The organism is Burkholderia sp. Bp9004 (assembly GCF_003858025.1).
Lineage (GTDB): Bacteria > Pseudomonadota > Gammaproteobacteria > Burkholderiales > Burkholderiaceae > Burkholderia > Burkholderia diffusa.
This window is the reverse complement of the sequence record NZ_QTQD01000008.1, coordinates 1-55773: the sequence shown is the minus strand read 5'-3', so window position 1 is coordinate 55773 and position 55773 is coordinate 1. Positions and strand designations below refer to the sequence as shown.

Genomic DNA, 55773 nt, shown 5'->3' with positions numbered 1-55773 from the left:
CACGGCCGATCTCGCGGTTGCGCTCGCCCTGCCCGTCGTGCTGGTCGTCGGCGTGCGGCTCGGCTGCATCAGCCACGCGCTGCTGACGGCCGACGCGATTCGCCAGCGCGGTCTCACGCTCGCCGGCTGGGTGGCGAACCACGTCGACCCGGCCATGTCGTACGCCGACGAGAACGTCGCGACGATCCGCGACTGGCTCGCGCGCGAGCATCGCGCGCCGCTCCTCGGCCGCATCGCGCACCTGCGCCCGGCCGCCCCCGAATCCGCGGCGGCGATGCTCGACATCGCCACGCTCATCGACACGCTGCGCCACGCGCGGCACTGATCTCCCGATCCCCGCATCCACGACAGGAAAACCACCATGACCCAAGCCCAGACCGCCGCCGTGCAACCCGACGCGATCCCCGTGGCCGCCCCGGCATCGCAGCGCTGGCGCGTCGCCGACGTCGTCGCGCTGTTCGAGCTGCCGTTCAACGACCTGATGTTCCGCGCGCAGCAGGTGCATCGCGAGCACTTCGACGCGAACGCGGTGCAACTGTCGACGCTGCTGTCGATCAAGACGGGCGGCTGCGAGGAGGATTGCGGCTATTGCTCGCAGTCGTCGCATCACGAAACGGGCCTGAAGGCCGAGAAGCTGATGGACGTCGACACGGTGCTCGACGCCGCGCGCGCGGCGAAGGCGAACGGCGCGAGCCGCTTCTGCATGGGCGCCGCATGGCGCAACCCCAAGGAGCGCCACATGCCGGCGCTGACCGAGATGGTGCGCGGCGTGAAGGAGCTGGGCCTCGAGACCTGCATGACGCTCGGCATGCTCGAGGACGAGCAGGCGCAGCAACTCGCCGACGCGGGCCTCGACTACTACAACCACAACCTCGACACGTCGCCGGAGTTCTACGGCCAGGTGATCTCGACGCGCACGTACCAGGACCGTCTCGACACGCTCGACCGCGTGCGCGATGCGGGCATCAACGTGTGCTGCGGCGGCATCATCGGGATGGGCGAATCGCGCCGCGAACGCGCGGGCCTGATTTCGCAGCTCGCGAACCTGAACCCGTATCCGGAGTCGGTGCCGATCAACAACCTCGTCGCGATCGAAGGCACGCCGCTCGAAGGCACCGCGCCGCTCGACCCGTTCGAATTCGTGCGCACGATCGCGGTTGCGCGCATCACGATGCCCAAGGCCGTGGTGCGCCTGTCGGCCGGCCGCGAACAGCTCGACGACGCGATGCAGGCGATGTGCTTCCTCGCGGGCGCGAACTCGATGTTCTACGGCGACCAGCTGCTGACCACGAGCAATCCGCAGACGCAGCGCGACCGCGCGCTGTTCGAGCGCCTCGGCATCCGCGCAAGCCAGGCCGACGCGCTGGCGGAGAACGCGTAAGCGACTGCGGCGCGTCTGGCTTGCAGACGAAAAAGCCGGGGCATGCCCCGGCTTTTTTTCACCCGATCGTCAGCGCGCGGCTTGCAGCACCGCCCGTCACACATGCGCCGCCGCGCCGTCGAGCGCCGCGCGCACGCGCTCGACGCGCTGTTCGTCGACGGGCGCCAGCACCTCGCCGCGCGGCCGCACGCCCGAGCCGAAATGCACCGCGCGCACGCCGGTGGCGCGGATGAAATCACCCACGGCGTCGATCGTGAGCCCCGAGCCGGCCAGCACCGTGCAGGTCGAACCCGCCGCCTGCCGCACCAGCCGCGTGATCGTCGCGACCGCGTCCAGCACCGACGGATGGCCGCCCGAGGTCAGCACCGACGTGACGGCCGGCACGCGCAGCAGCGCGTCGAACGCGGCGTTGAGGTCGCGCGACACGTCGAATGCACGATGAAACGTCAGGTCGCGTCCGTCCACGGCTGCCGCGACGCGCTCGAGCGCATCGAGATCGACGTCGCCGCGCGCATCGAGCGCGCCGAACACGACGCCGTTCGCACCGGCCGCGACAGCCGCGCGCACATCGCGCTCGATCACGCGCAGGTCGTCGGTGTCGTAGACGAACGATCGGCTGTGCGGCCGCACGATCACGTTCACCGGAATCGCCACGGCAGCCACGACGGCCTCGATCAGGCCGATGCTCGGCGTCAGCCCGCCTTCGCTGATGGCGGTCACGAGTTCGAGGCGGTCGGCGCCCGCGCGGGCGGCGGCCTTCGCGTCGCCGACGGTGGTGGCGATCACTTCGAGGAGGACGGAGGAAGCGGCGGTTCGGCTCATCGGCGGCTCGCGAATCGTCAGGACAATTCGCGCATCCTAGCCGAGCGGCGCGAACCGCGCCAGCACGACGCCGTGGCTATGCGCCGTCCGCTTCATCGTCGATCCAGTCGATATCGCCGCACAGCACGTGCTGCGCATCGCCGATGCGCACGGCCACCGACAGCGTCACGCATGGCTGCGCCTCGTTGATCGACAGGTACGGGCGCGTGACCTGCACGCGTCCGGGCTCGGCGATCGCCGTGCGGAAATACGGCCTGCGCAGCCAGTTCGCACCCTGCGCGTCGGACAACGGCGAGAAACGCGCCTCGGCGAGCGCGCGGTCCGCGCGCAGCACGACGTTGCGGCCCGCCTGGCGGCCCCGCGCGTCGAGCAGGAAGCAGCGCGCGGCGGCGTCGAGGGCGAGGAAGTTCCAGCACACCTCGTCGAGCGGCTCGCCGGCCGCCACCCGCTCGGCCGCACGCTCGAACGCGCGCAGGTACGGCGCGAGCCGCTGCGTATCGCGCCGCTCGCGCGCTTCGGTTTGTTGCCGAAAGCGCTCGGTCAGCTCGCCGATGCAGCCGGTCGCCGTCGCGCTGTCGGGCAGCCCGGGCGCCGGGCGGCCGAAGTAATAGCCCTGCACGAAATCCGCCTCGCACGACAGCGCGATCTGCGCGTCGTGCTCGGTCTCGATCCCCTCGACGAGCACGAGCTTGCCGGCCTCGTGCAGCAGCGTGACGAGCCCGTGCAGGATCGCGGTGAGCCCCGTGCGGTGCGCCGCGTGCGACAGCATGATCCGGTCGAGTTTCACGATGTCCGGATTCAACTGCCAGATCCGCTCGAGGTTCGAATGGCCGGCGCCGAAATCGTCGAGCGCGATCAGGAAGCCCTGCGCGCGGAATTCGCGCACGGCTTCGGCGAGCCGCTCGATGTCCTCCGCGCGCTGTTCGAGCACTTCGAGCACGACGCGGCGCGGCGGCATGCCGACGCGCTTCAGGTTCGCGAGCAGCGCGGCCGCCTGGAACGGGTCGGTGAGCACGCCGGGATGCACGTTGAGGAACAGCCATTCGCGCTCGGCGCCGAGCAGCGCGAAGTTCTCGAGATGCAGCGCCTGCGCGAGCCGGTCGAGCTGCAGCAGTTCGCCCTGGCGCGCGGCCTCGCCGAACACGTCGAGCGGCGACACCGCCCGGTCGAGCGCGTCATGGGCGCGCAATAGCGCCTCGTAGCCCACCGCACGCTGGTGCGACAGGCTGAAGATCGGCTGGAACACGGTCGTGAGCGTCAGGTCGCGATGCTGCGTCGCGAGGCGTTCGAGGCCGGAGCTCATCTCCCGCTCGAAACGATACGGCGAAGCGGTGGCCGGACGCTCCTGTTGCACGATCGTCATGGCGCCCTCCTGGTGATGCAGCCGAACGCGGCGAGTGCTTGAAACGGCGCGCGCAATGTCATGGTGGAATCCTCGGTTGTCCGGCCGGTGCCGGACGGTACGCAAGCATCAAGCAAGCTCCGTGCAAGGCCTTGAACCACGCGCCACGCCTACGTGCGGCGCCGCCGCACCAGCGTGGCGCAGGCCGGATGCACCGTTTGCGTGCACCCGCACCGGCGCGCTCGAACGCACCCGTCATGCCGTCACGCTAAACTCCGTACGGTCGTTTCATTCTCCACACTTGCCGTATCGATGGAAATCGTCTTCACAGTCCTGATCCTGCTGCTGACCGTCGCGCTGTCCGGCGCGGTCACGCGCATACTGCCGCTGCAATTGCCGCTGCCGCTGATGCAGATCGCGTTCGGCGCGATGCTCGCGTGGCCGAAGCTGAACCTGCACGTCACGTTCGATCCCGAAATCTTCATGCTGCTGTTCATTCCGCCGCTGCTGTTCGCGGACGGCTGGCGGATTCCGAAACGCGAGCTGTACCTGCAGCGCCGCGCGATCCTGATGCTCGCGTTCGGGCTCGTGTTCATGACGGTACTCGCAGTCGGGTACTTCGCGCACTGGCTGATACCCGAGTTGCCGCTGCCGATCGCGTTCGCGCTCGCGGCCGTGCTGTCGCCCACCGACGCGGTCGCGCTGTCAGGCATCGCCGGCAAGGGGCGGATTCCGCCGCAGCTGATGCACATCCTCGAAGGCGAGGCGCTGATGAACGACGCGTCGGGCCTGGTCGCGCTGAAATTCGCGGTCGCGGCTGCGCTCACCGGCGTGTTCTCGCTGCGCGATGCATCGATCTCGTTCGTGATCGTCGCCGCCGGCGGGCTCGCGACGGGCGCGGTCGTGTCGTGGGTGTTCAGCGCGCTGTCGACGCGCTTCCTGAACGCCGAGCAGGAAGGCGACCCGGCCCCCGGCATCGTGATGACGCTGCTCGTGCCGTTCGCCGCCTATCTGTTCGCCGAGCACCTCGAGCTGTCGGGCGTGCTCGCGGCCGTGTCGGCCGGGATGATGATGAACTACACGAGCTTCTCCCGCAAAAGCACGGTCGCGTCGCGCGTGCGGGCCGAAAGCACGTGGGCGATGATCGAGTTCGTGTTCAACGGCATGGTGTTCATCATGCTCGGGCTGCAGCTGCCGCACATCATCGGCCGCGCGCTCGTCGACGCGCATCACACGAGCGACGCGCTCGTCGGCCGGATGATCTTCAACGTATGCGCGATGATGCTCGCGCTGTACGCGATCCGCTTCCTGTGGGTCTGGCTGCTGCGCTGGATCGCGAGCCGCCGCGCCGCGCGCCACGGCCTCGCGGGCACGATGGCCGGCGTGCGCACGATCGCGGTGATGACGGTCGGCGGCGTGCGCGGCGCGGTCACGCTCGCGGGCGTGCTGTCGATCCCCGTCGCGCTCGCCGACGGCGCGCCGCTGCCCGGGCGCGACACCGCGATCTTCGTCGCGTCGGCCGTGATCCTCGGTTCGCTGGTCGTGGCGGTGATCGGCCTGCCGTTGCTGCTGCGCGGCGTGCGCTCGACGCGCAACCCGCTCGCCGACGAGGAGCGCACCGCGCGCGCGGCCGCCGCGCAGGCCGCGATTCGCGCGATCGACTCGTCGCACGACGCAATCTCGGCCGATCTCGACGAATCGGGCGCCGCGCGCTGCGCGGACATCTCCGCGCGCGTGATGGACCAGTATCGCCGCCGCCTCGCCGCGCTCGCGGAGGACGGCCCGACGCCGCGCGCGGAAGCCAAGCAGACCGAAACGATGGAACTGCAGATGCGGATCGCGGCGGTGCGCGCGGAACGTTCGGTGTTGTACCGGCTGCGCAGCGAAAGCAAGATTTCCGACGAGACGCTGACGAAGCTCATCCGCGAGATCGATCTGTCGGAAACGGCGCTGTCGACGCGCAAGAAAGGCATTCTCTGACGGGCGGGTCGATGCGCGTAAGCAATCGCCCATAAAAAACGGCGACGCCGAAGCGTCGCCGTTTTCCCATCCGCCCGTGTTCGCGTTACTTCGCGACGACGACCGGAATTCCCTTCAGCATCCCCGCGCCCTTCATCTCGTCGAGCGCGTGCTGCACGGCCGCGCTCGTCGCCGCGTCGATGCCGAGCTGCAGCGCGAGCTCGCGCTCAGCGCGCTTCACGCCGGCCAGGTTGCGCACCTTCACGTGACCGAAGCCGCGCACGCGGGCGTACAGGTCGGCCAGTTGCGTGACCTGCGCCGCATTGCCGGTGGTCGTCGCAGCGAGCGCGCGCGTGAGCGTCGTCTCGTAGTCGTCCGCGAGCGCGCGCTCCATCCTGCGCTCGACCGTGCGGCCGAACGGATCGAGCCACGTGCCGCGCAGGCTGCGCACACGCGCCAGCATGCCGAACACCGGCCACATCCACTGGCCGAACACGCGCTTCTTCGGCACGCTGCCGTCGCGGCCGGCCTTCGCGACCGTCGGCGGCGCCAGGTTGAACTTCACGCGATACGCCTGCCCCGGCACGCCTTCGAACTGCGCCTCGAGCGCCGTGCGGAACGCGTCGTCCGTGAAAAGCCGCGCGACCTCGTATTCGTCCTTCACCGCGAGCAGCCGGTAGAACGTCGTCGCGACCGCGCGTGTCAGCGCGTCGTCGCCCTTCGCCGCCGCGGCGTTCACGAGCGCACGGTAACGCTCGACGTAACGCGCGCCGCCATATGCCTCGAGACGCGCTTCGCGATCGGCGATCAGTTCGGCAAGCGTTTCCGGCGCGGCGTGCGCGGCCACCGCGTGACGCGCGTTCCACAACGCATCGAGGCCCGCCGCGTCGCCGGCCGCCATTCGGCCGATCGCGAACGCGAGCTTGTTCATCGGCACCGCGACGTTGTTCAGCTCGATCGCGCGCATCATCGCGGCGAGCGACACCGGCACGAGGCCGAGCTGCCATGCGTAGCCGAGCATCAGGATGTTCGCGCCGATCGAATCGCCGAGGAATTTCGCGGCGAGCGCCTGAGCGTCGCAGCTCGACAGGTAGCCTTCACCGGCCGCATGGTGCATTTTTTCGAGCAGCGCATCCGCGTGCAGGTTCGCGTCGGGGTTCTGCACGAACGACGCGTTCGGAATCCTGTGCGTGTTGACGACGATCCGCGTGCGCTCATGGCGCACCGTCTGCAGCGCCTCGGCGCTCGCGCCGACGACCATGTCGCACGCGAGCAGCACGTCGGCCTGCTGCGTGTCGATGCGCACCTGGTTGAGCCACCGGTCGCTCGACGCGATCCGCACGAACGACAGCACCGAACCGCCCTTCTGCGCGAAGCCCATGAAGTCGAGCACCGACGCGCTCTTGCCTTCGAGGTGCGCGGCCATGCTGATCAGCGCGCCGACCGTCACGACGCCGGTGCCGCCCACGCCCGTGACGAGCATGTCGTACGGCGCCGCGTCGAGATGCGTCGCGGGCACCGGCAGCGCGTCGACGCGCACGGCGAGCGCCGCCTCATCGAACGCCGCGCCCGCGGCCTTCTTCAACGCCGCGCCTTCGACCGTCACGAAGCTCGGGCAGAAACCGTTCACGCACGAGTAGTCCTTGTTGCACGACGACTGGTCGATGCGGCGCTTGCGGCCGAGCGGCGTCTCGAGCGGCTCGACCGACAGGCAGTTCGACTGCACGCCGCAGTCGCCGCAGCCTTCGCATACTGCGTCGTTGATGAACAGGCGCTTGTCCGGGTCGGGGAACTCGCCCTTCTTGCGGCGGCGGCGCTTCTCGGCCGCGCAGGTCTGGTCGTAGATCAGCACGGTGACGCCCGGCGTCTCGCGCAGCTCGCGCTGCACCGCGTCGAGTTCGCTGCGGTGATGGAACGTCGTGCCCTTCGGGAACAGGCCGTGATGGCCGTCGTACTTCTCCGGTTCGTCGGACACCACGACGAAGCGCGACACGCCTTCCGCCTCGACCTGCCGTGCGATCTGCGGCACCGAGATGCTGCCGTCGACCGGCTGGCCGCCCGTCATCGCGACCGCATCGTTGTAGAGGATCTTGTACGTGATGTTCGCTTTCGCGGCGACGGCCTGGCGAATCGCGAGGATGCCCGAGTGGAAGTAGGTGCCGTCGCCGAGGTTCTGGAACACGTGCTTCGTGTTGGTGAACATCGCGTGCGCGGCCCAGTCGACGCCCTCGCCGCCCATCTGGATCAGGCCCGTCGTGTCGCGCTCCATCCACGACGCCATGAAGTGGCAGCCGATGCCGGCCTGCGCGATCGATCCTTCGGGCACCTTCGTCGACGTGTTGTGCGGGCAGCCGGAGCAGAAGTACGGCGTGCGCTTCACCGCGTCCGCCTCGTTCGACAGGATCTGCGGCGCGACGAGATCGACGACGCGCTCGCGGCGATCGAGCGCCGGCTTGTGGCGCGCGAGCCAGGTGGCGAACACCGGCAGAATGCGCGACGGGCGCAGCTCGCCGAGCTCGGACAGCAGGCACGCGCCTTCGGCATCGTGCTTGCCGAGCACGCGCGGGCGCGCACCGTCCGCGCGGTTGTACAGGTAGTCCTTGATCTGCTGCTCGATCACCGGGCCCTTCTCTTCGATGACGAGCACTTCCGACAGGCCGTCGACGAAGGTTTCGATCCGCGTCATCTCGAGCGGATACGACAGGCCGACCTTGTAGATCCGCACGCCGGCCGCTTCCAGGTCGGCGACGGTGAGGTCGAGCCGGCGCAGCGCTTCCATCAGGTCGAGGTGCGCCTTGCCGCACGTGACGATGCCGACGTTCGCGTGCGTGCTCGGCGCGATCCACTTGTCGATGCTGTTGGTGCGCGCGAAATGGCGCACCGCGTCGAGCTTCGCCGCGAGGCGCGCCTCGATCGTGAGGCTCGGCAGGTCGGGCCAGCGGTTGTGCAGACCGCCCGACGGCGGCGTAAAGCCCGCCGGCGCCGGCCATTGCGTCTGCAGCGCGTCGAGATCGACGGTCGAGCCCGACTCGACGGTCTCCGAGATCGCCTTGAAGCCGACCCACGCGCCCGAGAAGCGCGACAGCGCCCAGCCGTACAGCCCGAACTCGAGCATGTCCGCGATGTTCGACGGGTTCACGACCGGCATATGCCACGCGATCATCGCGAAGTCGCTCTGGTGCGGCATCGACGACGACACGCAGCCATGGTCATCGCCCGCCACCACCAGCACGCCGCCGTGTGGCGACGAGCCATATGCGTTGCCGTGCTTCAGCGCGTCGCCGGCGCGGTCGACGCCGGGGCCCTTGCCGTACCACATCGCATACACGCCATCGACGGTGCGCTCCGGGTCGGCCTCGACGCGCTGCGTGCCGAGCACCGCGGTGCCGCCGAGTTCCTCGTTGATCGCGGGCAGGAAGCGCACGCCGCTGCCGTCGAGCAGTTTCTTCGCCTTCCATAGCTGCTGGTCGACCATCCCGAGCGGCGAGCCGCGGTAGCCGCTGACGAAGCCGGCCGTGTTCAGGCCCTGCGCGGTATCGGACGCGCGCTGCATCAGCAGCAGGCGTACCAGCGCCTGCGTGCCGGTCAGGAAGATCCGGCCGCGCGTGGCGGTCAGGTTGTCGGTCAGGCGGTAGTCGGATAGCGCGGGCGTGCCGTCAACGGGCAGTCGGGCGGTCATGGGGGATGTCTCCTGATTGTGTGTTCTGGGCTGCGCATCGGGGGCGTCGGGCGACGCCGGCCGGGCCAACTGGATGGCTCTATTTTTTCGCGGGAGGACGAGAAAGTTTTTTCTCATCTTGCTCGAACGGCGCCGGAGTGAGAAAAACTGCGCAGGATTTGGCCGGGAATTGAGAGAGTTTTCGCGCGGGGCGGCGGACGGCTTCTGCAGGCATCTCGGCGTGGGCGATGCGGTTGCCTCGAAAACGCGGGGATAGGCGGGAGGCCGCCCGCGGGCGCGGCGGTGGGCGCTCGCGGGCCGTGCGGCAAGGGTTCGCGCGGCAGAACAGGCGCGTCCTCACCCATCGGATGCACAGCGTTCCGATTGGTCGCGGATGCGGGATGTCCACAATGTCGGGGACTGCGGGCGAAACGGGCGGGCGCGCTCACCGGTCGATTGCACAGGGTTTCGAGTCGCGTCGGCGGCTGGATGTCCACACCTCGATCGCCCCGCGGTTCGAGCGGATGCCGGCGCTCACCGTTGAAATCCACAGCAAGGCGAGTCGATGTTGGCGGGAGATATCCACACCGCCCGATGCCTGTCCGGCCGCGGCGACGCTCGCCCTCACATGTCGGATGCACAGATTTGCGACTCGGTTCGGCGGTGCGATATCCACACCGCTGTCCGCCCGTGCGTAGCTCCGGAGCGCGGTCCGGTCGTCGCGGCAATGCAAGCGCGGGCGCGGCGAGCGCGTGTCGGGTGCCGCTGCCGGATTCGCGCGGATGGGGGCCTCCGTGCGCGAGCCCTGACAAGGCTTTGGGGTTCATCGATACATGCCGTCGCGCGGCCGAACGAGGCGCAGGTCCGCGTGTGGACATCGCCACCACCAGACACTAAAAACCCTGTGAATTTCGATGGTGAGCACCGGCACGCGATCGAACGAGGATGTCGATTCAGGTGTGGACAACCCAACCCGCGATGACTCGAAACGCTGTGAAATTCGACGGTGAGCGGCAATCGTCGATCAAACGAGAGCGCCGATTCCGGTGTGAATAGCGCAATCCACGACGACTCGAAACGCTGTGAATTCCGACGGTGAGCGGTGGTGGCGATCGAACGAGGACGCCGCCCCCGGGTGCGGACAGCCCGACCCACGACCACTCCAAACGCTGTGAAATTCAACGGTGAGCGTCGGCACGCTATCGCACGCAGTCGCCGATTCAGGCATGAACAGCAGCGCCCGCAACCCCGCCGAGGCCGGTAGATCCGGCCTCACACCGACGCGGCCGAACAGCACGCGCCCGCCCTCACCGCTGAAATACACAGCACGTCGACTGGTTCCGGCGACCGGATATCCACATCGCGGCACACACTCGAATGAAACGCGCGATCGCGAGTGCGGTTAGAATGCGCGACCCTCGAAGCCGCAATCGACGATCAGAAACCGGTGCACGAGCCGACGCTCACCATCGAAATACACAGCGATTCGAGTGAAGCCTGCGGCAGGATATCCACACCATGATACGGGTGCGGAACTGTCGCCGATCCGCGCACGCCGTTAGAATGCGCGGCGTTCCGGATTTCGCGCGACGCGCTGAAAGTCCGCACCAGGCAAGTCTCACGTGCAATCGGGCGACGGCGCTCACCGTTCCAGCGCACAGCTTTTTTCGTCGTCGGGAACCCGGTTGTCCACACCCCGCATCGCGCATCGGGCCGCACGAGGTCGCACTCACCGGTGAAATGCACAGCGTGCCGAGTGGTTCCGGGGCCCTGATATCCACAACCGGCCCGGCGCGATGATTTGCCGCCGGCGCATCGGCAACGACGGCTCATGCCCCTGCCGGCGATCGGCGTCAAATGCCGGAAAACCCCGCAAATTCGGCCTCCGGCGGCACGCTCACCGTTCGAATCCACAGCATTTCGAGTGAACCGCGCGGCCGGTTGTCCACATCCGCTCCGCGGCGGGCGGCGCCCGCAAGCGCCCTCACTCGGCAATCGAACGGATGATCCGCGCCGGGTTTCCGCCGACCAGCGTATTCGGTGGAACGTCGCGCGTCACGACGGAACCCGCGCCGACAACCGCGTTCTCGCCAACCGTCACGCCGCCGATGATCGTCGCGCCCGCGCCGATCCACACGTTGCGCCCGATCGCGATCGGCCGGGCGACGACGGCGTCGCGTCGGCGGGATGGCTCGAGCGGATGGCCCGACGTGATGAGGCTGACGTTCGGGCCGATCATCACGTCGTCGCCGATGTCGAGGCCGCCGAGGTCGTAGAACGTGCAGTTCTGGTTGACGAATACATTGCGGCCGATCCGCGTATCGGCGCCGCCCGTCGCGTAGAACGGCGGGATCAGCAGGAAGCCGTCGTCCATCGGCTTGCCGATCAGTTCCCCGAACAATGCCCGGACTTCGTCCGCATCGTCGAACGTCAGACGGTTGAGCCGCGCCGTGATCGCCATCGTCCGCTGGAGCTCCGTGCACATCGCGGCCGATTGCGGCGTGCGCCGGGGAATGATCGTGGTGCGATCGTCGTTCGCCATTCGTTGATGATCTCCGTATGCGATCGAACCGGCACGCTGCGCATCACGCAGCGCCTGACTCGCCGAATGCGATCGCCTGGCCTTGAATTCAATCACTCGTTCGACCCGCGGGGTGGCCGGCTTTTCGTGTTTCGCGTCCCGTCGACGACCATCGTCCGGGCTCGCGCGACCAGCCGCCGACGCTACCGTCGGACCCGCGTGGTCGCGGCCGCGTCGGCCGGGCATTCATGCGTCAATTCACGACTAGTTCATCAATAACTAGTTATTTCATGAACTTCGGCAGCACCTGGCTTTGCGCGGAATTCGTTACCGGATTCCAGCTTCTACCTTCCGCCCCTGTCCGAACCTCTCCCGCTCGGGTACGCTTGAGCATCCACCGAACGACACGCACACCGATACGCGGAGGCGCGATGAAGCTCTACTACTGGCCGAAGACCCGGGCATTCCGGGCGCTGTGGATGCTGGAGGAAATCGGCGCCGTCTACGAGCTCGTGCCGATCGACCTGCGTTCGCACGAACAGGGCAGCGACGCGTTCGTCCAGGTCAATCCGATGGCCAAGCTGCCCGCGCTCGACGACGGCAGCGAACCATTCGCCGAATCCGGTGCCGTGCTGCTCTATCTCGCCGATCGCTGCCCGGGCGCCGGGCTCGGCATCGCGCCGGACGATCCGCTGCGTGGCCGCTTCCTGCAGTGGATGTTCTTCACGTCCACCTGCCTCGAACCCGCGATGGCCGAGAAATTCACCGGCGCGTCGGGCAATCCGGTCGCCTTCGGCTGGGGCAACATCACGCGCGTGCAGCGTGCACTCGCGCAAACGCTCGCCCACAATCGCTGGCTCGTCGGCGATCATTTCACCGCGGCCGACCTGTTGCTCGCCAGCACGCTGAAGACCGCGTTCGACGCGCACCTGCTGCCGCACGAAGGCGTGCTCGGCGACTATGTCGCGCGCGCCGAGGATCGCGACGGCCATCGCCGCGCGGTCGTGGTCGAACAGCGGGAAGCGGCGCGTCTGCTGCATGCGTGACGCATGAACGGCACGGCGTTCGGTCGCGACAGCCGCGACCGAATGCCGGCGACCGTCCGCGCCGGTCGCCGACGTCATGCAGCCGGCCCGGGCGCCTGCGTCGCCGCGTCGGCCCCGACCACCACGCCCGGCGAGCCACGCTCGTCGGTATCGGCATCGACCGGCACGACTTCGTGAAAATGCGTGTAATCGATGTGCGTGATGCCGCCTTCGTCGTGCATCAGGTCGACATAGCGATGACGCCAGCGGATCTCCGCATGCGCCCATGAGTAGCGCGCCTGCATGACTTGCGCGGTCGTCTCGTCGGAACCTTCGATCGTGATCAACAGCGACGCGTCGCGCGCGGCGAGCGACTCGGCGGTCTCGCCGAACAGCGGGCTCGTTTCGTCGATCACGTGCATCAGGTTCCAGCCGAGCAGGAAGATCGGATGCTCGCTGCGCACGAGCGGCAGGTCGTGGATCTTGCGCAGCGTATAACCCTCGTGCGTGCCTTCGACGCGCATCAGCCGCAGTTTCGCCTGCGCTTCGGCGATCACGTTCTGGCGCGCATTCGCGGCACGCACCATCAGCGTCATCTTGCCGTTCAGCGGGCGCACGATCGCGTAACGCGCGAACAGGATCTTCGCCTGCGGCCGCGAGAACCGCGCGAACACGAGGCCGGTCGCCAGCGCGATGCCCGACATCCCGATGAAGATTTCGAAGGTTGAGACAAGATGCGCATAGACGGTCTGCGGATGCATGTCGCCGTAGCCGACCGTGGCGAGCGTCTCGACGCTGAAGAAGAATGCGCCGACGAACCCGGCCGGCGACTGGTTCGCGATCGGCGCGTCGCCGAGCAGGTAAAGCGTCGCGAAGCCGCCGTTGAGCAGCAGGAACAGCACCGCGAGCGACAGGAAGAATACGGGCCAGCTCACCGTCAGCGCACGGTGATAGAGGTCGCGCCAGCCGAGCGGCGGCATCCCGTAAGCAATCACGGGGCGAGTGCCCGACCAGAGCTTGCGGCCACGGCCGCGGGAAGCTGGAGAGGACGGATCGACGTTCATCGCGCGAGGCCTGAAGCAGGGAGGCGATGAGCGTAGCACGCGAAGGCGGCGGCCGGGAATGCGGAGCGGGCTTTCCGCGTGACGCGCAAAAAAACGGCCGCATGAGCGGCCGGTTTCGCGGTCAGCTTGACCGCACGCGCGCGGCGTGCGGCGTGCTTACTTGCGGTCGACGATCACGCGGTCGAACGTGCCGCCGTCGGCGAAGTGGGTCTTCTGCGCGTTCGCCCAGCTGCCGAAAACCTGCTCGACGCTGAACGTCTTCAGCGGCTTGAACTCGGCCGCATGCTTCTTCAGCACGGCCGCGTCGCGCGGGCGCAGATGGTGCCGCGCGATGATCTCCTGCGCCTGCGGCGTGTACAGGTAGTCGAGATACGCCTGCGCGACCTTGCGCGTGCCCTTCTTGTCGACGACCTTGTCGACGACGGCGACGGGCGGCTCCGCGAGGATGCTCGCCGACGGGTACACGGCGTCGAATTCCGCCCCCGACGCGCCCGTGTCCATCAGCGCGACCTCGTTCTCGAACGTGACGAGCACGTCGCCGATGCCGCGCTGCGTGAAGGTCGTCGTCGCGCCGCGGCCGCCCGAGTCCAGCACCGGCACGTTGCGGAACACCGCCTTCTCGAAGTCGAGCGCCTGCTGATCGGTCGCGCCCTTCTGCTTCTGATAGCCCCACGCGGCGAGGTACGCGTAGCGGCCGTTGCCTGACGTCTTCGGGTTCGCGATGATCACCTGCACGCCCGGCTTCGCGAGATCGCTCCAGTCCTTGATCGCCTTCGGATTGCCCTTGCGCACGAGGAACACCATCGTCGTCGAGTACGGCGAGCTGTTGTCCGGGAAGCGCGCGCGCCAGTCCTTCGGCAGCAGCTGGCCGCGCTCGGCGAGCAGGTCGATGTCGTTCGGCTGGTTCATCGTCACGACGTCGGCCTGCAGCCCCTGCAGCACCGACAGCGCCTGCGCGCTCGACGCGCCGTGCGACTGCTTGATCGTCACGGTTTCGCCTGTCTGCTGCTTGTACGCGGCCGCGAAGCTCGTGTTGATGTCCTTGTACAGCTCGCGCGTCACGTCGTACGACACGTTCAGGATCGACGTGTCCGCGTGCGCGGCCGTTGCCGCCACGACCAGCGCCGCCGCGGCGCCCGTGTGCAGCCAGCGGCCGATCCCGTTGATGCTTGCCATCGTGATATGCCCCGTTTCCAGTGGTGGTGAATGTGCGTGACGGCACGCGTACGCGCTGTCATCCAAACGTAAGCGGGCATTCTAGCGGCCGGACGCCGCGCGCTTTCCAATCTGTCGTGCAAAGCAAATCTCGAATCCTGCTAAACGGGGCGCGCATCGCTCGCGTACGCGCCGGATCCGATGTTAAGATCGCCGCTCAGCCCTTTTCACGGTTCATCCATGTCCGCTGCCCTGCGCTCGCCCTCGATCCTTGCCGCCATCGCGGCAGGTGCGCGCGCGGCCGGGCTGAAACTGAAAAAACGACTCCTCGACTGACGGGGACGTCGCGTCCCGTCAGGCGAATGCCGGACGGGATGCGCGCAGGTCGTTTTCATCTTCTTGCTTGCACGCCTCGCTCCGGCGCACCGCCGGCGGAACGGTTCCTTTCCACTCCGTTTCCACCATGAGGTTTTTCATGCAAGCACGTTTCGAAGGTATCTGGCTGCCGCTCATCACGCCGTTCCACGACGGCGAGGTCGACCACGGCGCGCTCGCGCGGCTCGCGCGTCACTATGCGACGGCGGGCATCGCGGGTTTCGTCGCGGGCGCGACGACCGGTGAAGGCGTGCTGCTCGACGCGCGCGAACAGGACGCCGTGTTCGCGACGCTGCGCGATGCCGTACCCGGCCTGCCGATCGTCGTCGGGCTCACCGCGAGCGCGACGCACTTCGCGGCCGCCCGCGCACGCGAACTCGCCGCGCTGCGCCCCGACGGGCTACTCGTCACGCCGCCCGTCTACGTTCGGCCGACGCAGGACGGAATCCGCCGCCACGTCGAAGCGATCGTCGATGCGGCCGACCTGCCGGTGCTCGTCTACAACATCCCGTACCGCACCGGTGTGAACGTCGAACTGGAAACGCTGCAGGCGCTCGCGCGCGATCCGCGCGTCGCGGGCATCAAGGAGTGCGGCGGGACGCTCGACCGGATGAGCCGGCTCGTGCACGACACGCCGCTCGCGATCCTCTCCGGCGACGACAACCAGAACTTCGCCGCGCTGTGTGCCGGAGCGCACGGCGCGATCGCCAGCAGCGCGCATGTGCTGCCCGAATGGCATGTGCGCATTCATGCGCTGCTGCGCGACGGCCGGCTCGCCGACGCGCGGCGGCTGTCGGTCGCGCTGCAGCCGCTCGTCGCGGCACTGTTCGCGGAGCCGAATCCGGCACCGGTGAAGGCGGTGCTGGCCGCGCAAGGGTGGTGCGAAGACGGGTTGAGGTTGCCGTTCGTGCCGGCGAGCGAGGGGTTGCGGGACCGGCTGGCAGCGACGCTTGCGGCACTCGGCGAGATCGAGCCGGACATTGCCGTTGCATAGGCAACGGCTCGCTGCTCGACTCGGCAACCAGCGCGTTCTGCGTCCGGCGTGTTTCAAGCAGTCGGAACCTGAGACAGGCCGTAGCGTGCAAGCCGGGCGTCGGCCGTCACGCGTTTCTGCGGTTCATGCCGAGCTTGCGCGACGAGCAAGCGATCGAACGGGTCGCGACGATGGTGCGGCAAATCATGCACTGCGGCCCCGTGCACGGCGCGAACCGGCAGTTCGCCTTGCGGGACGCCGAGTCACGCCGCGAGCGCCGCCCCCTCCCCCGCCGTCGCGTCCCGCACCGCCTGAGTGACGATCCGCGCGAGCCGCTCGACGGTCGGCGTCGCCGACGACGTACGCCGCAGCAGCATCAGCGGCAGGCTCGGCAGCGCCGGCAGCCCGGACGACGCCGCGTCGAGCACGCGCACCGACGCGGGCAGCCCGTAGTGCGAGCGCACCGTCAGCCCGAGGCCGGCCGCCGCCGCGGCCCACAGCCCGGCCAGGCTCGGCGTCGTGAACGCGACGCGCCACGGCACGTCCGCGCGATCGAGCGCATCGGTCGCCGCGCCGAAGAAGCGGCACGGCCGGTCGAACACGACGAGCGGCAGCGGCTCGCCCGACGCGCGCATCGCACGAAGACGCGCGCCGCCGTCGTCATCCGCCTCCGCCGGCCCGTCGCCGTCCGGCATTCCGAAGCCGCTCGCGCCGACCGCCGCGATCCACTGCATCGGCACCTGCGCGATCGCGTCGCTGTCGATGCCCGCGCGCGACACCAGCGTCGCCGACGCCGGGTCGCCCCATACGAGCGCGAGATCGAGCTGGTTCGCGTCCAGCCGCTCGAGCAACTCGGCATTGCGCGCGACGCGCGCCTCGATCCTCACCTTCGGATGCGCCCGCGCGAAACGCCCGAGCACGTCGGGCAGGATCGCTTCGCCGAAGTCCTCCTGCAGGCCGACGCGCACCCAGCCGTCGAGATTCACGCCGCGCACCGCTGCGGCCGCTTCATCGTTCAACTCGATCATCCGCCGCGCATAGCGCAGCATCGCGTCGCCGGCGTCGGTCAGCGCGAGCCCTCGCCCGGCCTTCACGAACAACGGCGTGCCGGCCTGTTCCTCGAGCTTGCGGATCTGCGCGCTCACCGCCGACGACGAACGCGCGACGCGATCGGCGGCCTTCGCGAAGCTGCCGAGATCCACGCCCGCCACCAGGCTGCGCAACGCCGCGACGTCGAAGTTCGGCCGGGCCAGCGCGGCGTCGGGTGCGAGCGCCACCGCGCCGTGGGCATTGTCTTGTCCGGACATCTCAATCATCCCGTTTTATCGAACGATTCATCAAAAACTTTCCGATTTTCGGGATGAATGTAGATCGCCACACTGACGATGTCAATTTCCAGAACGGGCCCTGTCGCCATGGATACCTCCTGCCTTGCTTCCCCGCCCTCGCCCGCGCACGCCGCGCGCGGCCCGGCCCACCGCTGGCGCGTGCTCGCGGCCGGCGTCGCCGCGAACATGAGCTTTTCCGCGGCCGCGGCCGGCATTCCGACCACCGCCGTGTGGATGCGCTCGGCCTATCACCTCGACAACGGCGCGCTCGGCCTCGTGCTCGGCGCGCTCGGCTTCGGCGTCGCGCTCTCGGAGTTGCCGTGGGGAATCGCCGCCGACCGTTTCGGCGATCGCCGCGTGCTGCTCACCGGCCTCGTCGCGACGGCCGCGATGCTCGCGCTGATGGTGGCCGCGATCGTCCCGACCGCGCACGCGGTGCCGCCGCTCATGCGCGTCGTCGCGGCGATGTGCTGCGTCGGCCTGCTCGGCGGCAGCGTGAACGGATCGAGCGGACGCGCGGTGATGCGCTGGTTCGGCGAACGCGAACGCGGGCTCGCGATGAGCATCCGCCAGACGGCCGTGCCGCTCGGCGGCGGCGTCGGCGCGGCGCTGCTGCCGTCGCTCGCGTCGCATGCGGGCTTCGCCGCGGTGTACGGCGCGTTGATGCTGCTGTGCGCCGGATCGGCCGCGCTGACGTGGCGCTGGCTGCACGAACCGCCCGACGCGCCGGCCGGCACGCACCGTCCTGTCGCGCAGCAGCAGCCGGCCGCGCCCGTGCGCAGTCCGCTTGCGAGCGGCCGCGTGTGGCGCATCGTGCTCGGCATCGGCGCGCTGTGTGCGCCGCAGTTCGCGGTGCTCACGTTCGCGACCGTGTTCTTGCACGATTTCGGCCGGCTCGGCCTCGCCGGCATCAGCGCGGCGATGGTGGCGCTGCAGCTCGGCGCAATGGTGATGCGCGTGTGGAGCGGCCGCCATACCGACCGGCACGGCAACCGGCGCGCGTACCTGCGCGGGTCGGTCTGCGTCGCGGCCGGATCGTTCGCGCTGCTCGCGGCCGCGACCGCCGGCAGCCCACACGTACCGCTCGCCGCGATCGTCGCGATCCTCGTGTTCGCCGGCATCTGCGTGTCGGCCTGGCACGGCGTCGCGTATACCGAACTCGCGACGCTCGCGGGCGCGAACCACGCAGGCACCGCGCTCGGGATGGCGAACACGATCGTCTATCTCGGGCTGTTCGCGACGCCGCTCGCGATTCCGCCGCTGCTTGCCGTCAGTTCGTGGAGCGTGGTCTGGCTCGCGGCCGCGCTGATCGCGGGCGCGACCTGGCCGCTGTTTGCCCGATAGCGAGCCGTCGCGCGGAACACGCGGACGCCGCGCGGTCCATACCGCGACGCAAGCACGCCGTCGTCCCACCTCGCGGGCCAGCGCGCGCCGAGCGGCGGCTGCGTCGCCCGCACGGCCACCGTGCGACATCCGTTGCGCGTTCGCATGTGATCGCTTCCACCGCGTTGCCCCCCGTGCAAACGTGGTGGTTGCGTGCGCGGCGCGCACGGCGGCGGCGATGTTCGGGGACGCGCCGCAGCGACACAGGTTGCCGCTCATGCGCTCGCGAATCTTGTCGTCCGACAGTTGCACGGGACGATGCCGCACGTCGCCGGTGGCAGCGCTCGCGGCACCCACCGCGAACGCGTCGCGCAGCACGGTGGCACAGCAGAGCTGGTCGGACGTGCGATAGCCGCACTGAAATGCATCGTGTTCGATGAATGATGCTGCACCGGGCTCGACACGCCGCCGCGTGCGGGCCCTTCGACGGTCGTGATCCGCGCACCTTCGTGCATCACCGCGAGCCCCGGTCGTCCCGCCGCACGTGCATGCTAATGCGTGCAGCATCTGCATCCGCTGGAAAATTCCGCCATCCGTGGATGCGACTTTCCGCGAAAGCGTTCGGTCAGGTTTGCGAAAGCATTTCGCGATCATGCTCCGGTCGCAAACGATTCACCGAATCGTCGCATCCTCCCGGCATACTCGAAAACGTTTCCCGATCCGCCTGCCAGGAGAGAAGTCATGCGTCGCGCTGCCCTCGTCGTCGTTCTATGTGCCGCCACCCTCGTCGCCGCCTGCAGCGACGACGCGCCGCACGACGCGCACGCGGCCGACGCCTCCCAACAGGCCGGCGCATCGTCCGGCTCCGCGAGCGCGTTCAACAGCGCCGCGGGCGCGAGCGCCGCCGCGTCCGATGCCGCACCGCTCGCGCCGCCCGTCGTCCACTACCCGCCCGACGATGACGACGACACGAAGCCCGCGATGAACCCGGGCGCGTCCGGCGTCGCCGCATCGTCGGCGCATTGATTCCACCGTTCCTGTCCCTGCCCCCCGATCGCAGAACCGAGGTGAAATAACATGACGTCATCGAGCCGCCGCCGTTTCCTGCATACCGTCGCACAATCCGCGGGCGCCGCCGTCGCGCTCAACGCGTTCCCCGAATCGATCCGCCGCGCGCTCGCGATTCCGGCCGCGCGCGGCACCGGCACGATCCGCGATGTCGAGCACATCGTCGTGTTCATGCAGGAGAACCGTTCGTTCGACCATTACTTCGGACACCTGCGCGGTGTGCGCGGCTACAACGACCGCTTCCCGATTCCGCTGCCGAACGGCAAGCCGGTGTGGTACCAGCCGTCGAAGGAAGACCCGGCGAAGCCCGTGCTGCCGTTCCGGCTCGACACGAAGACGACCAGCGCGCAGTGCCTCGGCGCGCTCGACCACTCGTGGGCGAAGACCCACGCGGCGATCGACGGCGGCCGCTACGACCAGTGGCCCGCGAACAAGACCGACATGACGATGGGCTATCACGTGCGCGAGGACATCCCGTTCCACTACGCGCTCGCCGATGCGTTCACCGTCTGCGACAACTACTTCTGCTCGCTGCCGGGGCCGACGCACCCGAACCGCTCGTACCTGATGACGGGCACGGTCGACCCGACCGGCAAGTTCGGCGGCCCGCTGCTCGACAACGCCGACTACGTCGACGGCGACCTGCCGCCCGCGTACCAGCTGCTGTCGTGGACGACCTTCCCCGAACGGCTCGAGGCGCGCGGCGTGTCGTGGCAGATCTACCAGCAGGGGCTCACGTGGGCCGATCCGTACAACGGCAACTACGGCACGAACATCCTGCAGAACTTCACGAACTTCATCAACGCGAAGCCGGGCTCGTCGCTGTACCAGCGCGCGCAGACGGTGCGCACGCTCGACAACCTGAAGGACGACGTGATCAACGACCGGCTGCCGCAGGTGTCGTGGCTGCTGCCGCCCGCCGTGTTCTCCGAACATCCGAAATACACGCCGGCATACGGCGCGAACTACACGTCGCAGATCCTCGACGCGCTCACGGCGAATCCGGACGTGTGGGCGAAGACCGTGCTGTTCATCATGTACGACGAGAACGACGGCTTCTTCGATCACGTCGTGCCGCCGCAGCCGCCGACGTCGGCCGCGCAGGGCGCATCGACCGTGACCACCGACGGCGAACTGCACACGGTCGTGAATCCCGGCCGCGGTGGCAGCTACACGGCCGACGGCCTGCCGTACGGCCTCGGGCCGCGCGTGCCGATGACGGTCGTGTCGCCGTGGTCGAAAGGCGGCTTCGTGTGCTCGCAGGTGTTCGACCATACCTCGGTGATCCGCTTCATCGGCGAACGCTTCGGTGTCGACGAGCCGAACATCACGCCGTGGCGCCGGACCGTCTGTGGCGACCTCACCGCCGCGTTCGACTTCCGCTCGTCCGACGCGTCGTTTCCGACGCTGCCCGACACGAGCCAGTACCGCTCGATCGCCGACCAGCAATGCACGTCGCAACCCGCGCCGACCGTGCCCGCGATGCCGTCGCCGATCGATCCGCAGGAGCCCGGCGTGCGGCCGGCCCGCGCGCTGCCGTACGAACTGCACGTGAACGCGAGCATCTACGGCGGCAACACGCTGCGCATCGAGTTCGCGAACCGCGGCAACCAGGGCGCGCACTTCCAGGTGTACGCGACGAACCGCACCGACGGCCCGTGGCGCTACACGGTCGGCGCGCGCCGCGTGCTGCACGCGGACTTCGACCTGACGGATACGAACGGCGCGTATGCGTTCTCGGTGTACGGCCCGAACGGCTTCGTGCGGATGTTCGCGGGCAACGTGTCGGCCGCGACGGCGCGCCGCCGCAACCATGCGCAGCCGGAAGTGAAGGCCGGCTACGACATCGCGAACGGCAACCTGTACCTGAAGCTGCGCAACCATGGCGCGGGCCACGTGACGCTCACGCTGGCAGACAACGCATACGGCACGCCCCCGCGCCAGGTGACGCTGCACGGCGGCGACGAACACGTCGAGCAATGGGCGCTCGCGTCGAGCCATCACTGGTATGACGTGACGGTGAGCGACGGCGCGAACGGCACGTTCTCGCGCCGCTTCGCGGGCCACGTCGAGAACGGCCGGCCGAGCTACTCGGATCCGGCCGCGGTGCGGCCCGTTTCCGCGTCGTAAGTCCCGCAGCACGACGCTGCACGGCCCGCGCCGCGCAGCGCGTGCGCGTGAGTGTCAGATCGCGTGCGCGAGCGCGCGGTCGACGAGCGCGGCGTCGAAGCCGTCGTCCGCGTCGCGAAAGCGCAGCGGCGCCGCGCAGTGCACCAGCGTGTCGATGAAATGCTTCGCGCGCGGCCACGGCCCGAAGCCGGCCGCGGTGTTGATGTGCCCGGCGTCGCCGAGATTGACGAATGCGCTGCCGAGCCGCTGCGCGAGCGTGCGCGCATCGGCGAGCGGCATCCACGGATCGGTCTCGCTGCCGATCACGATCGACGGCACCGCGAGCCGGCGCGCGTCGAACGGCCCGGCGAACGTGAATTTCTTCGGACTGGCCGGTGCGACAAGCAGCACGCCCGCGACGTCGGCCGCCAGCGGCCATTGCGCGAGCGCATGCGCGGCCGCGAGGCAGCCGAAGCTGTGCGCGGCCAGCACGAACGGGCCGCGCTCGCGCTCGAGCAGCGCGCGCACGGACTGCGCCCAGCGCGCGAGATCGGGGGCATCCCAGTCGGCCTGTTCGACCCGCAGCGAACGCGAGAACTGCCGCTCCAGCCAGGTCTGCCAGTGGGCGCCTTCGCTGCCGTGCAGGCCCGGAACGGTCACGAGCCGCGGCGGCCACGCCGATTTGCTGCATGCGCGCATGATTGCCCTCGCTTGCTTTGCTTGGAGACGAGATTCAATTGTGGCGTGCCGCGCACGGCGGCCGAACCAATATTTTGTGCTTTGCTTTTGCGCGGGACGGCCGCCGGCTCGGGCCGCCCGGTATGGGCTGGCCGCCTCGCGGCGGCGCAACGCGCCGCGAAACCGTAGAATGTGGGCTTCCCGCTTGCCTTGCATCGGATCGAACCGGGCGCCGCCGCGCCGGTTCCGATCGACAGGAGACGCCCGATGTCCGCTACGCCCGCCGGCGCGCTGCGCCCGTTCCATCTCGCCTTTCCCGTGTCGAGCCTCGCCGGCGCGCGCGCGTTCTACGGCGGCCTGCTCGGCTGCCCCGAGGGCCGCAGCTCGGAACACTGGGTCGACTTCGATTTCTTCGGGCACCAGCTCGTCGCGCACCTCGCGCCGGACGAAACCGGCAAGAGCGCGGTGAACCCGGTCGACGGCGACGACGTGCCCGTCCGCCATTTCGGCGTCGTGCTGTCGATGGATGAATGGCATGCGCTCGCCGACAAGCTCAAGGCCGCGCATACGCGCTTCGTGATCGAGCCGCACATCCGCTTCAAGGGCGAGGTCGGCGAGCAGGCGACGATGTTCTTCCTCGATCCATGCGGCAACGCGCTGGAATTCAAGGCGTTCGCCGACATCGGCCAGCTGTTCGCGAAGTAGGCGCATGAAGATCCTGTTCTACTCGCCGCATCAGGAAGCCGACGCATGGCGCGGCGCGATCGCACGGGCGCTGCCCGAGGCCGAGCTGCGCGCCTGGCAGCCGGGCGACACGGGCGCGGCCGACTACGCGCTCGTATGGCGCGCGCCGCGCGAGCTGTTCGCGCCGCGCGACGGCCTGCGCGCGATCTTCAATCTGGGCGCGGGCGTCGACGCGCTGCTCGCGCTCGACCGCGCGCATCCCGGCACGCTGCCGCGCGACGTACCGCTGGTGCGCCTCGAGGATTCGGGCATGGCGCGGCAGATGATCGAATACGTGACGCACGCGGTGCTGCGCTACCTGCGCCGCTTCGACGAATACGACGCGCTGCAGCGCGAGCGCCGCTGGCAGCCGCTCGAACCGCATCCGCGCGCGAGTTTCACCGTCGCGGTACTCGGTCTCGGCGTGCTCGGCGCGCAGGTCGCGCAGGCGCTCGCGGCGCTCGGCCTGCCGGTGTGCGGCTACAGCCGCAGCCCGAAACGGCTCGACGGTGTCGAGACCTTCGCGGGCGACGACGCGCTCGACGCGTGCATCGACGGCGCGAAGCTGCTCGTGAACCTGCTGCCGAGCACGCGCGATACCGACGGGATCCTGTCGGCACGGACCTTCGCCAGGCTGGCGCCGGGCGCGTACCTGGTGAACGTCGCACGCGGCGCGCATCTCGTCGAGGCCGACCTGCTCGACGCGCTCGCGAGCGGCCGGATCGCCGCCGCCACGCTCGACGTGTTCCAGCATGAGCCGCTGCCCGTCGACCACCCGTTCTGGCACGCGCCGCGCATCACGATCACGCCGCACAGCTCGGCCGAGACGCTGCGCGACGAAGCCGTCGAGCAGATCGCCGGCAAGATCCGCGCGCTCGAGCGCGGCGAGCGCGTCGGCGGCATCGTCGACTACGCGCGCGGCTACTGAATTCCGCTTATACAAAACTGGAGACAACCATGACGTTCCCCACCGCCGTCAAGATCGTCGAAGTCGGCCCGCGCGACGGGCTGCAGAACGAAAAGACCTTCGTGCCGACCGACGTGAAGATCGCGCTCGTCGACCGGCTGTCGCGCGCCGGCTTCCGCAATATCGAGGCCGCGTCGTTCGTGTCGCCGAAATGGGTGCCCCAGATGGCCGACGGCGCCGACGTGATGGCCGGCATCGAGCGTCGCGCGGGCACCGTGTATTCGGTGCTCACGCCGAACCTGAAAGGCTTCGAGAACGCGCTCGCCGCGCGCGCCGACGAAGTGGTGATCTTCGGCGCGGCGAGCGAGGCGTTCTCGCAGCGGAACATCAACTGCAGCATCGCCGAGAGCATCGCGCGCTTCGAGCCGGTCGCGAAGGCCGCGAAGGATGCCGGCCTGCGGCTGCGCGGCAGCGTGTCGTGCACGCTCGGCTGCCCGTACCAGGGCGAGGTGCCGGTCGCCTCGGTCGTCGACGTCGTCGAACGCTTCGCCGCGCTCGGCTGCGACGAGATCGACATCGCCGACACGATCGGCGTCGGCACGCCGAAGCGCACCCGCGAAGTGCTGTCGGCCGTCACGCGGGTGTTTCCGCGCGAGCGGCTGTCGGGCCACTTCCACGACACCTACGGCCAGGCGCTCGCGAACATCTACGCGGCGCTGTTCGAAGGGATCGAGATCTTTCACGCGTCGGTCGCCGGCCTCGGCGGCTGCCCGTATGCGAAGGGCGCGACCGGCAACGTCGCGACCGAGGACGTGCTGTACCTGATGCAGGGCCTCGGCATCGACACCGGCATCGACCTCGCGCAGGTGGTCGCCGCCGGCGACTTCATCTCCAACGCGATCGGCCGCGCGAACGTGTCGCGCGCCGGTCGCGCGCTGCTCGCCAAGGCGCAGAGCGCGGCCGACACGCCGAGTTGCGTCTGACCCCAACACTGACGGATTCTCCATGACGACACCCGCTTCATTCGACTCTCTCCCCGACTCCGCGCGACGCGTCGCGCTGCTGCTGCGCGAACGCGGGCACGCGAAAGGGATCGTGATGCTCGCCGAAACCGGCAAGACCTCCGCCGAGGCTGCGGCCGGGCTCGGCTGCGAGGTCGCGCAGATCGCGAAGTCGATCCTGTTTCGCCGCGAATCGGACGGCCTGCCGGTGCTCGTCGTCGCAAGCGGCGTGAACCGCGTCGACGAGAAGAAGGTCGCCGCGCAAGTTGGCGCGGTCGGCCGCGCCGATGCGAAATTCGTGCGCGACAACACCGGCTACGCGATCGGCGGCGTCTGCCCGATCGGCCATCTCGTCGAACCGGTCACGCTGATCGACGCCGACCTGCTCGAACTGGACAGCCTCTGGGCGGCCGCCGGCCATCCGCACGCGGTGTTCAACCTGTCGCCGCAGGAGCTCGTGTCGCTGACGGGTGCGCCGGTCGCCGACGTCGCGCTGCGCAACGACGCATGAGCGAGATGCCGGTATCGGTCGGCACGGTCGCGTCGCCGTGCACCGACGTATGCAGGATCGATCCGCGCACCGACTGGTGCGCGGGCTGCCTGCGCACGCGCGACGAGATCAAGGGATGGCGCGCGTCCGACGACGACGCGAGGCGCGTGTTGCTCGCGCGGCTCGACGCGCGGCGGCGCCTGCTCGCGCGGAGCGGCGCATAAAAAAATGCCGTTCGGCCTGCTTGGCGAACGGCATGAGATCGGAATCCTGTGAACGTGATCAACGTCACAGCCCGCATCATACGAGCGACGCTGCGGCGTCGCATCGGGTGTTTCCCTACAACTTCTTACAGCGTTTTTCACGCGCAACCTTCGTTCCCGGGCGCGGCGCCAGCGGGTGTCGGCAACCTGCCGTAGCGGCAAGCCGAATCGCACGACCGTTTCAGTTGCCGGCCGCCGCGCGACGCGCGGGCACGATGCGCCAGCCGAGATTCACGCCGGCCGCCGCGAGCAGGATCAGCAGTGCGCCGAGCACCTGCGTCCACGCGAGCGTCTGCCCGAACGCGATGCGATCGACGATGATCGCGACGACCGGATAGACGAACGACAGCGCGCCCGTCATCGCGACCGGCAGCTTCTGGATCGCACCGTACAGCAGCACATACATCACGCCGGTGTTCACGACGCCGAGCACGACGAGATCGAGCCACTGCGCGGCCGTCGCGGGCAATGTGCCGAAGTGCGCGAACGGCGCGAGCAGCACGATGCCGAGGCCGGCCTGCAGCAGCGCGAGCAGGTGCGGCGGCGTGCCCTTCAGGTGCTTCGTGATGATCGACGACACCGCGTACAGAAACGCCGCGCCAAGCGACAGCGCGACGCCTTCGAGATATTCGCCGGGCACCGCGAGCACGGCCGGCTCGACGCGCACCACGCACACGAGCCCGATGAAGGCGAGCGCGAGCCACGCGATCGTCGACGCGCTGATCCGTTCGCGGAACACGATCGCGCCGAGCGCGACGAGCATGAACGGCTGCGTGTTGTAGACGGCGGTCGCCATCGAGATCGACGCGCGCGAATACGCGGCGAACAGCAGCAGCCAGTTCGCGACGATCGCGATGCTGCCGAGCGCCGCGAGCGCGAGCATGCGCGGCGAGAACAGCGAGCGACGCAGGAAGCCGAGCGCCGCGCAGACGATCGCGAGCGTCGCGGCGCCGAACAGGCAGCGGAAGAACACGACGTTGGTGAGCGGCTGCTGCGACGACATCACGAGCCAGCCGATCGTGCCGGACATCATCATCGCGACGACCATCTCGGCGGCACCGCGGCGGGTTTCGTTCGAGGCCATCATGGACTCCGTTTGACGAGAGAAGATGACTTCGATTCTAGGAACTTGCTTTCCGCGCATCCACGACTAAACTGAAGCGAAACCACCGATTCACCTTCGAAAGCAAAGCGATCATGGCGAAACGCCTTTCCCCTCCCGCCGTCGCGTCGCTGGACGCAACCGACCGCGCGATCCTCGCGGCGCTCGCCGAGGATGCGCGCATTGCCACCAGCGAACTGGCGCGACAGATCGGGCTATCGGCGCCCGCGACCGCCGACCGCGTGCGACGGCTCGAAGCGCAGGGTGTGATCGCGGGTTTCACCGTCGAGCTCGACCCGCGCGCGCTCGGCTACACGCTGCAGGCGATCGTGCGCGTGAAGCCGCTGCCGGGGCAATTGCATCTCGTCGAGGAAGTGTTGCGGCGGATTCCGGAATTCGTCGAATGCGACAAGGTGACCGGCGAGGACTGCTTCATCTGCCGGCTCTATCTGCGCACGATCGAGCACCTCGACGACATCCTGTCGAAGGTGACGGAGCGCGCGGAAACGAGCACGGCGATCGTGAAATCGACGCCGGTGCCGCGCCGCCTGCCGCCGCTCGTCGACGACGACGACGACGCCACGCGCCGCTGATCGTCGTCGCGCGGCAAGCACCGCGCTGCCCGCGGCGGCCGGCGCCGCTCACGCGGCCGCGTCGCGTGCCTCGAAGAACGCGAGCAGCTCGTCGATCAGCGCGACGGGTGCCTCCTCCGGAATGTAGTGCCCGCAATCGAGCGCGCGGCCGCCGACGTCGCGCGCGACGCGCCGCCACTCGCCGAGCGGATCGAAGCAGCGCCCGACGATCCCGTGCTCGCCCCACAGCACGCGCAGCGGGCACGCGACCTTGTTGCCGCGCTCGAGATCCGCGCGGTCGTGCTCGAGATCGATCGTCGCCGACGCGCGGTAGTCCTCGCACATCGCATGCACCGCGCCCGGCTGCGCGAGCGCGGCGCGATACGCGGCGAGCGCCTCCGGCGCGAACGGCGCGAGCCCGGCGGACCGGTTGCCCATCACGCGCTCGATGTACGCATCGGTGCGGCCTTCGATCAGCGTTTCGGGGAGCGGCGCCGGCTGGATCAGGAAGAACCAGTGAAAATACGCGGTCGCGAACGCGCGGTCCGTCTGCTCGTACATCGCGAGCGTCGGCGCGATGTCGAGCAGCATCATCCGCTCGACGGCCGCCGGATGATCGAGCGCGAGCCGGTGCGCGACGCGCGCGCCGCGATCGTGTGCGCAGACGTGGAATTGCTCGAAGCCGAAATGCCGCATCACGGCAACCTGGTCGGCCGCCATCGCGCGTTTCGAATACGGCGCATGCCGCGCATCGCTCGGCGGCTTGCCCGACGCGCCGTAGCCGCGCAGGTCGGTCGCGATCACCGTGAAGTGATCCGCCAGCGTCGCGGCGACGCGATGCCAGATCATGTGGGTCTGCGGATGGCCGTGCAGCAACAGAAGCGGTGGCCCCGCGCCTCCTTTGACACCGAAGATGTCGGTGTCCTGCACCGTCACGCGAAACGGTGCAAACGCCTCAAACGACATGGTTTGTTTCTCGTTGGTTTGTTATGGCGGCTATTGTAGGAGCGCGCGGCCGACCGCTGCGCGCGGCAGATGCCCGAATGCGTAGAAAGAGAACACTCACTCGATTGCCGCCATGCCGCGCCGTTTGCTAAGCTCGCGTAGAATCGCACGACCGTTCGTATTAATATGGGCGAATCGCTGCACCGCTACACTCGAAGCACCGTTCGACCGCCAAGCATGGATACCGGCGTCGGCGCGACCGCGCCGCATCCGGCCGCCCCTCGAGACTGGAGACATCACATGGCATTGCCCGCCGTCCTGCAGAACCTGACGCTGCCCGTCATCGCGTCGCCGATGTTCATCGTCAGCTACCCCGAACTCGTGCTCGCGCAGTGCAAGGCGGGTATCGTCGGATCATTTCCCGCGCTCAACGCCCGTCCGGCCGAACTGCTGGACGAGTGGCTCACGCAGATCCAGTCCGAGCTTGCCGACCACAAGGCGAAGCACCCGGATGCGGTGATCGGCCCGATCGCGGTCAACCAGATCGTCCATCAGTCGAACGTACGGCTCGAGCATGACGTGCGCGTGTGCGTCGAGCACAAGGTGCCGATCTTCATCACGAGCCTGCGCGCGCCGGCGCGCGAGATCGTCGACGCCGTGCACAGCTACGGCGGCATCGTGCTGCACGACGTGATCAACCTGCGCCACGCGCAGAAGGCGCTCGAAGCCGGCGTCGACGGGCTGATCCTCGTCGCGGCCGGCGCGGGCGGCCACGCGGGCACGACGTCGCCGTTCGCGCTCGTCGGCGAAGTGCGCAAGATCTTCGACGGTCCGATCGTGCTGTCCGGCTCGATCGCGAACGGCGGCTCGATCCTCGCCGCGCAGGCGATGGGCGCCGACTTCGCGTACATGGGCACGCGCTTCATCGCGACGCAGGAAGCGCACGCGGTCGACGACTACAAGCACGCGATCCTCAACGCGAAATCGTCCGACATCATCTACACGAACCTCTTCACCGGCGTGCACGGCAACTACATCCGCGAGAGCATCGAGAAGGCCGGGCTCGATCCGGACGCGCTGCCGGAATCCGACAAGACGAAGATGAATTTCGGCGGCGACAAGACGAAGGCGTGGAAGGACATCTGGGGTGCCGGCCAGGGCGTCGGCCTGATGGACGACCTGCCGAGCGTCGGCGCGCTCGTCGAGCGCCTGAAGCGCGAGTACGACGACGCGAAGGCACGGCTCGGCATCGCACGCTGACGCAGGCGGCGGGTTGCGCCACCGCCGCGCATGACGTCGGACAAAAACAAAAAGCGCGAACCGCAACGGCTCGCGCTTTTTTCACGTCCGCCCGCGGGCGGCCGACGCCGCTCAGCTCGCGCGCTTGATCCGCGTGATCGGCAGCACGCGCAGGCGCGACTCGATCGACGGGCACAGCGACTGCCCTTCGAAGCGTGCGGCAAGGAAGTCGACGAACGAGCGCACCTTCGCAGACACGTGGCGGCGGCTCGCATACACCGCGTAGATCGGCGCCTCGTGCGGCGGCACCGCGTCGAGCAGCACCGGCACGAGGCGGCCGGATTCGATGTCGTCGCCGATCACCTCGGTGCCGAGCAGCGCGATGCCCGCGCCCGCGAGCACCGCCGCGCGCAGCCCCTCGAGATGGTTCACGATCAGGTTGCCGTTCAGGTTCACGCGCGATGCGGCGGCCGCGTCGATCATCAGCGAATCGAGCATCGTCGAATTCGAATCGCGGCGCAGGTAATTGTGATGCGCGAGATCGGCGATCGTCTGAGGCATGCCGTGCTTCTCGAGATACTCGGGCGACGCGACCAGCAGGATGTGCGCGGTCGCGATCTGGCGCGCGACCAACGACGACGATTTCAGCCCGTTCGGCGCCGCGCGCACCGCGACGTCGTAGCCTTCCTCGATCAGGTCGACCACGCGATCGGACAGCGTCATGTCGACGGTCACGTCCGGGAACCGGCCCGCATAATCGGTGACGGCCTGCATCACGTGCCGCAAGCCGAACGCGGACAGCGACGTCACGCGCAGGCGGCCCTGCGGCACGACGCTCGCGGCGCCGACCGCCTGTCCGGCTTCGTCGAGTTCCGACAGCGCCTGCACGAGGCGCTCATAGTATTCGCGTCCCGCCTCGGTCGGCGCGACACGTCGTGTCGTGCGATGCAGCAGCCGCGCGCCGAGCTGCTGCTCGAGATGCATCACGTGCTTGCTCGCCATCGCGGCCGACATCTGCATGCGCTCGGCCGCGCCGACGAAGCTGCCCACTTCGACGACGTAGCGAAACACATTCATGCTGACGAGGGTATCCATCGAACTAGCCCGTAATGACGGGGGAATGGTGCAATTACGAGATAGGGTAACAAAGGCGAGGAAACAGAAAGGTCAACAAAAGCAAAACGGCGCCGCGAGTGGCGGCGCCGTTCCGTTCCGTTTCGTTTCGAGAGGGAAAACATGCGGCCGGCACGCGCGATTTTCGCGCGCGGCCGGCGCACCGATCGCACGTGCGCGTCAGAACTTCGCGCGGATACCCGCGCCGAACGTGTTGCCGGTCGACAGGCTGCTGATGTGGTCGTTCATGTACGCGGCGTAGATGTCCGTGCGCTTGGACAGCGGATAGTCGTAGCCGACGGCCCAGGTCTGGCGCGTCTGGTCGAGGCCGCCGGCATCGCGCGAATACGCATACGACGCCATCGCGTTGCCCACGCCGAGCGGCACCGACACGCCGCCCTGCGCGGTATTCACGTGCCAGCTGCCCGCGACCTGGTCATTCTTCGTATACATGTACTGGCCGAACAGCTTCACGTACTTCAGGTCGTAGGTCGCGCCGACCAGCGCGATGCCCTGGCTCTTCATGCCGGTCACGAGCGCGCTCAGGTCCTGCGGACCGTTGTTGAAGTTCACGTACTGATAGACGGCGGTCGCCGCGAACGGGCCGTTCGCGTAATTGAACTGCGCGCTCCATTTCTTCGAGCGGTTGTCGCCGGCCGTGTTGCCGAGCGCGTACATCGCCGCGAAATTCAGGCCGCCGAACGAAGGCGACGTGTACGACAGCGCGTTGTTCCAGCCCGAATCGCCGACCGCGCCCTGGTCGCTCGGATAGGTCGGGAACGTGCCGAGGCCGAGGAACACGTGGTACACCATCGGCGAGAAGGTGTACGAATCGTAGAACGGGTTGAACAGGATCGTCGACAGGAACAGGTGGGTCGTCAGGCGGCCGGCCGTCACCGTGCCGTACGGCGAGCTGACGCCGACGTATGCGTTGCGCGCGAAGAACGTGTCGCCCTGGAAGCGGCCGAACTGGCCGTTCTGCGCACGGAAGAAGCTCTCCAGCGTGAAGATTGCCTTGTAGCCGCTGCCCAGATCCTCTGCGCCGTGCAGGCCCCAGTACGACGTCGACATCCCGCCGCCCGACACGTTCCATGCGCGATCGCCGCCCGGGAACTTGGTTGCGCCGACCCATTCGTCGACCTGACCGTAGAGCGAGACGCTCGACTGCGCGTGGACGGGTACGGTTGCGGCCACGCAGGCGGCCGCGGCGATCAGCTTGACGGACGTGCGCGACGCACGGCGAGCGAATGCTTTCATGGGATCTCCAGGTGTTGTCGAATGTCGATAAGTGGCGCGAGCGTTGTTTTTTGGAGCCGACTGCTTGCGTCGTATGGGGCGCAGCCATCTTTACGGATCGTGCGTCCGGTCAAAATTGCGCACACTTATTGCGGGTATAGCGGCGGCATTAACTTCGCGGAATCGGCACATGGCCAGGCGCGCGGCAGCGGCTGCGCGCAGAGCGCGGCACGCGACGGGACGGCCGCAGGGCGCGCGCGTGCCGGGCGCGAAAGATAGCGCAATGCGGCGGGAAAATCAGCGGAAATATGCGCGCGACTGTGGCGAATTCGCATCACAGCCGGCGGGGGACGAACGCGCGGGCGCTCAGTTTCGGTAGAACGGGGAGAAAAACGGCGAGTGGGCAGGTTCTTCCTGCGCGCGGGGGGGCGGCATCGGACGGCCGCCGCGCTCCTCGTTGTAGCGCGCGACGTCGGCGCGGATCGAGCCGGCACGCAGCGGAACATTGCCGCCGCCCGGCGGACGCGGCATCTGGCGGGAGTCGGCGCTGATCGGACGATACGGGCTTTGCGCGGCGTAATGGCCGTAGGACGGCGTCGGCCGCAGCCCCCAGCGGGAACCGTAGCCGCTCACGCCGCCGGCACGCGCGCCGCCCGGCGGCAGCGCCCGGCGCCACGCCGGCGCGTTGCCGGCCGGCCGGCCGTACGCGTGCATGTCGCCGCCACCGAAACCGTGACCGAAACCGTGGCCGCCGCCGAACGCCTGACCGCCGTGCGGCGGTTGCGCGAGCGCGAGCGGTATCAGCAGCGCGCCGAGCACGCCCGCCACCCATCGTCCGACCCTCAGTTTCACCCGTTCCGTCATCATTCAGTGCCTGTTGCAGCTCGCCGCCGGTTGTTTCCGGCCGACGCAAGCCTTTCAGCAGTAATTTATGAGCGGCCCGAAACGGTGTCGAGCCAAAAAGTGTTAGGTCGCGGGCATGGGTGTAACACCATGTTACTGCTAGGTTTTTTCACTTGCGGGCGTACTCGCGGCAGAACATTCTTCTGCCGTTTTGCGCATCGGCCGCCTCCGTTGACGCTTACCGTCACATGCAACCGATTCATCAATCGATTCACACAATGAATTTGTGTATTGAATGACCTACCGGGACAATATCGGTTTCGCGCGCGACCTGCGCGCCTGCCGTTTCCGAATCAACATCCCCGATGGCCCGTCCCCGTTTTCTTCCCGACAACTTCACGCTCGCGCTCGTCGGCACCGTCGTGCTCGCGAGCCTGCTGCCGTGCCGCGGCCCGGCCGCCCATGCGTTCAACTGGGCGACCAACATCGCGGTCGGCCTGCTGTTCTTCCTGCATGGCGCGAAGCTGTCGCGCGAAGCTGTCGTCGCGGGCGCGACTCACTGGCGGCTGCATGCGGTCGTGCTGCTCAGCACGTTCGCGCTGTTCCCGCTGCTCGGCCTCGCGCTCAAGCCCGTGCTGCAGCCGCTCGTCACGCCTGCGCTCTACGCCGGCGTGCTGTTTCTGTGCACGCTGCCGTCGACAGTCCAGTCATCGATCGCGTTCACGTCGATCGCGAAGGGCAACGTGCCGGCTGCCGTGTGCGCGGCGTCCGCGTCGAGCCTGCTCGGAATCTTCGTGACGCCGGCGCTCGTCGGGCTGATGATCACGTCTCAGTCGGCCGCGGCCGCGTCGCCGTGGAGCACCGTCGGGAGCATCGTGATGCAGCTGCTCGTGCCGTTCGTCGCCGGCCAGCTGCTGCGGCCCGTGATCGGCGGCTGGATCGAACGCAATCGCGGCGTGCTGCGCTTCGTCGACCAGGGCTCGATCCTGCTCGTCGTCTACGTCGCGTTCAGCGAGGCCGTGAACCAGGGGCTGTGGCACCAGATGCCGGCGCGCGCGCTCGGCGGCCTGCTGGTCGTCAACGTCGTGCTGCTCGTGATCGCGCTGGTGCTGACCACGTTCGTCAGCAAGCGGCTCGGCTTCAACCGCGCCGACCAGATCACGATCATCTTCTGCGGCTCGAAGAAGAGCCTCGCGGCCGGCGTGCCGATGGCGAAGGTGATCTTCTCCGCGCAGGCGGTCGGCGCGATCGTGCTGCCGCTGATGCTGTTCCACCAGATCCAGTTGATGGCGTGCGCGGCGCTCGCGCAGCGCTGGGGCGCGCGCGACATGCGCGGCGAGCGTGACGGCGACGAGGGGGCGGCCGGTGCCGCACGCGGACGCGGTGCGCTGAGCGCGGGCAAGCGCTGACGCGGGAGGCCGCGCGGCCGGCACGGCTGGCCGCGCGGGTGCATTCGCGTCTTTCTCGTTCCGCTTCTTCCGCCTTCTCCCGCTTTCTCCAGCCTTCCTCCGCCTCCCCCGCTTCCTCCGCTTCCTCCGCCTCCTCCGCTTCCTCCGCTTCCTCCGCTTCCTCCGCTTCCTCCGCTTCCTCCGCTTCCTCCGCTTCCTCCGCCTCCTCCGCCTCCTCCGCTTCCTCCGCTTCCTCCATCGCACCGCCCCCGTCCACCCAACGCGACGCATGCACCATCAACGCGCATCGCGTCACGAAATCTTCATTCAATTCTTCGCACACGCTGCCGTTAAAGTCGGGCGTCCCGTCGCCTCGGCCGCTCTCACCCTCACCCATGCCCGCGCCCCATCCCGACTCGTCCACCGCCCACACCACGCGCTTGATCGTGGAGCGTGCGCTCGCGGCCGTGTTCCAGCCGATCGTCGACCTCGGGTCGGGGACGGTCGTCGGCTACGAAGGCCTGATCCGCGGCCCGCGCGGCACCGACCTCGAGGCGCCCGCCGCGCTGTTCGCGCAGGCCGCGCGCGAAGGCGCGACCATCGCGCTCGAACAGGCCGCCGCGCTCACCTGCCTCGACGCGTTCGCGGCGCTCGGCTGCGACGGCAAGCTGTTCCTCAATTTCAGCGCCGGCACGATCCTGCAGCTCGCCAGCGAACGCGAGCGCGCGCGCCAGTTTCTCGGCCGCGCGCGGATCGGCGCGGAGCGCATCGTGATCGAGCTGACCGAGCAGAACGCGATACTGGATGTCGCGCATATCGGGCCGGCGGTCGCGTCGCTGCGCGACGCCGGCATCCAGTTCGCGCTCGACGACTACGGCACCGCCAACGCGAGCATGAACCTGTGGCTGCGCCTGCAGCCGGACGTCGTGAAGGTTGACCGCTTCTTCATCCACGACATCTCGCGCGACCCGCTCAAGTTCGAGGCCGTGAAGGCCATGCAGCACTTCGCGCAGGCGAGCGGCGCGCGACTGATCGCGGAAGGCATCGAGAACGAATGCGACCTGATCGTCGTGCGCGACATGGGCATCTGCTGCGTGCAGGGCTTCCTGCTCGGCCGGCCGGACGCGCAGCCGTCGCGGGTCGTCGCGCCGGCCGCGCGCGATGCGATCCGCGCGCCGCACATCGCGGTGTTTCCCGGCGCGACGCGCACCGTGCGGCCGGCCGGCACGATCGCCGCGAAAATGCTCGTCGCCGCGCCGCCGCTGCCGCGCGACGCGACCAGCAACGACGTGCTCGACCTGTTCAACCGGATGCCCGACCTGCATGCGGTCGCGCTCGTCGAACACGGGCGGCCGGTCGCACTCGTGAATCGCCGCGGCTTCATCGACCGCTTCGCGCTGCCGTATCACCGCGAATTGTTCGGAAAGAAACCGTGCCTGCAGTTCGCGAACGATGCGCCGCTGATGATCGACAACGCGACGACGTTCGAGCAACTCGCGACGCTGCTCGCGAGCCACGACCAGCGCTATCTCGCGGACGGCTTCGTGATCACCGAACACGGCCGCTACGTCGGGCTCGGCACCGGCGAGAGCCTCGTGCGCGCAGTGACCGAGATGCGCATCGAAGCCGCGCGCTACGCGAACCCGCTGACCTTCCTGCCCGGCAACATTCCGATCAGCGCGCACATCGACCGCCTGCTCCAGCGCGACGCCGGCTTTCATGCGTGCTACGTCGACCTGAACCAGTTCAAGCCGTTCAACGACCAGTACGGCTACTGGCAAGGCGACGAGGTGCTGAAGTTCGCCGCGACGGTGCTGGCCGGCGTGTGCGACCCGCAGCGCGACTTTCTCGGGCACGTCGGCGGCGACGATTTCCTCGTGCTGTTCCAGCGCGACGACTGGCACGCGCGCGCGACCGACGCGATCGCGCGCTTCAACGAAGGCGCGCAGCGCTTCTACACGCAGGCCGACCGGCAGGCAGGCGGGCTGCGCGGCGAGGACCGCCACGGCAACCCGGCGTTCTTCGGCTTCGTGACGATGGCGATCGGCGCGGTCGGCGTGCCGGCGGGTGCGCACGGCGCGATGCGCTATGGCAGCGACGAGATCGCGTCGGTCGCGGCGCTCGCGAAGCGGCGCGCGAAACAACAGCCGGGCGGGCTCGCGGTCGTCGATCTCGATGCAGGCCGCGCGGCGCTGCGCGATCGCGGCGGGCCGCCGCACGCGGCGGCGGGCTGAACGGCGGGCGGTTGCCGCACGCAAGCGCGCTGCCGGCCGGTGCGGACGGCGGTGCCGGCGCCGCGCACCTGCGCCGGCCCCCAATCGACTCCGGGCAACGGCCTGCCGCTCGTCCGTCGCGGACCGGGCATCCGAACGCGTGCGCCTCGTCCGCCCCGCCGGCATCGCCCCTTTCCATGCGATCACCTTGCCTTTTCCGCGTTTTGTTTAGTATTTTTAGTAACGTCGTTTTCGCAGATTAGCGCGTAAAAACCCGTTATTTCCGGGTATTCCCCGGTTATCCGGCCCGAATTTGGCGCCGTGTTTTACTATACAATCGCCGTCATCCTAAACAAACCGGACCCGAACGATGGGCACCACCATTCGCGACGTAGCGCGGGCGGCAGAGGTCTCGATCGGCACCGTCTCCCGTGCGCTGAAAAACCAGCCGGGCCTGTCGGAAGCCACGCGGGCGCGCGTCGTCGAGATCGCGCAGCACCTCGGCTACGACCCGGCCCAGTTGCGCCCGCGCATCCGCCGGCTCACCTTCCTGCTGCACCGCCAGCACAACCGCTTTCCCGCCAGCCCGTTCTTCTCGCACGTGCTGCACGGCGTCGAGGACGCGTGCCGCGAGCGCGGCATCGTGCCGACGCTGCTCACGGTCGGCCCGAACGACGACGTGTTGCGCCAGATGCGCCCGCACGCGCCCGACGCGATCGCGGTGGCCGGCTTCATCGAGCCCGAGACGATCGAGGCGCTCGCCGCGACCGGCCGGCCGCTCGTGCTGATCGACCTGTGGGCGCCCGGCCTGCGCTCGGTGAACATCGACAACGCGACGGGCGCGGCGCTCGCGATGCGCCACCTGCTCGCCATCGGCCGCTCGCGGATCGCGTTCATCGGCGGCTCGGCCGCGCACTTCAGCATCGCGCAGCGCGCGATCGGCTACCGCCGTGCGTTCTTCGAGGCCGGGAGGCTGTTCGATCCCGCGTACGAAGTGACGATCGACGCCGGGCTCGACCCCGACACCGGCGCCGCGCGCGCGATGCAGCAGCTGCTCGACGCGCCCGGCCCACGCCCGGACGCCGTGTTCGCGTACAACGACGCCGCCGCGCTGGCCGCGCAGCGCGTGTGCATCGCGCGCGGCGTGCGGATTCCGGAAGACATCGCGATCGTCGGCTTCGACGACATCCCGGCCGCCGCGCACGCGAACCCGCCGCTCACGACGCTCGCCGTCGACAAGGAAGCGCTCGGCCGCCGCGGCGTCGAACTGCTGCTCGCCGAATCGCCCGAGCGCACCGAGATCTCCCTGCCCGTCGAACTGATCGTACGGGCCAGCAGCCAGCCCGCCGGCTCACCGGCACTCGATACCGCCACGGTCACCGAATCATGAACATGCCCCCGGTCCAATCCCGCACGGCCGCGCCGGCCGCCCACGCGCAAGCGGCACCGTTCGTCGCGAGCTTCCGCGATCCGTCGTTCCTGCTGTCGCACATCGAGGACACGCTGCGCTTCTACGCGCAGAATGCGTTCGACCCGACGGGCGGCTTCTACCATTACTTCCGCGACGACGGCAGCATCTACAACCGCACGTCGCGGCACCTGGTCAGCAGCTGCCGGTTCGTCTTCAACTACGCGATGGCGTACCGGCATTTCGGCGATCCGCGCCACCTCGACTACGCACGCCACGGGCTGCGCTTCCTGCGCGACGCGCACTGGGATGAAGCGCTGCAGGGCTACGACTGGGAACTCGACTGGCGCGACGGCGCGAAACGCGCGACGCTCGACGGCACGCGCCACTGCTACGGGCTCGCGTTCGTGCTGCTGGCGGCCGCGCACGCTGCGATGGCCGGCATCGATGAAGCGCGCGCGCTGATCGCGTCGACCTACGAGCTCGCCGAGCACCGCTTCTGGGACGCGGCCGCCGGCCTCTACGCGGACGACGCGACGCCGAACTGGAACGTGTCGTCGTACCGCGGCCAGAACGCGAACATGCACATGACGGAAGCGCTGCTCGCGGCGTACGAGGCGACCGGCCATCTCACCTATCTCGATCGCGCGGAAAAGCTCGCGACCCACATCACGCGGCGCCAGGCTTCGCTGTCGGGCGGCCTCGTGTGGGAGCACTACCATGCGGACTGGTCGGTCGACTGGGACTACAACAAGGAGGACAGCTCGAACATCTTCCGTCCGTGGGGCTTCCAGCCCGGGCACCAGACCGAATGGGCGAAGCTGCTGCTGATCCTGGAGCGGCACCGCCCGCTCGACTGGCTCGTGCCGCGCGCGGCCGAGCTGTTCGACGCGGCGCTCACGCATGCGTGGGACGCCGATCACGGCGGCCTCTGCTACGGCTTCGGCCCCGACTTCACGATCTGCGACCACAACAAGTATTTCTGGGTGCAGGCGGAAACCTTCGCGGCGGCCGCGATGCTCGGCGCGCGCACCGGCAGCGAGCGCTTCTGGGACTGGTACGACGAGATCTGGCGCTACAGCTGGACGCATTTCGTCGATCACCGCTACGGCGCGTGGTACCGGATCCTCACCTGCGACAACCGCAAGTACAGCGACGAGAAGAGCCCGGCCGGCAAGACCGACTATCACACGATGGGCGCATGCTACGACGTGCTCGCGACCCTCGCGCGCGCGGCGCGCAGCGAGCCGACGCAATGAGCGGCGGCACCTTTCCGGCCTTCGTGTCGGCGGGCGACATCCTGACCGACATGGTGCGCGCGGGCGACGCGCAGTGGACCTCGGTGCCGGGCGGCGCCGGCTGGAACGTCGCGCGCGCGGTCGCGCGGCTCGGCGTGCCGAGCGCGCTCGCGGGCGCGATCGGCGAAGACTGCTTCTCCGACGTGCTGTGGCGTACCAGCGAGGCGGCCGGGCTCGACCTGCGCTTCCTGCAGCGGGTGCCGCGTGCGCCGCTGCTCGCAATCGTCCACGAGACGCGGCCGCCCGCGTACTTCTTCATCGGCGAAGCGAGCGCGGATCTCGCGTTCGACCCGGCGCGGCTGCCGGCCGGCTGGGCCGGACACGTGAAGTGGGCGCACTTCGGCTGCATCAGCCTCGTGCGCGAACCGCTCGCGGGCACGCTCGTCGCGCTCGCGGCCGACCTGCACGCGCGTGGCGTGAAAATCAGCTTCGATCCGAACTACCGGAACCTGATGACGGCCGCGTACCGGCCGACGCTCGAGAAGATGGCCGCGCTCGCCGACCTGATCAAGGTGTCCGACGAGGACCTGCGCCACCTGTTCGGCGGCGACGGCCCCGATGCGGTCGCCGCGGTGCGCGCGCTGAATCCGCGCGCGGCCGTGCTCGTCACGCGCGGCGCGCAGGCGGCCACGCTTTACGCGGACGGCGACGTGCTCGAGGCCAGCCCGCCGCGCGTCGAGGTGGTCGACACCGTCGGCGCGGGCGACGCGTCGATCGGCGGCATGCTGTTCAGCCTGATGGCCGCGCCGCAGCGGTCGTGGCGCGAGCATCTCGCGTTCGCGCTCGCGGCGGGCGCCGCCGCGTGCCGGCACACGGGCGCGCATGCGCCGACGCTCGACGAGGTCGTCGCGCTGCTCGAACGGTGACGGGACGATGACGCCGCGCTGATCGGTCGCCGATTAGCGGCGCTGTACATGCTGCGCCGCAGTGCTACGATGAAGTGTCCTATTGCGGGAGAGGCACGATGGACACGAACACGTTCACGAAAGGCATCTACACGGCCAAGGCGCATACGCAGCACGCCGCCAACGGACAGTTCCAGGGTTACGTGATCCTCGCCCGGGACGACGGCGACGAGACGGAGAACATGCGCTACGACGTCCACACGACGAGTCCGAGCGAGGAAGAGGCGTTCGACGAAGCGAAGGCGCTCGCGCACCGGATCCTCGGCGAAATCGAACTGTAACGCGCGAACCGTGACGCGCCGAACCATCACGCGCGCGCCGCGGCGCGGTCGCGGCGCGCCGCCGCATTCGGCGCGGCTCAGAGCAGCCGCGCCACCATCGACACCAGCATCGTGAGCACCAGCGTCGACATGAACGGGAACGGGTAGCGCCGCCCGCCGAGCGTCAGCGTGACGTCGCCCGGCATCTGCCCGATGCCGAACTTGCCGAGCCACGGCCAGCAGCGCGTCAGGATCATCACCGCGACGAACGAGGCCATCAGCCAGCGCAGCATCCCGGGCGCCTCGTCAGAGCGCGTGCGAGCGGTCGCCGCGCGCGAAGGCGTCGAGCGTGCCGTCGATCCCGCGCGAGAACGCGATCACCTTGAACAACTCGCCCATTTCCGCTTCCGAGATCAGCTTCTGCACCGCGTTCGCGGCCGGCAGGAACTGGTGGATGTCGGAAGGATCGATCGCCGCCAGCGCGTCGGTGATGCCCGCGTTCAACAGGAAGCGCGCCTGCGACGTGTAGCCGAGCAGGTCGGCGCCGGTCGCGACACCCGCGTCGTAGATGCCCGTGAATTCGACGTGTGCGGTGATGTCCTGCAGCCCCGGGTACAGGAATGCGTCGTCATGCGCGTGATGGCGGTAGTGGCACATCAGCGTGCCGCGGTCGCGCTGCGGATGGTAGTACTCGTGCGCGGGGAACCCGTAGTCGACCAGCAGCACCGCGCCACGCCCGAGCATCGTGCACACGGTACGCGTGAACGCCAGCGCGGCTTCGTGCGTCTCGGTCACGTAGCCGTCGTCGACGTCGAGCGTCGCGAGCACCGGCGGCAGGCCGGCCGCGCCGGCGGGCCGGTCGTCGAACACGAACGCGTACCGCGCGTCGAGCGCGACGCCGCGCTCGAGCCATACGCCGTCCGCCTTCGCGAAGAGGCGCACCGGCATCGCGTCGAGCACCTCGTTGCCGACCACGACGCCGTCGAAGCGCTCGGGCAGCGCGTCGAGCCAGCGCACCTTCGCGGCGAGCGCCGGCGCCGCCGCCGCAATCGTGTCGCGCTGCCGTTCGCGCAGTTCGCCGGACAGGTCGACGATCAGGTATTCGTCGAGCTCGACGCCGAGCGCATCGAGCGCCGCGAGCAGCCCGGCCGCGAGCTTGCCCGTGCCCGCGCCGAACTCCATCACGCGGCGCGTGCCGCTCGCCGCCAGCGCTTGCGCGACGGGATTCGCGAGCGTCTGCGCGAACAGCGGCGACAGCTCGGGGGCCGTCACGAAGTCGCTGCCGTCGTCGGCGCGGCGGCCGAACTTGCGCGCGCCGCCGCTGTAATAGCCGAGGCCGGGCGCATACAGCGCGCGCTCCATGAAGCGGTCGAACGGCAGCCAGCCGCCGGCCGCCGCGATCTCGTCGCGCAGTTGCGCGGCAAGGGTTTCGGACTGCGCGAGCGCGTCAGGGCCGGGAGCAGGTAAACTAGCGGGTTCGTGAGCTTTCGGGTTCATCCCGGCATTGTAAATGACCGTTTCAGCCGATACGTCGCCCCCGCGCATCGCGCTCGTCGCCGGCGCGCTGGGCAGCGCGGCCGACGCCGCGTCGCTCGGTCGCGCGCTCGCGACCGGATTCGCGCAGCACGGCTGGGACGTCGCGCTGCAGCGCAGCCCCGGCACGCCGCGCGCGGCCGCCGACGCGCTCGTCGCCGAAGTCGCCGCCCGCGGGCGCCGTGCAGCCGTGCTCGACGCCGATCTGGCCCTGGAAACCGACGCGGCCGCGCTCGTCGCCGCGTGTGCTGCGGCGCTCGGCCGGCCCGCCTGTGCTGTGTTCGTGAGTGCATGCGCCGCCACCGACGACGCGCACACCGTGGACGGCGCATCGCTCGCCGCCGCGCTCGCGCGCAACGTGACGGCGCCGCTCGCGCTGGCCCGGGCGCTTGCCGACGCGACGCCCGACGCCGCGCGTGACGACGAATCGCTGCGCGCCTGCGTGATCCACGTGCTGGATCAGGCCCTGTTTCACCCGGCGCCGGCGCAGTTGTCGCACGCGCTGATGCAGGCCGCGCTGAACCGCGCGACCTCCGCGCTGGCGCTGGCCCTCGCGCCGAAGGTGCGCGTCGCGGCGCTCGTGCGCGGCCATGCGCCGCACGCGAACGACATCGCGGCGGCGGCCTGCTATCTCGCGAGCGCGCCCGGCGTCACGGGCGCGACGCTGACCGTCGACGGCGGCGAGCACCTGGTGCCGCCCGCCGCCGGCCCGAATGAATGAACCGCGCGGATCGCGCGGCGTGATCGCCGCCGCCCGCGCCGCTTTGCGTGCGCGCACGCCAATTTGACTGGGACGACCATGTTTTCCGCTCTCCTGCACCCCCGCCTCGCGGACTGCCGCAGGCTCTACCTGCGCGACTACGAGGTGCACATCAACATCGGGGCCTTCGAACACGAGAAGCGCGGCGAGCAGCGCGTCGTCATCAACGTCGACCTGTTCGTGCCGCTCGCGCTGTCCACCCCCGTCGACGACCGGCTGCATGAAGTCGTCGACTACGACCTGATGAAGCAGAGCGTCGCGCAGTGCGTGGCGCGCGGCCACATCCACCTGCAGGAAACGCTGTGCGACGCGATCGCCGCGAACCTGCTGGCGCACGACGCCGTGCGCGCGGTACGCGTCTGTACCGAGAAACCGGACGCCTATCCGGACTGCGACGCCGTCGGCGTCGAAGTCTTTCGCATCAAGGACGAGGAGCGCGCATGAACGCCCCCCACATGAACGACACGGCGGCCGATGGCGCCGCCATCGAAGCCACCGCCGCCGACACCGGCCGCCGCGTGCTGACGCGCCGCGAGCAGAAGGAAGCGTACGAGAACAACAAGCTGTTCAAGCGGATCGTGCGCCAGGTCGGCCAGGCGATCGGCGACTACAACATGATCGAGCAGGGCGACAAGGTGATGGTGTGCCTGTCGGGCGGCAAGGACAGCTACGCGATGCTCGACGTGCTGCTGCGCCTGCGCGAGCGCGCGCCGATCGACTTCGACATCGTCGCGGTCAACCTCGACCAGAAGCAGCCGGGCTTCCCTGAACACGTGCTGCCCGAGTACCTGACGCAGGTCGGCGTGCCGTTCCACATCGAGAACCAGGACACCTACAGCATCGTCAAGCGGCTCGTGCCCGAAGGCAAGACGACCTGCTCGCTGTGCTCGCGGCTGCGCCGCGGGATCCTGTACCGCGTGGCCGGCGAGCTCGGCGCGACCAAGATCGCGCTCGGCCACCACCGCGACGACATCCTGCAGACGCTGCTGCTCAACATGTTCTACGGCGGCAAGCTGAAGGGAATGCCGCCGAAGCTGCAGTCGGACGACGGCAGGAACGTCGTGATCCGCCCGCTCGCATACGTGAAGGAAACCGATCTCGAGAAATACGCGGAGCTGCGCGAATTCCCGATCATCCCGTGCAACCTGTGCGGCAGCCAGCCGAACCTGAAGCGCGCGGAAATGAAGGCGCTGATCCGCGAATGGGACAAGCGCTTCCCGGGCCGCGTCGACAACATGTTCAGCGCGCTCGCGAACGTCGTGCCGTCGCACCTGATGGATACGACCCAGTTCCCGTTCGCGTCGCTGCGCGCGACCGGCGTTGCCGATCCGCAGGGCGACATCGCGTTCGACGAGGAGCCGTGCGCGTCCGGCGAAGAAACCGCCGCGCCGGGCGCCGCGAAACCGATCTCGATCGTCCAGTTCGACGACCTGTAAGCAGGGTCCGAACACCCGCCGGAACCGGGGCCGCAGCCTCGTTCCGGCGCTGTCGCCCCGCCGCGACAGGCCCGGAACGACGGGGGCCGCATGCTAAAATGGACGGCTTCGAACTCCTCTGACAAGCTGGCGCCATGAATATCGTGATTTTGGCGGCAGGCACCGGCAAGCGCATGCGTTCCGCGCTGCCGAAAGTGCTCCATCCCCTGGCCGGCAGGCCGCTCCTCTCCCACGTCATCGCCACCGCGCGCACGCTGCAGCCGTCGCGGCTCGTCGTCGTGGTCGGTCACGGCGCCGAGCAGGTCCAGGCCGCCGTCGCCGCGCCCGACGTCCAGTTCGCGGTGCAGGCCGAGCAGCTCGGCACCGGCCACGCGGTACGCCAGGCGCTGCCGCTGCTCGATCCCGCGCAACCGACGCTGGTGCTGTACGGCGACGTGCCGCTCACCCGCGCGTCGACGCTGCGGCGTCTCGTCGACGCCGCGCGCGAGGGCCGCTACGGGATTCTGACCGTCACGCTCGACGACCCGACCGGCTACGGCCGCATCGTGCGCGACGCGTCCGGCTTCGTCACGCGCATCGTCGAGCAGAAGGACGCGTCGCCCGAGCAACTGAAGATCGCCGAGATCAACACCGGCATCATCGTCACGCCCACGGCCCAGCTGTCGATGTGGCTCGGCGCGCTGAAGAACGAGAACGCGCAGGGCGAGTACTACCTGACCGACGTCGTCGAGCTCGCGATCGAGGCCGGCTTCGAGATCGTCACGGCGCAGCCCGACGAGGAATGGGAAACGCTCGGCGTGAACAGCAAGGCGCAGCTCGCGGAGCTCGAGCGCATCCATCAGCGCAACGTCGCCGATGCGCTGCTCGTCGACGGCGTCACGCTCGCCGATCCGGCGCGGCTCGACGTGCGCGGCACGCTGCGCTGCGGCCGCGACGTGTCGATCGACGTGAACTGCGTGTTCGAAGGCAACGTGACGCTCGCCGACAACGTGACGATCGGCCCGAACTGCGTGATCCGCGACGCGTCGGTCGGCGCCGGCACGCGCATCGACGCGTTCACGCACATCGACGGCGCCGAACTCGGCGCGAACACCGTGATCGGCCCGTACGCGCGGCTGCGCCCCGGCGCGCAGCTCGCGGACGAAGCGCACGTCGGCAACTTCGTCGAGGTGAAGAACGCGGTGATCGGCCACGGTTCGAAGGCGAACCACCTCACCTACATCGGCGACGCCGACATCGGCGCGCGCGTGAACATCGGCGCGGGCACGATCACCTGCAACTACGACGGCGCGAACAAGTTCCGCACCGTGATCGAGGACGACGTGTTCGTCGGCTCCGACACGCAGCTCGTTGCGCCGGTGCGCGTCGGCCGTGGCGTGACGATCGCGGCCGGCACGACGATCTGGAAGGACGTTGCCGACGGCCTGCTCGCATTGAACGAGAAGACCCAAACGACGAAGAGCGGCTACGTCCGCCCGGTCAAGAAGAAGAGCTGAACCTTTAGCGGGCGCCCGGACGGCGCCCGCGTCGACTTACAGGACTGACCCATTCATGTGCGGCATTGTCGGCGCAGTTGCGCAGCGTAATATCGTTCCGGTGCTGATCGAAGGATTGCGGCGCCTCGAATACCGTGGCTACGACTCGTGCGGCGTCGCCGTGCTCGAGCCGGGCGCGCCCAAGCGCGCGCGCAGCGTCGCGCGCGTCGCCGATCTCGATGCGCAGGTGCAGGAATCGCATCTCGAAGGCACGACCGGCGTCGCGCACACGCGCTGGGCGACGCACGGCGCGCCCGTCACGAACAACGCGCATCCGATCTTCTCGTCGAACGCGCTCGCGCTGGTGCACAACGGCATCATCGAGAACTTCGAGCCGCTGCGCGAAGCGCTGCGCGCGAAGGGCTACGAGTTCGTGTCGCAGACCGACACCGAAGTCATCGCGCACCTCGTGCACAGCCTGTATCGCGGCGACCTGTTCGAGGCCGTGCGCGAAGCCGTGCAGCAGCTGCACGGCGCCTATGCGATCGCGGTGACGCACAAGGACCAGCCGCACACCGTCGTCGGCGCGCGCCAGGGTTCGCCGCTCGTCGTCGGCCACGGCGACGGCGAGAACTTCCTCGCGTCCGACGCACTCGCGCTGGCCGGCAGCACCGACCGCTTCACGTTCCTCGAGGAAGGCGACGTGTGCGAGCTGTCGCTCGATGGCGTGAAGATCGTCGATCGTCACGGCGCGCTCGCGCAGCGCGAGATCCGCGTCGTCAGCGCATACGGCGGCGCGGTCGAGCTGGGCCCGTATCGCCACTTCATGCAGAAGGAAATCTTCGAGCAGCCGCGCGCGATCAGCGACACGGTGCCGCAAACCGAAGCGTTCGACGCGACGCTGTTCGGCGATGCGGCCCCCGCCGCGTTCGCGGAGATCGACAGCCTGCTGATCCTCGCGTGCGGCACGAGCTACTACTCGGGCCTCACCGCGAAGTACTGGCTCGAATCGATCGCGAAGATCCCGACCCAGGTCGAGATCGCGAGCGAATACCGCTACCGCGAATCGGTCCCGAACCCGCGCCAGCTCGTGCTGGTGATCTCGCAATCGGGCGAGACGGCCGACACGCTCGCCGCGCTCAAGCACGCGCAGTCGCTCGGCCACACGCATACGCTCGCGGTGTGCAACGTCGCGACGAGCGCGATGGTGCGCCTCACCGAGATGCAGTTCCTGACGCACGCAGGCACCGAGATCGGCGTTGCGTCGACCAAGGCGTTCACGACGCAGCTCGTCGCGCTGTTCGTGCTGGCCGCGACGCTCGGCAAGCTGCGCGGGCACGTCGACGCCGCGCAGGAAGCCGAATTCCTGAAGCAGTTGCGCCACCTGCCGGCCGCGCTGAACAGCGTGCTCGCGCTCGAGCCGCAGATCATCGCGTGGTCGGAGGAATTCGCGCGCAAGGAAAACGCACTGTTCCTCGGCCGCGGGCTGCACTACCCGATCGCGCTCGAAGGCGCGCTGAAGCTGAAGGAAATCTCGTACATCCATGCCGAGGCGTATCCGGCCGGCGAACTGAAGCACGGGCCGCTCGCGCTCGTCACTGAAGCGATGCCGGTCGTCACGGTCGCGCCGAACGACACGCTGCTCGAGAAGCTGAAGTCGAACATGCAGGAAGTGCGCGCACGCGGCGGCGAGCTGTACGTGTTCGCGGATGCCGACACGCAGATCGTCAACGACGAAGGCCTGCACGTGATCCGGATGCCGGAACACTACGGGCAGCTGTCGCCGATCCTGCACGTCGTGCCGCTGCAACTGCTCGCATATCACACCGCATGCGCGCGCGGCACCGACGTCGACAAACCGCGCAACCTCGCGAAGTCGGTGACGGTGGAGTAAGCAATCGGCGCAGCGCGGTCCGGCGCGCCGACGAGACTGACGGAGAGACCATGGTAAGACTGTTTGGATGCGGATTGCTGGCGCTGACCTTCGCGTCGACGGGCTGGGCGGCCGAGCACTACGTCGAAGTCTGGAACCCGCCCGAGGCGCGGTTGCCGGCGGCGCGTACGCCGGATGCCCGCACGCCGGCAGCGCGCCCAGGTGCCGACGTGCACGCCGGCGGCAAGACCGTGGAAAAGCACGCGAGCGTGCAGCCGAAGGCTGCGGTCAAGCCGCACAAGCGCCGCGTCGCACAAGCCGTGAAAAGCACGCCGCATCGACCGACCGCCGCGACGGTCGATGCGCCGGCCGCACCGCGCCCGGTCGCGCAGCCTACGCCGGGCCGGCTCACGGTGATGCAGCCGGCCATGCCCGACGCGCCGCACGCACTCAAGTTCTCGGACATCCCGCGGCAATACACACCGGACGGCAACGTGCTGCGTGTCGGCACGAGCAGCCGCTCCGCGGAGGTGACGCGATAATGGAAGCGCAGACCTATCACGGCTACCAGATCTGGGGCCATTCGATCCTGCAGCAGGATGAAATCCTGCAGCCCGAACGCTTCGCGGCGAGCGGCACGATCACGCAGAACAATCGGCTCGTCGAAGCGTCGGGCGTGCTCGGCGTGTTCGATACCGAGGACGAAGCGCGCGAAGCGGGGCTCGAATGGGCCCGCGCATGGATCGACAACCATCGCTGAACGGGCCGCGCGGCTGCGCGCGAGCCGTCAACGCAAGAAAAAAGGGGCGTCAATGACGCCCCTTTCTGCATTCGGCCCCGGCCCGCTCAGGCAACGGGCCGCGGTGGCGGCACCACCGTCCGGGGCCGGCCGACGAGCCGCGCCAGCACGACGATCGCGACCAGCGTGACGACGTACGCAACGATCTGGATCCCCGCCGGACGCGCGGTATAGCCGATCAGCGTATGCAGCGCCTTGCCGACGATGCTCGATTCCTTCAGCAGCCACGAGGTATCCCAGACCGCATCGCCCCACGACGGCACGAGGCCGGCGGCAAGCAGGAAGCCGACGCACTGGCTCGCCATCCCCGCCGCGAGCAGCACGATCAGCGCGTTGGTGACGGAGAAAAGGCGCTTGAGCGGAATCTGCAGCAGGCCCGCATACATCGCGTAGCCGAGCCCGGCGCCGCCCAGCACGCCGAGCAGCCCGCCGACGATCATCTGCGGCGTCTGTCCCGGATCGCCCGCCGCGATGCCGTACAGGAACAGCACGGCCTCGGAGCCCTCGCGCAGCACCGCGACGCCGACAACGATCGCGAGCCCCGTCAGCGGCCGGCTGCCGGCTGCGACGGCCCGGCCGACCTCGCCCATGTGCAGCGCCATCTCGCGGCCGTGGCGGCTCATCCAGATGCAGTGCCACGCGAGCATCAGCGTCGCGACGAACATCACGCCGGCGTTGAAGACTTCCTGCCCCATGCCGGAGGCCCACTGCGAAATCACGTCGGCGAACGCGGCGATCAGGCCGGCGCCGATCACGCCGCCGACGAGGCCGCCGCCGACCCACCAGCCGCGGCTCGGCACGCCCTTCGTCGCGGCCATTACGATCGACACCACCAGCGCGGCCTCGAGCACTTCACGAAAGACGATCAGGGCGGTAGACAGCATGGCGATATCCGCTTATTTGACGGTCAGGTGCGTCTTCGACTGCGCTTCATGATACTCGTCGTGGAACTCGTAGGTGCCGGCGTTCAGCGGCCCGACCAGGATCTCGACCGACTTGCCGGCCGGCACGACCTTCTCCGCCTTGAAATCGTCGCTTTCGAATTCCGCGGGCGTCGCATCGAGATTCTTCACGACGAACTTCACCTTCTTGCCGGCCGGAATCGTCACGCCGTCGGGCGAAAACTTGTGGTTCTTCAGGGTCAGGTTGACGACGTCGTCGGCAGCGAATGCGGACGTTGCCGATGCGCCCAGCAGGGCCAGTGCGAAACCGAAAGCGAAGCGATTCATACGGGTACCGAAATGAAATATCGAGGGGAATCGATAGTAAGATCGATTCGCATTTCCCTCTCCCAGTACCCTTACTCATGGCATGGACATCGGGCGTCAGTGATGCGACGCGCACCTTGTCGCGCAAGGCTCCGCGAGATTTCGCCGGCAATACGCGGCCGTCAATCGGGAAAAATTCGGACTGACGCACACGAGCAGATTGCGATTCGTCTGACATCAGCTTTACAAATTGCTTGTGCAGTGTCGAACGCGACGAATGGCTTGACCTTCCCACCATGGCAAGCTTCATGCTGGCGATGTTTGTGAATCGCCAATCAACCCAGGAGAACACGATGGAATTCGAAGTCCAGGACATGACCTGCGGCGGCTGCGCCAACGCCATCACGCGCGCCGTGACGGCAGCGGACCCCGCCGCGAAGCTCGACATCGACGTGGCCGCGAAGACGGTCAAGGTCGAATCGGCGCAAGGCGCCGAACGCGTGCAGTCGATCATCGAAGCCGCGGGCTTCCACCCGGCATTGCGCTCGGCCTGACGCGCGCGGGCGCGGCGCCCCTCGGCACCGCGCCCGTACACCGGCCGCGTCAGCGCAGCCGGATCAGCGTCGACTTCAGCTCGGTGTATTTCTCGAGCGCGTGCAGCGACTTGTCGCGGCCGTTGCCCGACTGCTTGTAGCCGCCGAACGGGAAGTTCATGTCGCCGCCCTCGTCGTAGCAGTTCACCCACACCGTGCCCGCCCGCAGCCGGCGCGACACGTCGTGCGCGGTCGTCAGGTTCGACGTCCACACGGCCGCGGCCAGCCCGTATTCGGTGTCGTTCGCGATCCGCACCGCCTCGTCGACGTCGTCGAACACGATCACCGACAGCACGGGGCCGAAGATCTCCTCGCGCGCGATCTTCGCATCGGGCTTTACCTCGAACACCGTCGGTTCCACGTAGAAGCCGCCCGTCTCCTCCTTCACGCGCGCGCCGCCCGTGACGAGCGTGCCTTCCTTGCGCCCGGCATCGATGTAGCCGAGCACGCGCTCGAGCTGGATCCCGTCGACGATCGCGCCCATCGATACCGACGGATCGAGCGGGTTGCCCGGCACGTACGCGCGCGCGGCCGCCACCAGCTTCTCGATGAACGCGTCCTTGATGTCGCGATGCACGAGCAGGCGCGAGCCGGCCGTGCACATCTCGCCCATGTTGTAGAAGATCGCCCCGGCCGCGGCCTGCGCGGCGCGCTCGAGGTCCGGACAATCCGGCAGCACGATGTTCGGCGACTTGCCGCCGAGCTCGAGCCACGCGCGCTTCAGGTTCGACTGCGCGGCGTACTGCATGATCAGCTTGCCGACCGCGGTGGAGCCGGTGAACGCGATGCAGTCGACATCGCGATGCAGCGCGAGCAGCTTGCCCGGTTCGCCTGCGCCCGGCACGACGTTGAACACGCCGGCCGGGATGCCGGCCTCGTATGCGAGCTGCGCGACGCGGATCGCGGTCAGCGGCGATTTCTCCGACGGCTTCAGCACGACGCTGTTGCCGGCCGCGAGCGCCGGGCCGAACTTCCATGCGGCCATCAGGATCGGGAAGTTCCACGGCACGACGGCCGCCACCACGCCGACCGGCTCGCGCGTGACGAGACCGACGAGATGATGGTCGGCCGGCGCGACTTCGCCGCCGACCTTGTCGATCGCTTCGGCGAACCACTCGACGCAATAAGCGGCGCCCGGCACGTCAACCGTCGTGGTGTCGCCGATCGGCTTGCCCGCATCGAGCGTCTCGAGCAGCGAAAGTTCGTCGAGATGCTCGCGCATCAGCGCGGCCCAGCGCAGCAGCACGGCCTTGCGCGCGCGCGGGTTCAGTCCGGCCCACACGCCGGCGTCGAACGCGCGGCGCGCGGCCGCGACGGCGGCGTTCACGTCGGGCTCTCCGCAGTCGGCCACCTTCGCGAGCACGCGACCGTCGATCGGGCTCACGCAGTCGAACGTCCTGCCGCCGTGCGCGTCGCGCGACGTGCCGTCGATGAATGCGCGCCCTTCAATCGTGAGCGACGCCGCCTTGTCCTGCCAGTCAGCCAAAGTCAACTTGTTCATCAGGATGCCTCAATTGTCGTGGCATTCGCGCTACGGCACGCCGCGCAACGGCAAGACTGCCGGCGACGAATGCAGTGATGCGGGCTCAGAAGGTGGCCGGCGAATTCGCCGACACGACCTCGCAGAGCTGTTCCGCGCTGGGATTGCGAAAGCGGTGCGGCAAACGGCTTTCGAAGTAGTAGCCGTCTCCGGGGTCGAGCAGCCAGGTCGCGCCGTCGACGGTGAGCTCGAGCCGGCCCGACACGACCACGCCGCCCTCGTGCCCCGCGTGCACGAGCATCTCGGGCCCCGTATCGGCGAGCGGCTGGTAGATCTCGCGCATGATGCACATGTTGCGGTCCTTCACGCCCGCGCCGACGAGATGAAATGCGAGCGCGTCGTTGCCAAGGTTCGGCATCTCGTCGCGGCGCGATACGACCGAGCGCGATTCGACGAGTTCGAACGTGAAGAACTCCGCGAGACTCATCGGAATGCATTCGAGCAGTTTCTTCAGCGAGCCGACCGACGGGCTTACGCGCCCCTGTTCGATCAGCGAGATCGTGCCGTTGGTCACGCCGGCCCGCTTCGCGAGTTCACGCTGCGACAGGCCATGCTTGTTGCGCACGAAACGCAGGCGCTCGGCGACTTCGGTGGACATCGATTCGGTTTCGGACACGATAGAAGTGCGGTGAAAAAGTGAAACGACGCGTGGAGCGGCGTTACGCAGCCGTTGAATATTCTAATCACTTTATGCCGCGCATCAGCGGGGAAAACCCTGAAAGGCGTTCGAAATAATGAACACCCAGAGGGTCATTCCATTTACGAATATTTTGTTCGGAGTGCCTCGGGAAAGCCCTGACACGAGACCGTCAAAAAACATTTGACGCCGTTTTTGGCTCGTATATCCTGGCTCTCAGGTCAGCGTCATTGGCCATTCATCGGCACCGAAAAACGTTATTGCAACGTAAAAATTGATGCCCATCGATGTAAATGACGCAGGTCCGGCACCTCGATTATTTTAAACGCCTCGCGCGCCGAAACGATCAGGTGTTCAATACTTTCAACAAACCAGTCGAGTGTAATCGTGAGAGTCCGTGGCCCTCTGGTGAGGTGGGATCGAGGCGATGTGCGAAGTTTGCGCAGCGCTGTTCCCGCTTCCGATGGCAGTTGCGGCTGGCATAGTCCTCGCCTGCTGCATCTGTCGATCTACACCATCCTGTCCCGTCGTTCCGTTCGCCGTCACAACGCCGTTTCCGCACGCACGTTCGTGGCCGTCGATACCGACGAAGTCGCATCGCTGCTGCCATAGCGCCTCTCCTCCTTTTCTCGTCGTTCGTTTCAACTGCCTGCTCGTCAGCCGCGTCGTCTGCGCGGTGACGGAACGCGTTCGCGCATCCATTGCCGCGTCGCGCAGCGCAACGAAACGAACGACGGCCTGACCGTCGCGCGCAGCGCGGATCGCCATGCGAACCCGTTGCGCTCATTCACCAGCGGCCTTGCGCATTTCGCCAGGCTGCGGGGCCGTGTCGCGCCTGCATTTCGCGATTTTCCCGCGTAACGCACGCCATGGCCCTACGGACAACTGATTGACGTCATGGAAAGGAAACCCCTCGTCGGCATCACCGCCGACTTCACGCAAATCGGCGCACATGCGTCGCACACGGTCGGCGACAAGTACGTCGCGGCGATCGTCGACGGTGCACACGCGCTCGCGATGGTGCTGCCCGCGCTCGGCGATCGCCAGTCGACCGAAGACGTGCTCGCCACGGTCGACGGCCTGTTGTTTACCGGCAGCTATTCGAACGTCGAGCCGCACCTGTATGGCGGCGAGCCGAGCGAGCCCGGCACGAAGCACGATCCCGCGCGTGACGCGACGACGCTGCCGCTGCTGCGCGCGGCGATCGCCGCTGGCGTGCCCGTGCTGGCCGTGTGCCGCGGCTTCCAGGAGCTGAACGTCGTCTGCGGCGGCACGCTGCATCAGCGCGTGCACGAAGTGCCCGGCCTCGCCGATCACCGCGAGGACGACGACGCGCCGATGGACACGCAATACGGCCCCGCGCACGTCGTGCGCCTGACGCCCGGCGGCGTGCTGCACACGCTCGCCGGCGGCCGCGACGACGTGCACGTGAACTCGCTGCACAAACAGGGCGTCGCGCAGCTCGGTGCCGGCCTCGCCGTCGAAGCCGTCGCGCCGGACGGCCTGATCGAGGCCGTCAGCGTCGTCGATGCACCGGCCTTCGCCCTTGCCGTGCAATGGCACCCGGAATGGCGGCATGCGCATGACCCGCTGTCGAGCGCGATCTTCCGCGCCTTCGGCGACGCATGCCGCGCCCGCCGGAACGCCCGCGAGCGCACCAGGGCCGCCGCCGCGCTCGCATGAGCGCGTCGAACAACCAACGAGAACGAACATGCAAGACATCGACGAATTTCTGAAGCAGTACCGGATCACCGAGATCGAAGCGATCATTCCCGACATGGCCGGCATCGCGCGCGGCAAGATCACGCCGCGCAACAAGTTCACGTCCGGCGAATCGATGCGCCTGCCGCAGGCCGTGATGGTGCAGACCGTCACCGGCGAGTATCCGGAAGACGGGTCGCTCACCGGCGTGACCGACCCCGACATGGTGTGCGTGCCCGACACGTCGACCATTCGCCTGATCCCGTGGGCGGTCGACCCGACCGCGCAAGTGATCCACGACTGCGTGCACTTCGACGGCTCGCCGGTCGAGATCTCGCCGCGCTACGTGCTGCGCCGCGTGCTCGACCTGTACAAGGCGAAGGGCTGGAAGCCCGTCGTCGCGCCGGAGCTCGAGTTCTACCTGGTCGACATGAACAAGGACCCGGACCTGCCGCTGCGTCCGCCGGTCGGCCGCACGGGCCGCCCCGAGACGGGCCGCCAGTCGTATTCGATCGAGGCGGTCAACGAGTTCGACCCGCTGTTCGAGGACATCTACGAGTACTGCGAAGCACAGAACCTCGACATCGACACGCTGATCCACGAAGTCGGCGCCGCGCAGATGGAGATCAACTTCATGCACGGCGACGCGCTGTCGCTCGCCGACCAGGTGTTCCTGTTCAAGCGCACGGTGCGCGAGGCCGCGCTGCGTCACAACATGTACGCGACGTTCATGGCGAAGCCGATGGAAAACGAGCCGGGTTCGGCGATGCACGTGCACCAGAGCATCGTCGACGAGGAGACGGGCCAGAACCTGTTCACGTCGCGGGAAACCGGCGGCGCGACGTCGATGTTCTACAACTACCTCGCGGGGCTGCAGAAATACACGCCCGCCTTGATGCCGATCTTCGCGCCGTACATCAATTCGTACCGCCGGCTGTCGCGCTTCATGGCCGCGCCGATCAACGTGCAGTGGGGCTACGACAACCGCACGGTCGGCTTCCGCATCCCGCACTCGGGCCCGGCCGCGCGCCGCATCGAGAACCGGATCCCGGGCGTCGACTGCAACCCGTACCTCGCGCTCGCGGCGACGCTCGCGGCCGGCTATCTCGGCATGACGCAGCGTCTCGAACCGACCGAACCGCTCGTCAGCGACGGCTACGAACTGCCGTACCAGCTGCCGCGCAACCTCGAGGAAGGGCTCACGCTGATGGCCGCATGCGAGCCGCTCGGCGAAATTCTCGGCCACAAGTTCCTGAAGGCGTATTTCGCACTGAAGGAAACCGAATACGAAGCGTTCTTCCGCGTGATCAGCTCGTGGGAACGCCGCCATCTGCTGCTGCACGTCTGAGCGTGCGCACGACCGAATACGGAATCACGGAGGAAACATGACTTACCGCAACGAATCTGCCTGGATCCAGCCGGCCGCGCCGGCCGCCGCACCGCGCACGACGCAGGCACGCTCGACCGCCGAATACCGCGCGCTCGACGCCGCGCACCACATCCACCCGTTCTCGGACATGGGTGCGCTCAA

At 68.4% G+C, this 55773-nt stretch carries 52 protein-coding genes and 3 pseudogenes (1 of these 55 only partly in view); 33 read left to right on the top strand and 22 right to left on the bottom strand.

The window, feature by feature from the left end; translation table 11 throughout:
* Together bioD and bioB are read left to right on the top strand one after the other, a co-directional pair.
* Window positions 1–325: the final stretch of a dethiobiotin synthase gene (gene bioD / locus DIE08_RS11605; protein WP_059600005.1), read on the top strand. The gene continues 395 nt to the left of window position 1, outside the view; the window shows 325 of its 720 coding nt (coding positions 396–720); its start codon lies off the left edge, out of view; it ends in the stop codon at window positions 323–325.
* Between the two features lie 36 nt (window positions 326–361).
* The gene (gene bioB / locus DIE08_RS11600) at window positions 362–1381 is read left to right on the top strand and encodes a biotin synthase BioB (RefSeq protein WP_124901982.1); all 1020 of its coding nucleotides are present in this window, start codon (window positions 362–364) and stop codon (window positions 1379–1381) included.
* A 96-nt stretch (window positions 1382–1477) separates the two neighbouring features.
* On the opposite strand, the gene DIE08_RS11595 is transcribed toward bioB, so the two are convergent.
* Together DIE08_RS11595 and DIE08_RS11590 are read right to left on the bottom strand one after the other, a co-directional pair.
* Complete coding sequence (locus tag DIE08_RS11595) at window positions 1478–2203, bottom strand: copper homeostasis protein CutC (RefSeq protein ID WP_124626431.1); 726 nt, start codon at window positions 2201–2203, stop codon at window positions 1478–1480.
* A 76-nt stretch (window positions 2204–2279) separates the two neighbouring features.
* Entirely contained in the window at window positions 2280–3566 is a 1287-nt protein-coding gene (locus DIE08_RS11590) for an EAL domain-containing protein (RefSeq protein WP_124626433.1), read from the bottom strand.
* Between the two features lie 291 nt (window positions 3567–3857).
* Between DIE08_RS11590 and DIE08_RS11585 the strand changes: the two genes are divergently transcribed.
* A complete protein-coding gene (locus DIE08_RS11585; protein ID WP_124626435.1) occupies window positions 3858–5525 on the top strand; it encodes a Na+/H+ antiporter in 1668 nt (555 codons plus the stop codon).
* Window positions 5526–5610: 85 nt separating this feature from the next.
* Here DIE08_RS11585 and DIE08_RS11580 read toward each other — a convergent pair whose 3' ends face one another.
* Window positions 5611–9183 carry an indolepyruvate ferredoxin oxidoreductase family protein gene (locus tag DIE08_RS11580; protein WP_124901981.1) on the bottom strand — a complete coding sequence of 1191 codons (3573 nt, stop codon included), beginning with the start codon at window positions 9181–9183 and terminating at the stop codon, window positions 5611–5613.
* A gap of 1963 nt (window positions 9184–11146) precedes the next feature.
* Window positions 11147–11704, bottom strand: coding sequence for a sugar O-acetyltransferase (locus DIE08_RS11575; protein ID WP_124901980.1), 558 nt, complete (start codon window positions 11702–11704; stop codon window positions 11147–11149).
* A gap of 410 nt (window positions 11705–12114) precedes the next feature.
* Between DIE08_RS11575 and DIE08_RS11570 the strand changes: the two genes are divergently transcribed.
* Complete coding sequence (locus tag DIE08_RS11570) at window positions 12115–12729, top strand: glutathione S-transferase family protein (protein ID WP_059599998.1); 615 nt, start codon at window positions 12115–12117, stop codon at window positions 12727–12729.
* Window positions 12730–12803: 74 nt separating this feature from the next.
* Here the strand turns inward: DIE08_RS11570 and DIE08_RS11565 are convergent, their stop codons facing one another.
* From DIE08_RS11565 to DIE08_RS36195, 3 genes are all read right to left on the bottom strand, one after another.
* Window positions 12804–13772 (bottom strand): ion channel, encoded by a 969-nt coding sequence (locus DIE08_RS11565; protein WP_124901979.1) that lies wholly within the window; start codon window positions 13770–13772, stop codon window positions 12804–12806.
* Window positions 13773–13928: 156 nt separating this feature from the next.
* Window positions 13929–14948 (bottom strand): sulfate ABC transporter substrate-binding protein, encoded by a 1020-nt coding sequence (locus DIE08_RS11560; RefSeq protein WP_124626441.1) that lies wholly within the window; start codon window positions 14946–14948, stop codon window positions 13929–13931.
* Between the two features lie 333 nt (window positions 14949–15281).
* Window positions 15282–15404, bottom strand: a complete 123-nt coding sequence (locus tag DIE08_RS36195; RefSeq protein WP_260436514.1) for a hypothetical protein — start codon at window positions 15402–15404, stop codon at window positions 15282–15284.
* On the opposite strand from DIE08_RS36195, the gene dapA reads away from it, so the two are divergent.
* Entirely contained in the window at window positions 15403–16296 is an 894-nt protein-coding gene (gene dapA / locus DIE08_RS11550; protein ID WP_124901978.1) for a 4-hydroxy-tetrahydrodipicolinate synthase, read from the top strand. The genes DIE08_RS36195 and dapA overlap by 2 nt on opposite strands.
* Window positions 16297–16349: 53 nt before the next feature.
* On the opposite strand, the pseudogene DIE08_RS36555 reads toward dapA, so the two are convergent.
* Window positions 16350–16520, bottom strand: a pseudogene (locus tag DIE08_RS36555) (PIN domain nuclease); the annotation flags it as partial.
* An 18-nt stretch (window positions 16521–16538) separates the two neighbouring features.
* On the bottom strand, window positions 16539–17582 hold the full coding sequence (locus tag DIE08_RS11540; RefSeq protein ID WP_124901977.1) for a LysR substrate-binding domain-containing protein: 1044 nt from the start codon (window positions 17580–17582) through the stop codon (window positions 16539–16541).
* A gap of 108 nt (window positions 17583–17690) precedes the next feature.
* On the opposite strand from DIE08_RS11540, the gene DIE08_RS11535 reads away from it, so the two are divergent.
* Window positions 17691–18947: an MFS transporter gene (locus tag DIE08_RS11535; protein ID WP_124901976.1), complete on the top strand. Its 1257-nt coding sequence runs from the start codon at window positions 17691–17693 to the stop codon at window positions 18945–18947.
* 189 nt (window positions 18948–19136) lie between these two features.
* Here the strand turns inward: DIE08_RS11535 and DIE08_RS11530 are convergent.
* Window positions 19137–19450, bottom strand: a pseudogene (locus DIE08_RS11530) (2Fe-2S iron-sulfur cluster-binding protein); the annotation flags it as partial.
* Between the two features lie 217 nt (window positions 19451–19667).
* Here DIE08_RS11530 and DIE08_RS11525 point away from each other — a divergent pair.
* A complete protein-coding gene (locus DIE08_RS11525; protein WP_124901975.1) occupies window positions 19668–19952 on the top strand; it encodes a hypothetical protein in 285 nt (94 codons plus the stop codon).
* Between the two features lie 51 nt (window positions 19953–20003).
* Window positions 20004–22124 (top strand): phosphocholine-specific phospholipase C, encoded by a 2121-nt coding sequence (locus tag DIE08_RS11520; protein ID WP_124901974.1) that lies wholly within the window; start codon window positions 20004–20006, stop codon window positions 22122–22124.
* Window positions 22125–22178: 54 nt separating this feature from the next.
* Here the strand turns inward: DIE08_RS11520 and DIE08_RS11515 are convergent, their stop codons facing one another.
* Complete coding sequence (locus DIE08_RS11515; RefSeq protein WP_059599990.1) at window positions 22179–22802, bottom strand: alpha/beta hydrolase; 624 nt, start codon at window positions 22800–22802, stop codon at window positions 22179–22181.
* A 246-nt stretch (window positions 22803–23048) separates the two neighbouring features.
* Between DIE08_RS11515 and DIE08_RS11510 the strand changes: the two genes are divergently transcribed.
* From DIE08_RS11510 to DIE08_RS11490, 5 genes are read left to right on the top strand one after another with little or no spacing between them, the layout of a single operon-like run.
* On the top strand, window positions 23049–23486 hold the full coding sequence (locus DIE08_RS11510) for a VOC family protein (protein WP_044846155.1): 438 nt from the start codon (window positions 23049–23051) through the stop codon (window positions 23484–23486).
* A 4-nt stretch (window positions 23487–23490) separates the two neighbouring features.
* Window positions 23491–24432, top strand: a complete 942-nt coding sequence (locus tag DIE08_RS11505) for a glyoxylate/hydroxypyruvate reductase A (RefSeq protein WP_124901973.1) — start codon at window positions 23491–23493, stop codon at window positions 24430–24432.
* 29 nt (window positions 24433–24461) lie between these two features.
* A complete protein-coding gene (locus DIE08_RS11500; RefSeq protein ID WP_059523908.1) occupies window positions 24462–25394 on the top strand; it encodes a hydroxymethylglutaryl-CoA lyase in 933 nt (310 codons plus the stop codon).
* Between the two features lie 22 nt (window positions 25395–25416).
* Window positions 25417–25923, top strand: a complete 507-nt coding sequence (locus tag DIE08_RS11495) for a YbaK/EbsC family protein (RefSeq protein WP_124626458.1) — start codon at window positions 25417–25419, stop codon at window positions 25921–25923.
* Window positions 25920–26126: a DUF1289 domain-containing protein gene (locus DIE08_RS11490; protein WP_059599985.1), complete on the top strand. Its 207-nt coding sequence runs from the start codon at window positions 25920–25922 to the stop codon at window positions 26124–26126. The genes DIE08_RS11495 and DIE08_RS11490 overlap by 4 nt, the downstream gene beginning before the upstream one ends.
* 220 nt (window positions 26127–26346) lie before the next feature.
* On the opposite strand, the gene DIE08_RS11485 is transcribed toward DIE08_RS11490, so the two are convergent.
* Window positions 26347–27249 (bottom strand): DMT family transporter, encoded by a 903-nt coding sequence (locus DIE08_RS11485; RefSeq protein WP_124901972.1) that lies wholly within the window; start codon window positions 27247–27249, stop codon window positions 26347–26349.
* Window positions 27250–27362: 113 nt separating this feature from the next.
* On the opposite strand from DIE08_RS11485, the gene DIE08_RS11480 reads away from it, so the two are divergent.
* On the top strand, window positions 27363–27860 hold the full coding sequence (locus DIE08_RS11480; RefSeq protein ID WP_124901971.1) for an Lrp/AsnC family transcriptional regulator: 498 nt from the start codon (window positions 27363–27365) through the stop codon (window positions 27858–27860).
* A 48-nt stretch (window positions 27861–27908) separates the two neighbouring features.
* Here DIE08_RS11480 and DIE08_RS11475 read toward each other — a convergent pair whose 3' ends face one another.
* A complete protein-coding gene (locus DIE08_RS11475; protein WP_059599982.1) occupies window positions 27909–28805 on the bottom strand; it encodes an alpha/beta fold hydrolase in 897 nt (298 codons plus the stop codon).
* A gap of 279 nt (window positions 28806–29084) precedes the next feature.
* Here DIE08_RS11475 and DIE08_RS11470 point away from each other — a divergent pair, with 279 nt between their 5' ends.
* Window positions 29085–30044 (top strand): nitronate monooxygenase family protein, encoded by a 960-nt coding sequence (locus DIE08_RS11470; RefSeq protein ID WP_124901970.1) that lies wholly within the window; start codon window positions 29085–29087, stop codon window positions 30042–30044.
* 111 nt (window positions 30045–30155) lie between these two features.
* Here DIE08_RS11470 and DIE08_RS11465 read toward each other — a convergent pair whose 3' ends face one another.
* The 3 genes from DIE08_RS11465 to DIE08_RS11455 all read right to left on the bottom strand — a co-directional run bounded on the left by DIE08_RS11465 (window position 30156) and on the right by DIE08_RS11455 (window position 33236).
* Window positions 30156–31118, bottom strand: a complete 963-nt coding sequence (locus DIE08_RS11465) for a LysR family transcriptional regulator (RefSeq protein ID WP_124901969.1) — start codon at window positions 31116–31118, stop codon at window positions 30156–30158.
* Between the two features lie 198 nt (window positions 31119–31316).
* Window positions 31317–32393 (bottom strand): porin, encoded by a 1077-nt coding sequence (locus DIE08_RS11460; protein WP_059599979.1) that lies wholly within the window; start codon window positions 32391–32393, stop codon window positions 31317–31319.
* A 345-nt stretch (window positions 32394–32738) separates the two neighbouring features.
* On the bottom strand, window positions 32739–33236 hold the full coding sequence (locus DIE08_RS11455) for a peptide-binding protein (protein ID WP_124626478.1): 498 nt from the start codon (window positions 33234–33236) through the stop codon (window positions 32739–32741).
* A 344-nt stretch (window positions 33237–33580) separates the two neighbouring features.
* On the opposite strand from DIE08_RS11455, the gene DIE08_RS11450 reads away from it, so the two are divergent.
* From DIE08_RS11450 to DIE08_RS11420, 6 genes are all read left to right on the top strand, one after another.
* Window positions 33581–34624, top strand: coding sequence for a bile acid:sodium symporter family protein (locus DIE08_RS11450; RefSeq protein WP_124626468.1), 1044 nt, complete (start codon window positions 33581–33583; stop codon window positions 34622–34624).
* A gap of 374 nt (window positions 34625–34998) precedes the next feature.
* On the top strand, window positions 34999–36837 hold the full coding sequence (locus DIE08_RS11445) for a phosphodiesterase (protein ID WP_124901968.1): 1839 nt from the start codon (window positions 34999–35001) through the stop codon (window positions 36835–36837).
* 349 nt (window positions 36838–37186) lie between these two features.
* Complete coding sequence (locus DIE08_RS11435) at window positions 37187–38206, top strand: LacI family DNA-binding transcriptional regulator (RefSeq protein WP_059605698.1); 1020 nt, start codon at window positions 37187–37189, stop codon at window positions 38204–38206.
* Window positions 38203–39483, top strand: a complete 1281-nt coding sequence (locus DIE08_RS11430; protein WP_124901966.1) for an AGE family epimerase/isomerase — start codon at window positions 38203–38205, stop codon at window positions 39481–39483. Before DIE08_RS11435 ends, DIE08_RS11430 begins: the two co-directional genes overlap by 4 nt.
* Window positions 39480–40388 carry a carbohydrate kinase gene (locus DIE08_RS11425; protein ID WP_059605704.1) on the top strand — a complete coding sequence of 303 codons (909 nt, stop codon included), beginning with the start codon at window positions 39480–39482 and terminating at the stop codon, window positions 40386–40388. The genes DIE08_RS11430 and DIE08_RS11425 overlap by 4 nt, the downstream gene beginning before the upstream one ends.
* A gap of 98 nt (window positions 40389–40486) precedes the next feature.
* Window positions 40487–40708, top strand: coding sequence for a hypothetical protein (locus DIE08_RS11420; RefSeq protein WP_059450680.1), 222 nt, complete (start codon window positions 40487–40489; stop codon window positions 40706–40708).
* Between the two features lie 77 nt (window positions 40709–40785).
* Here DIE08_RS11420 and DIE08_RS11415 read toward each other — a convergent pair whose 3' ends face one another.
* Together DIE08_RS11415 and DIE08_RS11410 are read right to left on the bottom strand one after the other, a co-directional pair.
* Window positions 40786–40980, bottom strand: a complete 195-nt coding sequence (locus tag DIE08_RS11415; protein WP_124901965.1) for a DUF2905 domain-containing protein — start codon at window positions 40978–40980, stop codon at window positions 40786–40788.
* A gap of 13 nt (window positions 40981–40993) precedes the next feature.
* Window positions 40994–42184 (bottom strand): class I SAM-dependent methyltransferase, encoded by a 1191-nt coding sequence (locus tag DIE08_RS11410; protein ID WP_124901964.1) that lies wholly within the window; start codon window positions 42182–42184, stop codon window positions 40994–40996.
* A 13-nt stretch (window positions 42185–42197) separates the two neighbouring features.
* On the opposite strand from DIE08_RS11410, the gene DIE08_RS11405 reads away from it, so the two are divergent.
* The 7 genes from DIE08_RS11405 (at window position 42198) to DIE08_RS11375 (ending at window position 48524) form a co-directional block, all read left to right on the top strand.
* Window positions 42198–42941: an SDR family oxidoreductase gene (locus DIE08_RS11405; protein ID WP_124901963.1), complete on the top strand. Its 744-nt coding sequence runs from the start codon at window positions 42198–42200 to the stop codon at window positions 42939–42941.
* A 78-nt stretch (window positions 42942–43019) separates the two neighbouring features.
* On the top strand, window positions 43020–43424 hold the full coding sequence (locus DIE08_RS11400; protein ID WP_059450683.1) for a dihydroneopterin aldolase: 405 nt from the start codon (window positions 43020–43022) through the stop codon (window positions 43422–43424).
* Complete coding sequence (gene ttcA, locus DIE08_RS11395; RefSeq protein WP_059605714.1) at window positions 43421–44416, top strand: tRNA 2-thiocytidine(32) synthetase TtcA; 996 nt, start codon at window positions 43421–43423, stop codon at window positions 44414–44416. Before DIE08_RS11400 ends, ttcA begins: the two co-directional genes overlap by 4 nt.
* A gap of 134 nt (window positions 44417–44550) precedes the next feature.
* Window positions 44551–45912 carry a bifunctional UDP-N-acetylglucosamine diphosphorylase/glucosamine-1-phosphate N-acetyltransferase GlmU gene (gene glmU, locus DIE08_RS11390; protein ID WP_124901962.1) on the top strand — a complete coding sequence of 454 codons (1362 nt, stop codon included), beginning with the start codon at window positions 44551–44553 and terminating at the stop codon, window positions 45910–45912.
* A gap of 55 nt (window positions 45913–45967) precedes the next feature.
* Window positions 45968–47785, top strand: a complete 1818-nt coding sequence (glmS, locus tag DIE08_RS11385; protein ID WP_124901961.1) for a glutamine--fructose-6-phosphate transaminase (isomerizing) — start codon at window positions 45968–45970, stop codon at window positions 47783–47785.
* Window positions 47786–47835: 50 nt separating this feature from the next.
* Complete coding sequence (locus tag DIE08_RS11380; RefSeq protein ID WP_124901960.1) at window positions 47836–48306, top strand: hypothetical protein; 471 nt, start codon at window positions 47836–47838, stop codon at window positions 48304–48306.
* Window positions 48306–48524, top strand: coding sequence for a hypothetical protein (locus DIE08_RS11375; protein ID WP_059450688.1), 219 nt, complete (start codon window positions 48306–48308; stop codon window positions 48522–48524). Before DIE08_RS11380 ends, DIE08_RS11375 begins: the two co-directional genes overlap by 1 nt.
* Before the next feature lie 86 nt (window positions 48525–48610).
* On the opposite strand, the gene DIE08_RS11370 is transcribed toward DIE08_RS11375, so the two are convergent.
* Window positions 48611–49447, bottom strand: a complete 837-nt coding sequence (locus tag DIE08_RS11370; protein WP_124629788.1) for an FTR1 family protein — start codon at window positions 49445–49447, stop codon at window positions 48611–48613.
* Between the two features lie 12 nt (window positions 49448–49459).
* The gene (locus DIE08_RS11365) at window positions 49460–49792 is read right to left on the bottom strand and encodes a cupredoxin domain-containing protein (protein WP_059605730.1); all 333 of its coding nucleotides are present in this window, start codon (window positions 49790–49792) and stop codon (window positions 49460–49462) included.
* A gap of 332 nt (window positions 49793–50124) precedes the next feature.
* On the opposite strand from DIE08_RS11365, the gene DIE08_RS11355 reads away from it, so the two are divergent.
* Window positions 50125–50325: a heavy-metal-associated domain-containing protein gene (locus DIE08_RS11355; RefSeq protein WP_006754615.1), complete on the top strand. Its 201-nt coding sequence runs from the start codon at window positions 50125–50127 to the stop codon at window positions 50323–50325.
* Between the two features lie 49 nt (window positions 50326–50374).
* On the opposite strand, the gene DIE08_RS11350 is transcribed toward DIE08_RS11355, so the two are convergent.
* Window positions 50375–51865 (bottom strand): aldehyde dehydrogenase, encoded by a 1491-nt coding sequence (locus DIE08_RS11350; RefSeq protein WP_124901959.1) that lies wholly within the window; start codon window positions 51863–51865, stop codon window positions 50375–50377.
* Window positions 51866–51950: 85 nt separating this feature from the next.
* The gene (locus DIE08_RS11345; protein ID WP_014895828.1) at window positions 51951–52502 is read right to left on the bottom strand and encodes a cupin domain-containing protein; all 552 of its coding nucleotides are present in this window, start codon (window positions 52500–52502) and stop codon (window positions 51951–51953) included.
* Between the two features lie 468 nt (window positions 52503–52970).
* Here DIE08_RS11345 and DIE08_RS36190 point away from each other — a divergent pair, with 468 nt between their 5' ends.
* From DIE08_RS36190 to DIE08_RS11325, 4 genes and pseudogenes are all read left to right on the top strand, one after another.
* Entirely contained in the window at window positions 52971–53153 is a 183-nt protein-coding gene (locus DIE08_RS36190; RefSeq protein WP_124901958.1) for a hypothetical protein, read from the top strand.
* Between the two features lie 285 nt (window positions 53154–53438).
* Window positions 53439–54224: a gamma-glutamyl-gamma-aminobutyrate hydrolase family protein gene (locus DIE08_RS11335; RefSeq protein WP_124901957.1), complete on the top strand. Its 786-nt coding sequence runs from the start codon at window positions 53439–53441 to the stop codon at window positions 54222–54224.
* A 28-nt stretch (window positions 54225–54252) separates the two neighbouring features.
* On the top strand, window positions 54253–55590 hold the full coding sequence (locus DIE08_RS11330) for a glutamine synthetase family protein (protein ID WP_059605738.1): 1338 nt from the start codon (window positions 54253–54255) through the stop codon (window positions 55588–55590).
* Window positions 55591–55627: 37 nt separating this feature from the next.
* Window positions 55628–55773, top strand: a pseudogene (locus DIE08_RS11325) (aspartate aminotransferase family protein); the annotation flags it as partial.

Excerpts from the sequence above, each read along its gene's own strand:
- DIE08_RS11505 (WP_124901973.1), top strand. The coding sequence starts at position 23,491 with ATGAAGATCCTGTTCTACTCGCCGCATCAGGAAGCCGACGCATGGCGC.
- DIE08_RS11350 (WP_124901959.1), bottom strand. The coding sequence starts at position 51,865 with ATGAACAAGTTGACTTTGGCTGACTGGCAGGACAAGGCGGCGTCGCTC.
- DIE08_RS11495 (WP_124626458.1), top strand. The coding sequence starts at position 25,417 with ATGACGACACCCGCTTCATTCGACTCTCTCCCCGACTCCGCGCGACGC.
- DIE08_RS11450 (WP_124626468.1), top strand. The coding sequence starts at position 33,581 with ATGGCCCGTCCCCGTTTTCTTCCCGACAACTTCACGCTCGCGCTCGTC.
- DIE08_RS11425 (WP_059605704.1), top strand. The coding sequence starts at position 39,480 with ATGAGCGGCGGCACCTTTCCGGCCTTCGTGTCGGCGGGCGACATCCTG.
- DIE08_RS11485 (WP_124901972.1), bottom strand. The coding sequence starts at position 27,249 with ATGGCCTCGAACGAAACCCGCCGCGGTGCCGCCGAGATGGTCGTCGCG.
- DIE08_RS11510 (WP_044846155.1), top strand. The coding sequence starts at position 23,049 with ATGTCCGCTACGCCCGCCGGCGCGCTGCGCCCGTTCCATCTCGCCTTT.
- DIE08_RS11525 (WP_124901975.1), top strand. The coding sequence starts at position 19,668 with ATGCGTCGCGCTGCCCTCGTCGTCGTTCTATGTGCCGCCACCCTCGTC.
- glmU (WP_124901962.1), top strand. The coding sequence starts at position 44,551 with ATGAATATCGTGATTTTGGCGGCAGGCACCGGCAAGCGCATGCGTTCC.
- DIE08_RS11595 (WP_124626431.1), bottom strand. The coding sequence starts at position 2,203 with ATGAGCCGAACCGCCGCTTCCTCCGTCCTCCTCGAAGTGATCGCCACC.
- DIE08_RS11415 (WP_124901965.1), bottom strand. The coding sequence starts at position 40,980 with ATGCTGCGCTGGCTGATGGCCTCGTTCGTCGCGGTGATGATCCTGACG.
- dapA (WP_124901978.1), top strand. The coding sequence starts at position 15,403 with ATGCAAGCACGTTTCGAAGGTATCTGGCTGCCGCTCATCACGCCGTTC.
- bioB (WP_124901982.1), top strand. The coding sequence starts at position 362 with ATGACCCAAGCCCAGACCGCCGCCGTGCAACCCGACGCGATCCCCGTG.
- DIE08_RS11370 (WP_124629788.1), bottom strand. The coding sequence starts at position 49,447 with ATGCTGTCTACCGCCCTGATCGTCTTTCGTGAAGTGCTCGAGGCCGCG.
- DIE08_RS11410 (WP_124901964.1), bottom strand. The coding sequence starts at position 42,184 with ATGAACCCGAAAGCTCACGAACCCGCTAGTTTACCTGCTCCCGGCCCT.
- DIE08_RS11470 (WP_124901970.1), top strand. The coding sequence starts at position 29,085 with ATGGCATTGCCCGCCGTCCTGCAGAACCTGACGCTGCCCGTCATCGCG.
- DIE08_RS11455 (WP_124626478.1), bottom strand. The coding sequence starts at position 33,236 with ATGACGGAACGGGTGAAACTGAGGGTCGGACGATGGGTGGCGGGCGTG.
- DIE08_RS11365 (WP_059605730.1), bottom strand. The coding sequence starts at position 49,792 with ATGAATCGCTTCGCTTTCGGTTTCGCACTGGCCCTGCTGGGCGCATCG.
- DIE08_RS11490 (WP_059599985.1), top strand. The coding sequence starts at position 25,920 with ATGAGCGAGATGCCGGTATCGGTCGGCACGGTCGCGTCGCCGTGCACC.
- DIE08_RS11540 (WP_124901977.1), bottom strand. The coding sequence starts at position 17,582 with ATGTCCGGACAAGACAATGCCCACGGCGCGGTGGCGCTCGCACCCGAC.
- DIE08_RS11445 (WP_124901968.1), top strand. The coding sequence starts at position 34,999 with ATGCCCGCGCCCCATCCCGACTCGTCCACCGCCCACACCACGCGCTTG.
- DIE08_RS11465 (WP_124901969.1), bottom strand. The coding sequence starts at position 31,118 with ATGGATACCCTCGTCAGCATGAATGTGTTTCGCTACGTCGTCGAAGTG.
- DIE08_RS11480 (WP_124901971.1), top strand. The coding sequence starts at position 27,363 with ATGGCGAAACGCCTTTCCCCTCCCGCCGTCGCGTCGCTGGACGCAACC.
- DIE08_RS11400 (WP_059450683.1), top strand. The coding sequence starts at position 43,020 with ATGTTTTCCGCTCTCCTGCACCCCCGCCTCGCGGACTGCCGCAGGCTC.
- DIE08_RS11575 (WP_124901980.1), bottom strand. The coding sequence starts at position 11,704 with ATGGCGAACGACGATCGCACCACGATCATTCCCCGGCGCACGCCGCAA.
- DIE08_RS11345 (WP_014895828.1), bottom strand. The coding sequence starts at position 52,502 with ATGTCCACCGAAGTCGCCGAGCGCCTGCGTTTCGTGCGCAACAAGCAT.
- DIE08_RS11475 (WP_059599982.1), bottom strand. The coding sequence starts at position 28,805 with ATGTCGTTTGAGGCGTTTGCACCGTTTCGCGTGACGGTGCAGGACACC.
- DIE08_RS11570 (WP_059599998.1), top strand. The coding sequence starts at position 12,115 with ATGAAGCTCTACTACTGGCCGAAGACCCGGGCATTCCGGGCGCTGTGG.
- DIE08_RS11590 (WP_124626433.1), bottom strand. The coding sequence starts at position 3,566 with ATGACGATCGTGCAACAGGAGCGTCCGGCCACCGCTTCGCCGTATCGT.
- DIE08_RS11355 (WP_006754615.1), top strand. The coding sequence starts at position 50,125 with ATGGAATTCGAAGTCCAGGACATGACCTGCGGCGGCTGCGCCAACGCC.
- DIE08_RS11460 (WP_059599979.1), bottom strand. The coding sequence starts at position 32,393 with ATGAAAGCATTCGCTCGCCGTGCGTCGCGCACGTCCGTCAAGCTGATC.
- DIE08_RS11375 (WP_059450688.1), top strand. The coding sequence starts at position 48,306 with ATGGAAGCGCAGACCTATCACGGCTACCAGATCTGGGGCCATTCGATC.
- DIE08_RS11520 (WP_124901974.1), top strand. The coding sequence starts at position 20,004 with ATGACGTCATCGAGCCGCCGCCGTTTCCTGCATACCGTCGCACAATCC.
- DIE08_RS11420 (WP_059450680.1), top strand. The coding sequence starts at position 40,487 with ATGGACACGAACACGTTCACGAAAGGCATCTACACGGCCAAGGCGCAT.
- DIE08_RS11330 (WP_059605738.1), top strand. The coding sequence starts at position 54,253 with ATGCAAGACATCGACGAATTTCTGAAGCAGTACCGGATCACCGAGATC.
- DIE08_RS11515 (WP_059599990.1), bottom strand. The coding sequence starts at position 22,802 with ATGCGCGCATGCAGCAAATCGGCGTGGCCGCCGCGGCTCGTGACCGTT.
- DIE08_RS11500 (WP_059523908.1), top strand. The coding sequence starts at position 24,462 with ATGACGTTCCCCACCGCCGTCAAGATCGTCGAAGTCGGCCCGCGCGAC.
- DIE08_RS11565 (WP_124901979.1), bottom strand. The coding sequence starts at position 13,772 with ATGAACGTCGATCCGTCCTCTCCAGCTTCCCGCGGCCGTGGCCGCAAG.
- DIE08_RS11560 (WP_124626441.1), bottom strand. The coding sequence starts at position 14,948 with ATGGCAAGCATCAACGGGATCGGCCGCTGGCTGCACACGGGCGCCGCG.
- DIE08_RS11380 (WP_124901960.1), top strand. The coding sequence starts at position 47,836 with ATGGTAAGACTGTTTGGATGCGGATTGCTGGCGCTGACCTTCGCGTCG.
- DIE08_RS11405 (WP_124901963.1), top strand. The coding sequence starts at position 42,198 with ATGACCGTTTCAGCCGATACGTCGCCCCCGCGCATCGCGCTCGTCGCC.
- DIE08_RS11580 (WP_124901981.1), bottom strand. The coding sequence starts at position 9,183 with ATGACCGCCCGACTGCCCGTTGACGGCACGCCCGCGCTATCCGACTAC.
- DIE08_RS11535 (WP_124901976.1), top strand. The coding sequence starts at position 17,691 with ATGGATACCTCCTGCCTTGCTTCCCCGCCCTCGCCCGCGCACGCCGCG.
- DIE08_RS11435 (WP_059605698.1), top strand. The coding sequence starts at position 37,187 with ATGGGCACCACCATTCGCGACGTAGCGCGGGCGGCAGAGGTCTCGATC.
- glmS (WP_124901961.1), top strand. The coding sequence starts at position 45,968 with ATGTGCGGCATTGTCGGCGCAGTTGCGCAGCGTAATATCGTTCCGGTG.
- ttcA (WP_059605714.1), top strand. The coding sequence starts at position 43,421 with ATGAACGCCCCCCACATGAACGACACGGCGGCCGATGGCGCCGCCATC.
- DIE08_RS11585 (WP_124626435.1), top strand. The coding sequence starts at position 3,858 with ATGGAAATCGTCTTCACAGTCCTGATCCTGCTGCTGACCGTCGCGCTG.
- DIE08_RS11430 (WP_124901966.1), top strand. The coding sequence starts at position 38,203 with ATGAACATGCCCCCGGTCCAATCCCGCACGGCCGCGCCGGCCGCCCAC.
- DIE08_RS36195 (WP_260436514.1), bottom strand. The coding sequence starts at position 15,404 with ATGAAAAACCTCATGGTGGAAACGGAGTGGAAAGGAACCGTTCCGCCG.
- DIE08_RS11335 (WP_124901957.1), top strand. The coding sequence starts at position 53,439 with ATGGAAAGGAAACCCCTCGTCGGCATCACCGCCGACTTCACGCAAATC.